The following is a 46,344-nucleotide window of genomic DNA, read 5'->3' as shown; positions in this document are numbered from 1 at the left end:
CCCTGAAAAATCCTGCCCCGGTGTACGTCAGCCCCCAAAACCCGGAAGCCGCCGCAAATCCCCTATACCACAATTTAATGAACCGAACATGACCCCCACCTGTCCAACCCCGCAACTGTGAACTAAGCTCAAAACAAGCAGGCCGGAACGCACCGGACAACGTATACCTGCCAGAACCAACCCATTTAATTCAGCGCCAGACACACCGCCCGGAACGGCGGCGAAACAAAAACGGGGACATTGCGTGACGCTATAACAGACAAGAGAAAAGCGAGGGGCCATCTATGACCATTCTGCAGCACTTCAAAGACCGGTATGCCCAGACTCAGGAGGAAGAGTATTCCCTTGAGGAATACCTGGCAATCTGCAAACAGGACCCGACAGCATACGCCACCGCAGCCGAGCGGATGCTGATCGCCATCGGCGAACCCGAACTCATCGATACCTCCCGTGACTCTCGCCTGTCACGCATCTTCTCCAACAAAGTCATCAAGCGATACCCGGAATTCGATGAGTTTTACGGCATGGAAGAAGCCGTGGAAAACATCGTGTCCTTCTTCCGCCACGCCGCCCAGGGCCTGGAAGAAAAGAAACAGATCCTGTACCTGCTCGGCCCCGTTGGCGGCGGCAAATCCTCCCTGGCCGAGAAACTCAAAGCCCTGATGCAGAAAGTACCCTTCTACGCCATCAAGGGCTCACCGGTGAACGAAAGCCCGCTGGGCCTGTTTGACCCGGCCGAGGATGGCCCGATCCTGGAAGAAGAGTATGGCATCCCCGGCCGCTACCTGAAGAACATCATGTCGCCCTGGGCGGTCAAACGCCTGCACGAATTCGGCGGCGACATCAGCCAGTTCCGGGTAGTCAAACGCTACCCCTCGGTGCTCGACCAGATTGCCGTTTCCAAAACCGAACCCGGTGACGACAACAACCAGGACATCTCGGCGCTGGTGGGCAAGGTCAACATCCGCATGCTGGAAGACTTCTCCCAGGATGACCCGGATGCCTACAGCTTCAGCGGTGGCCTGTGCAAAGCCAACCAGGGGCTGATGGAGTTTGTGGAGATGTTCAAGGCACCGATCAAGGTGCTGCACCCGTTGCTGACCGCCACCCAGGAAGGCAACTACAACACCACCGAAGGCATGGGCTCGGTGCCCTTCGACGGCGTTATCCTGGCCCACTCCAACGAATCCGAGTGGCAGACCTTCCGCAACAACAAGCACAACGAAGCCTTCCTGGACCGGGTGTACATCGTCAAGGTGCCCTACTGTGTGCGGGTAAGCGAAGAGATCGAGATCTACCGCAAGCTGCTGAAGAACAGCTCCCTGGCAGGTGCGCCCTGCGCCCCGGACACGCTGGACATGCTGGCCCAGTTCTCTGTGCTGTCCCGCATCAAGGAGCCGGAAAACTCCAGCATCTTCTCCAAGATGAAGGTGTACGACGGCCAGAGCATCAAAGACACCGACCCCAAAGCCAAGTCCATCCAGGAGTACCGGGATGCGGCCGGAGTGATGGAAGGCATGGACGGCTTGTCTACCCGTTTCGCGTTCAAGATCCTGTCCAAGGTATTCAACTTCGACACCACCGAAGTGGCAGCCAACCCGGTGCACCTGCTGTACGTACTGGAAAAGCAGATCGAGCAGGAGCAATACCCGCCGGAAATCCAGGAAAAGTACCTGCGCTTCATCAAGGAATACCTGGCGCCCCACTACGTGCAGTTTATCGGCAAGGAAATCCAGACCGCCTACCTGGAAAGCTACAGCGAATACGGCCAGAACCTGTTCGACCGTTACGTGACCTATGCCGACCTGTGGATTCAGGACCAGGAATTCCGGGATCCGGAAACCGGGGAAATCCTGGACCGGGCCTCCATCAACGATGAACTGGAGAAGATCGAGAAACCGGCCGGTATTTCCAACCCGAAGGATTTCCGCAACGAAGTGGTCAACTTTGTCCTGCGGGCCCGGGCCAACAACCAGGGCCAGAACCCGAGCTGGCTCAGCTACGAGAAGCTGCGCAGCGTGATCGAGAAGAAGATGTTCTCGAACACCGAAGACCTGCTGCCGGTGATTTCCTTCAATCCGAAAGCCAGCCAGGAAGACCAGAAGAAGCACAAACAGTTTGTGGAACGCATGGTCGAACGTGGGTACACCGAGAAACAGGTCCGCTTGCTCGCCGAGTGGTATCTGCGTGTACGTAAGTCCCATTAACGGCCAGCGGGAGCAGACCCATGGGTATGACCCACATTGTCGACCGGCGCCTGAACGGCAAGAACAAGAGCGCAGTGAACCGGGAACGGTTCCTGCGCCGGTATCGCCATCACATCAAGAAAGCGGTGTCGGATGCCGTTCAGAAGCGCTCCATCACCGATATCGAGCGGGGTGAAAAAGTCAGCATCCCCGCCCGGGATATCGACGAACCCATTTTTCACCACGGCCCCGGTGGCCGGCGCGAGGTCGTTCACCCCGGCAACCAGGAATGGGTGGCCGGCGATACCATTGCCAAACCCCAGGGCGGTGGTGGTCAGGGCCAGGGTCAAGGCCAGGCCAGCCCGGATGGCGAGGGCATGGATGAGTTCGCGTTCCAGATTACCCAGGAAGAATTCCTGGAATTCCTCTTTGATGACCTGGAACTGCCCAACTTGGCCCGCAAGCAGCTTAAAGACACCGAAGCCTTCAGCTATGTCAGGGCCGGCTTTACCAGCCAGGGCGTTCCCGCCAAGCTGGACGTGGTGCGCTCCCTGCGGGGCGCCCATGCCCGGCGGCTGGGCCTGGGCGGCGCCCGCAAGAAGAAGATCAAGGACCTGGAAAAGCAGCTGGAAGCCCTGAAAAGCGCTCCGGATGACCTGGACCCGGCCTTCAGCCATGAAGACCAGATCAAGGTGCTGGAAGAGGAAATCGCGCGGCTGAAAGCCAACGTCAAACGCATTCCTTTCATTGACGAGATCGACCTGCGCTACAGGCAACACCTGAAGCAGCCCAAACCCGCCACCAGTGCGGTGATGTTCTGCCTGATGGATGTATCCGGTTCCATGACCCAGATGCACAAGGACATCGCCAAACGCTTCTTTATCCTGCTGTATCTGTTCCTGAAGAAAAACTACAAGAAAATCGAAGTGGTGTTTATCCGCCACCACACCAGCGCCAAGGAAGTGGACGAAGAAGAGTTCTTCTACAGCCGGGAAACCGGGGGCACCATTGTCTCCAGCGCCCTTAAACTGATGCACCGGATTGTCGAAGCCCGATACTCGCCAGCGGAATGGAACATTTATGCCGCCCAGGCGTCCGACGGCGACAACTGGAACGACGACTCCCCCATCTGCGGCAAATTGCTGTCTGAGCGAATCCTGCCACTGGTTCAGTACTACTCCTACATCGAAATCACGCCCCAGGATCACCAGATGCTCTGGTACGAATACGAGAAAATCATGGAGCAGTTTCCCCAGAGCTTCGCCATGCAGCAGATTGCCGATCCTGGCGACATTTACCCGGTCTTCCGACAGTTGTTCGAGAGGAAAGCGGCATGAGCAGCCTGATTGATCGCCCGAACGCACCGGAGAGCGAACAACCCAAGGCAGGTAAGCCCATTTCCACCAGTTCGGAATGGACCTTCGAACTGATCCAGAAATACGACGAGGAAATTGCCAAATGCGCCGCCGAGTTCGGACTGGACACTTACCCGAACCAGGTTGAAGTGATTACCGCCGAGCAGATGATGGATGCCTACAGCTCCGTCGGCATGCCGGTGGGCTATCATCACTGGTCCTTCGGCAAGCAGTTTCTGCAAACCTCCAAGGGCTATCAGCGGGGCCAGATGGGGCTGGCCTATGAGATTGTGATCAATTCCAATCCCTGTATCGCCTACCTGATGGAAGAGAACACCCTGCCCATGCAGGCCCTGGTGATTGCCCACGCCAGCTATGGCCACAACTCGTTCTTCAAGGGCAATTATCTGTTCCGTACCTGGACAGACGCCAGTGCCATCATCGATTACCTGGTGTTTGCCCGGCATTATGTGTCGGAGTGCGAGGAGCGACACGGCGTGGATGCCGTGGAAGAGATTCTCGACTCCTGCCACGCACTGATGAACTACGGTGTAGACCGCTACAAGCGCCCTGCCCCGATTTCGGCCGCCGAGGAGGCCCGCCGGCAAAAGGAGCGGGAAGAATACGAACAACGCCGCATCAACGATCTGTGGCGAACCATCCCCAAAGCAGAGGACGACGGGGACCCGGTTCGCCGCAGGCCCCGATACCCGGAGGAGCCTCAGGAAAACCTGTTGTACTTCATCGAGAAAAACGCGCCGTTGCTGGAAACCTGGCAGCGGGAACTGGTACGCATCGTGCGCAAGCTGGCCCAGTATTTCTATCCACAGCGCCAGACCCAGGTGATGAACGAAGGCTGGGCCACCTTCTGGCACTACACCCTGCTGCACCGGATGTATGAAAAGGGCCTGGTCACCGACGGCTTCATGCTGGAATTCCTGCAAAGCCACACGGCGGTGGTGTACCAGCCACCGTTCAACAGCCCCTGGTATTCCGGCATCAATCCTTACACCCTGGGCTTTTCCATTTTCACCGACCTGCGGCGGATCTGCGAGAACCCCACCGATGAAGACCGGGAATGGTTTCCGGACATCGCCGGCAAAGACTGGCTGGAAACCGTGCATTTCGCCATGCGCAACTTCAAGGACGAGAGTTTTATCCAGCAGTTCCTGTCGCCCAAGGTGATGCGCGATCTGAAACTGTTTGCCATCGAGAACGACGACCAGGAAGACCACTACACCGTCACCGCCATTCACGACGATCCGGGCTACCGGGTTCTCCGGGAAAAGCTGGCCCACCAGTACAACCTCAGTTACCGGGAGCCGAACATACAGGTGTGGAATGTGGATGTGCGCGGCGACCGCTCACTGACCCTGCATCACATCCCGGTGGACCGGGTGCCGCTGGGGCAGGAAACCGACGAAGTGCTCCGGCACGTGCACCGGTTGTGGGGGTTTGATGTACACCTGGAAAGCGTGGATGAGGGCAGAATCGTAGCGGCGCACCACTGCCCGCCCCGTAACGACGACGCCGCCGACGACTAAACCGGGAACCTGGCCTTGGCCCGCAACCCGCCCAGTGGCGAGGGGCCAAGGTCCAGGCTGCCGCCGTAGAGCTCCACCAGCTCTTTCACAATCGCCAGGCCAAGGCCGGAGCCGGAGCGGCTTTCGTCCAGCCGGGCGCCCCGGGTGAGGGCCTGTTCAATGTCGCCCGCTGAAAGGCCCGAACCATCGTCCTCGATCACCAGCTCCAATCTTTCCACACCAAGCCGGGCAGAGAAACTTACCCGGTTTTCGGCCCAGTTGATGGCATTTTCCAGAAGGTTACCGGCAATTTCCTGGAGATCCTGCTGTTCAAAGCGGACCATGCCGGAACCGTTGATATGCAGATCAAGAACCAGCCCCCGACGCCCGGCGAGTGTACCCAGGGCGGACAATACCGGCTCCAGCGCGTCAGCCAGGTCTACACCACCCAATGCCGCCGGCCCGGCGGCAGAAGCCCGTGCCAGATGATGGCGCACGGCGTCGTCAATGCGAGCCAGCTCGGTACGGAACGCGGTTCTTTGCTCATCCGGCAATTTGTCACTCAGGGTGGTCAGCACCGAGACTGGCGTTTTCAGCGCATGGGCCAGGTTACCGGCGGCAGTGCGGCCCCGGTCAATCAGCACCTGGTCGCGCTGAAGCACCTGGTTCATGGCATCCGCCAGCTTTGCCAGTTCATCCGGCAGGTCCGTAGTCAGGGAACGGGCCCGGCCCGCTTCCATGGCGCGCAGATCCTGCTCAAGCCGCCGTAATGGAGCCAGCCCCCAGCGAATCTGAAGGCCTATCATCAATAACAGCAAGACCCCCAGGGTAGTCAGCGATATCCCCAGCAACCGGTTAAACCGCGACACCTGGGTATCCACATCTGACAGGTCGGCCGCAACAGACACCGACAACCAGCCATCAAAGGCCGGTAACTGTACATCCCGCTCCACCAGGCGGAGCCTCTGCTCCCGCGGCCCCGGAACGTCCACCCAGTCCGGCCCCCGGCCACTGACCTGGGGCAAGCGCTGATCCCACAACGAACGGGAGGTGATAACCTGGCCGCTGTTATCGTTTACCTGCCAGTACCATCCGGAGTACGCCCGCTCAAAGCGGGGATCACCCAGCTGCGAGCCCGGGGTCAGTTCACCGGTTTGTGGGTCGAATTCGATGCCGGCAATCACTACGTTCAGGAAGGACAGCAGGCGCTCGTCGAAGGACTGGCTCACAGCCTGCCGGACATTCCAGGCCAGCAGGGTGCCGGCCAGGGGCAGGATAACCAGCACCAGAACCAGCGCGGACACCAGCATTCGAACCGCGACCGGCCAGCGGCGCAGACGTGTCAGCATCAAGCCGATTCCCCGCCACTGTGCATCCGGTAACCTTGCCCGCGTACGGTTTCGATGGCATCGGCACCGAGTTTGCGCCGTAACCGGCTCACCTGAACATCAATCACATTGGAATCCGGCTCCTGGTCGCCGTCATAGACGTGCTCGGATAATTCGGTGCGGGAAACAATTCTGGGAGCCGCATGGATCAGGTGTGATAACAGCCTGAACTCCTGGGCTGTCAAAGACACCGGCATGCCGGAACGGGTAACCTGCCCTGCGTGGGTATCAAGCGCAATGTCGCCCACGGTAATCACCGGGTGGGCATGGCCATGGGCCCGGCGCACAAGGGCCCGCAGGCGGAACAGGATTTCGGCGGTTTCAAACGGTTTGGTGACATAGTCATCGGCTCCGGCGGAAAAACCGGCCGCTTTGTCAGACCACCGTTCCCGGGCAGTCAGAATCAACACCGGCAAATCAATGCCCCTTCCCCGCCAGCCGGCCAACCACTGGCTACCGTTACCATCGGGCAAGCCGAGATCAAGCACCACCGCATCGTAGCGCTCGGTACTCACCAGGAAATCTGCGCTGCGGCCGTCCACGGCCACTTCCACCAGCAACCCGGCTTCCCGCAGGGCGCCGGCCAGGCCTTGTGCCAGTGCGGTGTCGTCTTCAACAAGGAGAATCTTCATCGTCGCTCCATGCCCCGGATATTCCGGCCCTCAATCTCCAGAACCTCGCCAGTCCGGGCGTTCACCTCAAACTCCACCACCTGACCCTGGGGGCCCAGCAGTTCGATCTCATAAATAATCTCACCGTCGTCTTTCTCGATATCCACATCAATCACATCCCCGACCCAGTCCCGGGCCAGGCTGTCGAGAATCTCGCTCAGAGGTTTGATGCGGCCGGCTTCCACCTCATGGTGCAGGCGACGCCAGTCATCGTCATCGTCGGCGCAGGCGACCTGCGCAAAGGGCACGGTGCCCGCGACAAGCAGCGCCAGCAGGAGCGCCCGAACCACCCGGCGGGAAAACCGGTCTGCGGGCAATAAGGGCGGAGAAAAACGGTCTTTGTCCATGCTCATTATGGTGACAAAAGTCAGATGAACGAATCATGAATGAGCCTATCACGATGCTGAAAGCCCTGCCCCGTTAATCTGGCCCCAGGCTGGTAGCCAACAGGGCAGAACCGGCAGGTTTCAAAACACAGAGAAACAAGGAGAACACCATGAAAAAGACCCTTACCATCGCATTGATCAGCGGCCTTGTCGCAGCCCCCGCAGCCTTTGCCAAGGGCAGCTTTGAAGACGCCGAACGCATGCTGCAGGTTGGCAGTGACTACGGCATCACCAACTTCCAGAGCATCGAGTTTGACGACGACCGGGCCGATGACATCGAGATCGAGGGCTGGATGGGCCAGGACTGGTTTGTGGAACTGGACCTGAACGGCAACGGCGACATCGAGCGGGAACAGCGCCGCAAGCCCAGAGGCGAGTCGTATGGCCTGACCGCGCAGGAAGTCCAGGTCTTTCTGGATGCCGCCCGTGGGCAGGGCATGGAAACCATCGAAGAGCTGAAAATCAAGCGTAACGGCGACATCGAGGTAGAAGGCAACGATGACAACGGCCGGGAGCTGGAAGTGGACTTCCGTACCGGCAGTCTGGAACCCGTGAAAGTCGAGCGGGACAACTAAACCGAACCTTGAAAGCGCCTCTAGCCACCCTGCTCACCGGCCAGATAGCAGGGTGGCTGGACAATCGTCTTACCACCTCGGTTTTTGATCGTTTGCGGGCCGCTTAGCCAGTATACTTGCAGGCAACAACCATAAATTGAACGACTGGCGGAGAACACAACGGAATGAAACGGCTCGCAACACTGGACGCCTCCTGGCTGGCTGTGGAATCTGAAGACACCCCGATGCACGTGGGCACCCTGCAGATTTTTTCATTGCCGGAAGGCGCACCGGAAACCTTCCTGCGGGACATGGTTGCCCGCATGAAAGATGCCGGTGATGTAGCACCACCCTGGGGTTACAAGCTGGCCTGGTCGGGCTTTCTCGGACGACTGCTTGCCCCGGCCTGGAAGGTCGACAAGGATATCGATCTCGACTACCACGTACGCCACTCTGCCCTGCCCCGTCCGGGCGGCGAACGGGAACTGGGTATCCTGGTGTCGCGCCTGCATTCCAATCCGCTGGATTTCTCCCGCCCCCTGTGGGAATGCCACGTAATTGAAGGGCTGGAGAACAACCGCTTTGCCCTGTACACCAAGATGCACCATTCCATGATTGATGGCATCAGCGGCGTGCGCCTGATGCAACGGGTGCTGACCACCGATCCGGACCGGGTCAATATGCCGCCGCCCTGGACCGTGCGCCCGGAGCGGCGCCGTGGCAGCAAAACCGACCCGGAGGCGAGCGTGCCTGCAGCTGTTTCCCAGGCCATGGATGCCCTGAAACTGCAGGCCGACATGGCACCACGCCTGTGGCAGGCCGGCAACCGCCTGGTGCATTCGGTTCGCCACCCGGAAGATGGCCTGACCGCACCGTTTACCGGCCCGGTCTCTATCCTGAACCACCGGGTTACCGGCCAGCGCCGTTTTGCCACCCAGCATTACCAGCTGGACCGCCTGAAAGCCCTGGCCCAGGCGTCCGGCGGCTCCCTGAACGATATTGTGCTGTACCTGTGCGGCACCGCACTGCGACGGTTCCTGCTGGAGCAGGACAGTGTGCCCGCCATCCCCCTGACCGCGGGCATTCCCGTCAATATCCGCCCGGCGGATGACGAAGGTACCGGTACCCAGATCAGCTTCATGATTGCCTCCCTGTCCACCAACGAGGCCGACCCGCTGAACCGCTTGCAGCAGATCAAGGCTTCTACCCGCCGGGCCAAGGAACACTTGCAAAAGCTGCCCAAGAGCGCATTGACCCAGTACACCATGCTGCTGATGTCACCCTATATTCTGCAGCTGATGTCGGGGCTGGGCGGCCGCATGCGGCCGGTGTTCAACGTAACCATCTCGAACGTGCCGGGGCCGGAAAAAACCCTGTACTACGAGGGTGCAAAGCTCGAAGCCATGTTCCCGGTCTCGTTGATTGCCCACGGCGGCGCCCTCAACATCACCTGCCTGAGCTATGCCGGCTCGCTGAACTTCGGGTACACCGGTTGCCGGGACACCCTGCCGAGCATGCAGAAGCTGGCGGTGTACACCGGTGAGGCACTGGATGAACTGGAAAGCCTGGTGCTGCCGCCCAGGCCGAAGAAGCCGCGATCTACGGCAAAGAAGAAAAAGCCTGAGGCCTGATTAAAACCTGAGGCCCGATTAAAGTGCGGTGCCGGATTCGCTCTGCCAGTGTCCGGCACCCACGAAGATCATCTGCAGGAAGCGGGAAGTGCGCTTGCGTACCTGGCCAATCTGGTAATCATCATCCGCCGCGATACTGAGCAGGTCCGTCAGGCTGAAGGCAACGGTACGAACCACCAGGTCACAGGTCATATCCAGGTCGGCATCGCTCAGATGCTGCATCAGCCGAAGCCGGCGCAGATCGTTGGCAAGCTCACTGGCAAAGAACCGCATTTCACTGCGAATCCCTTCCTGAACCGCCCGGCTTTCACCCGCCAGCCCCTGGGCCATAAACATGAAAAAACTGCGATTGGCCTGGGCATGGGCTACGAATATACCCACGGACTCCTCGATCAGCTTGTCTGCCTGCAATACATTCCCCCTGGCCTCACGCATCATCCGGCGTAACACCAGCCCCAGCTCGTCCACCAGCTGCAGGCCCAGGTCGTCCATGCTCCGGAAATGGCGATAAAATGATGTAGGCACCACCCCCGCCTGACGAGTCACCTCCCGGATACCCAGACTGGCAAAATGCCGCCCCTTACCCACCAGCTCCAGGGCTGCACTCATCAGTTTTTCCCGGGTTTCTCCCGGCCTGCGCCGTTGTTTGTCTGCCATCTTTTACCCGTACCGCGTTTATCAGGTTCACAAGTGTACACATTAGACCGTAGAAAAACCCTTCCAGCTTGTCATTTCGAGCCAACACTCCGGGCAGGTAATTGTTGAAAGTCAAACTTGTGTGTACAGTCGTACACATTAGTGAACACTTGTACACATAGACCCGTACAAGGCACCCGACAAACACGGAGAACGAACATGCTGGCACGACTGACACAAACCAAGGCATTGCACTGGCTTGGCCGGCAATTACTGAACCGGGACGACCCCGCTGCCTGGCTGGACCCCCTCGCGGGCGCCATCAACCCGATGTGGGTACAGGAGCACACACCTGCCCGGGTAGAACGCATTATGGCCGAAACCGCCGACACCAAAACCTTCGTACTCAAGCCCGCCAGCCGGTGGACCGGCTTCGACGCCGGGCAGCATGTGAACATCTGTACCGAGATCGACGGCATTCGGCGCACCCGCACCTTCAGCCTGTCCAGCTCACCGGAGCTGTGGCACAAACAGGGCCTGATTACCCTGACCATTAAACGCCTGCCGGGCGGCCTGGTGACCAACTGGCTGCACGACTCCCTGAGCGAAGGCGATATCCTCGGCCTGGCCGATGCCTTCGGGGAGTTCCTGGTTCCGCAGCCCGCCAAACCCGTGCTGTTTATCGCCGGCGGCAGCGGCATTACCCCGGTTCTCAGCCAGCTGGAAACCATGGCCGCCAGCCACTACCCGGCGCCGGTTACCCTGCTGTATTTCGTGCGCACCGGTAACGACATTATTGGCAGGGAAAAGCTGGAGGCCATCGCCGCCCGTTATCCCGGGCTGACCCTGAACATCATTGCCACCCATGAAGGCAAGGAACCCCGCTTCCTCTGCGATACAGACCTGGAAGCGATTGACGGGCTGAAGGAACGCGAAGTCTACCTGTGCGGCCCGAAAGGCCTGATGGACCTTGCTGCGGAATTGCTGCAGCAGCGTGGCCTGGCAGAATCGCAGATGCACAGCACGTTTTTTGCGCCCCCTGCCCCGGCCGCCCTGGATAACGACCAGCTGGGTGGCGAAGTCAGCTTTACCCGCAGCAGCGTGAATGTGGGCTCCGAAGGCGATGCCAACCTGCTGGAAATTGCCGAAGCTGCAGGCCTCAAGCCCCGTTACGGCTGCCGCATGGGCATCTGCCACCAGTGCAGCTGCCGCAAGACCAGCGGCACCGTGGTTAACCGTTTGACCGGCAAGGTATCCGGCCCCGGCGAAGAAAGCGTCCAGCTTTGTGTTTCCGTGCCCCGCGGGCCGGTTCAGATAGACGTATAACCCCAAATTTTTGCGTTGCGGCCGGAGTGCCGCAAGGAGAAAGCACCATGAAAAAGCTTAGCGAAGAACAACTGAACGGCCTCCAGCAAGACCTGGATGCCATCCGCGATGAAGTGCTGGCTGACCTGGGCGAGCGGGATGCCACCTACATCCGCAAGATCATCCGCCTGCACCGCACCCTGGAAGTGGGTGGCCGGGTGATGATGCCTTTTGGCTTCATCCCGCCGGTTTTTGTAGCGGCCACTGCCAGCCTGGGTATCGCCAAGATCCTGGAAAACATGGAAATCGGCCATAACGTGATGCACGGCCAGTACGACTGGATGAACGACCCGGCCCTGAACTCCCAGACCTACGAATGGGACACCGTGTGCACCAGCGAATCCTGGCGCCAGACCCACAACTACGAGCACCACACCTACACCAACATCATCGGCAAGGACCGGGATTACGGCTATGCCGTGCTGCGACTGAGCGATGATGTTAAATGGCACCCGGGGCACCTGCTGCAGTTCGTGAACTACATCCTGCTGACGGTACTGTTCCAGTGGGGTGTGGGCGTGCATGAGCTGGAGAGCGAGAAAATTCGCCGGGGTGAGTTACGCTGGCGCGACAAGTTACCCTTCCTGAAAGACTTCGCCCGCAAGGGTGGCCGCCAGGCCTTCAAGGATTACGTTTTCTTCCCGCTGCTGACCCTGCCGGTTGCGCCGGTTGTGCTGGCCGGTAACGTGGGCGCCAACCTGATCCGGAACATCTGGGCCTCCACGGTGATTTTCTGCGGGCACTTCACCCAGGATGCGGAAACCTTTACCGAGGAAGAGTGCGAGGGCGAGAGCAAGGGCCACTGGTACCTGCGTCAGCTAAGCGGCTCATCCAACTTTACCGGCGGCAAGTGGCTGCATGTGCTGAGCGGTCATCTGAGTTACCAGGTGGAACACCACGTATTCCCGGACCTGCCGGCCCACCGTTACCCGGAGATTTCCGCGAAGGTACAGGAAGTGTGCAAGAAGTATGACATTCCCTATAACACCGGCAGCTTCGCCAAACAGTACGGCACCGTGCTGAGCCGGATAGCCCGTTTCTCCCTGCCGGATGCGGTCAGAACCCGTCTGGAACAGCGGGGAAGTGGCCAGCTTCAGGCAATCTGAAGCAGGCGAACCAACTGTGGCCGGTGCTGATCGCGGATCACATCGGCCAGGGTGTATTTATCGAGCACATCCAGGAACGCATTCAAGGCTTCGCTGAACATGTGCTTGAGGCCGCACACCGGGGTAATCTTGCAGGCATTGTTGGAGGACAGGCATTCCACAATACTCAGATCCTGCTCGGTTTCCCGAACCAGGATTCCCACATTGATTTCGTCCGGGGACATGTGCAGGCGCATGCCGCCTTTCTTGCCACGTACAGTCTCTATGTAGCCTTTCTTGTTCAGCTGGTGCACCACCTTCATCAGGTGATTCTTGGAAATCTCGTAGCTGTCGGCGATTTCCTGGATAGTCGCCAGCCGGTCACCCTGTTCGGCCAGATAGATCAGAACCCGGAGTGAATAGTCTGTGTAACGGGTGATATGCATTTAATGCTCCAAGGGGCCGTGCGGTTCAGCAGGACGGCCGGCTTATCAAGTAAGCGGCGATTGCCGAAAGGCACAGGCCGGAAATTGTCAGTACCAGCATGGGCGAGCCGAGCGCCAGCAGCATAGTCCAGCTCAGAACCATCATTCCCAGGGCCAGCAGTTTCGCTTTCAGGGGGATGGCTCGCCGTTCCCGCCACTGTTCAATGGCAGGGCCAAAAGCCGGGTGCTGCTCCAGCCACAGGGCAAATGCCGGCGACCCTTTGCTGGCAAAAAAGGCGGCCAGCAACACAAAGGGCGTGGTCGGAAGCAGAGGCAGCACTACGCCAGCTAACCCGAGCAATGCCGAGATATACGCAAGAATCCGGAAACCGGTTTTGTTTGGCTGTGCGGCCATCATGCGGGCCTCGTGACCGTTCATACCTGTATCCATTCTACCGTGATTAAGGAATAGGGTCTTGCTTTCAGTTTAGCGCCTATAACCTGCATAAAAAATACCCATTAATGGTTGTACGGTGGTAGCGGTGTTTATCCTTACTCAGGTCTCGGAATCTGTCTCAGGCTTTGCCATACTGCATCTATACTCATAACCTTGTGTTGCAACAGGAATCGCCCAGATGCCCGCAAACCAACTGACAGACCGCTTCGGCCGCACGGTGAACTATGTTCGCCTGTCGGTGACGGATCGCTGTGACTTCCGTTGTGTTTACTGCATGGCTGAAGAGATGGTGTTTCTGCCCCGTAGCCAGATTCTCTCGCTGGAAGAGATCGCCCGGGTGGCCCGTAACTTTGTGGATCTTGGCACCGAGAAGATACGCCTGACCGGGGGTGAGCCCCTGGTTCGCAAGGGTGTCCTGGACCTGGTCAGGGAGATCGGCAGTTACGGCCTGCGGGACTTCGCCATGACCACCAACGGCAGCCAGTTACCGCAGATGGCGGATGAGCTGCGCCGGGGTGGGCTGCACCGCCTTAATATCAGCCTGGATTCACTGGATGCTGACAAGTTTCACCGTATAACCCGCACCGGCAAATTGAGCCAGGTGCTTGATGGCATTGAAGCCGCCCGGGAGGCGGGCTTTCGGGGTATCAAGCTGAATACGGTGGTGATGAAGGGCCGGAACGACGTGGAAGTGCCGGAACTGATCGAGTTCGCCCGGAAGAAGCAGCTGGATATCACGTTTATCGAGGAGATGCCGCTGGGGGAAATTTCCGAGCACGACCGTGGGCTGGCCCTGTGTACCAGTGCCGAGGTGCGGGACATTATCCGCCAGCGCCATGAGCTGATTCCCGCTACCGAGGATTCCGGCGGGCCTGCGCGCTATTACCGGATGCCGGACAGTCCGGTTCGGGTGGGTTTTATTTCTCCGCATTCCCATAATTTCTGCGACACCTGTAACCGGGTTCGGGTTACGGTGGAGGGGCGGCTTTTGCTGTGCCTGGGGAATGAGCATTCGATGGATTTGCGGGAGGTTCTGCGGGAGTTCCCCGGGGATGATGAGAAGCTTCGGCAGGCGATTATTTCGGCGATGGATTTGAAGCCGGAGCGGCATCACTTTTCTTCGGAGGGGGAGGTGCAGATTCTTCGGTTTATGAATATGACCGGCGGCTAGTTCGGAGTGGGAGCAGGTAAGAAACCTTCTCCCAAAAACCGCTCCTTGCGGCACTTCCCTGTGGCGCTTCTGCTCCGCCATCCATGGCTCCGCAAATTTTTGTGAGAAGGTTTCTTACCTGCTCTGCCGGCTTCCCTGCCAGATTCCAAAAGCATTTATCCGCGTAGTTAATCAGCGCCTTCGCTTAGTGCTCCATATTGTGACCGCTGTGGTCTTCTTCCATGTTGTCGTCGCCAGCCATTCCGGCTTCTTCAGCCATGTCCATATCGTGTCCATCATGCATACCTTCCATGCCACCCATGTCGTGCATGGTCATGCCGGCGTTGAGGTGGTCCATAGTGATATCTGCGAAGGCAAAGACTTCTCCGCCGTGCTCTGAGGCAAAGTCAGCCGCTTCGGTCTCGGTGGCGAAGGAGGCCAGGGTCGGGCCCATGGCGCCGGTGCGTTCGGAGCCGACGACGTAGAAGGCTTCACGGGCGTCGATCAGTTGGGTGTCGTCCGGGTGTTCCCAGTCGGTCTGGGCCATGTTGTGGACGTACAGGGTGTGATCGCGGTTTTCGTTTTCCGGCTGCAGGAACCAGGCGAACATGTCTTTGGTGGAGCAGAACTTGCGGGTGTGCTGTTCGCGATCGGTGAAGGCCTGGCCTTTGGGGCCCGGGAAGTTGGTGATGACCATGCCGCATACGTGGCATTCGTCGCCGGATTCGAAGTGGACGGGGTCGGGCTTGGCGACGACTTCCTGTTCACCGCCGGAGCAGCCAGCGAGGATGACGGCAGCCAGTGCGGCGAGGAGCCATTTGCTGAAGTGGGTTGTCATGGGTCAATGCTCTCCGGTAAGGGTCAGATTCTTCGGTTTTTGAACAGTAACAAGGCGCCGCCCAGGGGAACGGCACACCACACCAGCAGGCCGAGCCATAGGCCGCCGGCGCCGATGGGCAGGTCGGAGCCCAGGCTGAGGACACCACTCAACTGGCTGCTGTCGCCGAAGGCGACGATGTTGAGCAACCGGTAGATGTCGGTGGGGTTGAGCATCAGCAGCCAGGGCAGTAACTCGGGGTTGAGTTTACCTTCGCTGGCCACCAGGACGCCCAGCAGCATCAGGTCAAAGATCAGGACAAAGAAGAACCAGATCGCCAGGGCCATGCCGGCGGCGACGGGCTTTTCGCTGACCCGCACGCTGACCAGGTACGCCAGGGCGATAAAGCCCCAGCCCAGCAGGATGGTAGAGCCGATGAAGCGCCCCATGGCCACGGCCAGGGCGCCGATGCCGACGTCTTCTACCAGGACGGCAATGGCAATGCCCGCAACGCCAAAGCCGATCAGGGTGGCGAGGGCCAGGGTCAGGCCATGGCCCATGAATTTGCCCAGCAGCAGCTGGCTTTTGCTCAGCGGGTAGGTCATCAGCAGCAACAGGGTGCCGCCTTCTTCTTCACCGACGATGGCATCGTAGGCCAGCAGCAGGGCGATCAGGGGAATCAGGAAGATACCCAGGCTGGCCAGGCTGGCGATGGTGGCGGGGGTGGAGGCATAGCCTACCTGCCCGGAAGCGGCCGCGCCGAACCAGGCAATACCCAGTGCCAGGGTGGCGAAGACCACAGAGATTGCTACCAGCCAGCGGTTACGCAGGCTGTCGCTCAGTTCTTTTCGGGCGATGGTCCAGATTGCGTTCATTGGCTGCCTCCACGATGTGCCAGGCCGCCGGAGCCGATGAAGTGCACGTAGATGTCTTCAAGGCTGGGCTGGTGAATGCCCAGGTCGGCTACTTCGCCGGAGTTCATCAGGGTCTGGATCAGGGGCATTTTTTCCAGGGGTCTCACGTCTACCTGCAGTCGTCCGTTATCGGTTTTCATCATCAGGCCGGTGCTCTCCCCTGCCTGTTCGATTACTTTTTCAAGCGCCGCCAGGCTGTTGCTGGGCAACAGGCTCAGGGTAACCGGCATGTTGGCTTGCTGTCTCAGGGATGGCAGGTCGCCGGCGGCTTTCAGGGCGCCTTCGGTCAGAATGGCGGCGCGGTCGATGTAGGGTTCAACACCCGGCAGTACGTGGGAGCACAGTACGATGCCTGTGCCTTCGTCGCGCAGATCACGCAACAACCGGTACAGGTCTGCGGTGGCCACCGGGTCGAGGCCGACTGTGGGTTCGTCCAGCATCAGCAGTTTGGGCTTGCCGAGCAGGGCCTGGGCCAGGCCCAGGCGCTGGCGCATGCCTTTGGAATAGGTTTTGGTGCGGGCGTCCATGGCGTCACCAAGGCCCACCTGTTTCAGCAGTTCCGGCACCTGGCGCAGGGGTGCGCCTTTCAGGCGGGCGAAGTGGCTGAGAATTTCCCGGCCGGTCAGCTGCGGGTAGAACATCACGTTCTCCGGCAGGTAGCCGATATGCTGGGTCACGTTCGGGTCGCCAGCCTCGCCATCGAGGACTGACACCTTGCCTTCGGTAGGCTTCATCAATCCCAGGATCAGTTTGATCGAGGTGGTCTTGCCAGCCCCGTTGTGGCCGAACAGGCCGAGGATTTCTCCCGGTTCCAGCCGCAGGTCAACACCGTGCAGCACCGTCGCCTTGTCGTAACAGTGGCTGACGTTCTCAAGTCGAAAACAGTTCATCGGATCTCCGATTCCAGGTACTCGGGAATTCGCATCAGCGGATGGGGGTCACTCACACCGGCAGATTTCACTACCGGGAAGGCATCCTGCACCCAGCGCAGGGTGTCGACCGCAGGGCTGAACATCAGCACCTTGGCTTCCGGGTATTTCCACAGCAGCCGGTCCACGTTGTCGTTGGGCTCATAGGGGACATCGCCCAGGCCGTCCTGGTTGCGGTCCCAGCCCAGGTAGTCACTCCAGAAATTGCCTTTGCCTTCTTTGGCCCAGGACTGGGTGCGGGTGGCCACATACTTGACCTGGCGCTCGTTGTTCACGAAGGCGTTGTCGAAAACTTCGTTGTCTTCCGAGCCGGCGGTCAGGTGAATGCCGATGTTGCTGTCGGCAAACAGGTTGCCTTCGAAGGTGTTATACAGGGAGTTATAGATAAACACGGCCTTGCCTTCGCCCCCGGTAATCATCACGTCACCGGTCTGCCCTTCAGACACGCCCTTCACCACGTTGCCCCGCAAGGTGGAGTTGGTGATGAAGTTCATCAGGATTCCGTAGTTCTGGTCGTCTTCCGAGCGGTTGTTGATAACGGTCAGGCGCTTGCTCTGCATCAGGGCATAGCCGGTGCGGGTGCCTCGGGTAAGGTTGCCTTCCAGCAGGTTGTTCATGGAATACATGTAGTGGATGCCATACCGCAGATCCGTCATCACATTGTTGAGGATCTTGTTGTTATTGGCGGTTTCGATGTAGATGGCATCACGGGTCTGGCTGATGTCGTTGTCTTCAATCAGCGCCCCGGTGGTATTGAACAGGTGGATACCGTTGCCCCGGTCCTGGGACCGCAGGCTGATATCACCCCGAATACGGTTGTTGCGCACCGTCACATCCGGTGTCGCATCCAGCCAGATGCCGAAGGCCGGCCCCTGCAGCTGGTTGTTCTCGATGGTGGATCCCCTGGCTTCCCGGGCGACAAAAATGCCCGCGTCCAGTTCGTTCAGGTCCATGCCCCAGTTGCGCACCGTGCAGCCGGATAAAGTGACTTCCTCGGCCAGGATATGCACAGCGTTGCCCTTGCCCCCGCCATCAATCACAGTGTCTGGCGCGCAGGACACAGTAACACCCGGCACCCTGACAGCCAGTGGCGAAAGTGTTTCGGGAGGAAGTTCGATGGCCGAACCCGGTTCCAGGTTATCAAGCTGCTGTTGCAGGTTCGCATGAGCGGCAAGCGATAAGAGAGCGACTGACAGGGCCACCCCATAACGCAGAATCTGGTACATCAAATGTTCTCGGAAAAAGGTGAAGGCAGGAGCCCCGAAACCGGGACTCCTTGCCAGGAGCAGTGATCAGGCCTTTTCGACCAGCATACGACCGCCCATTTCCATGTGCAGCGCATGGCAGAACCAGTTGCAGTAGTACCAGTACACACCGGGCTTGCCGGCCGTAAAGGTAACAGACGACGTCTGCTGCGGGCTGATTTCCATGCTAACACCGTGGTTTACCATACAGAAGCCGTGGGTTACGTCTTCGATGGTATCCAGGTTGGTTACGGTAACCGTCACTTCGTCACCTTCTTTCACCTTGAACTCGGTCATACCGAACTGCGGCGCTACAGAGGTCATGTAAACACGAACCTTGTTGCCGTCGCGGATAACCTTGTTGTCGGCTTCCAGGGTGATGCCGTCTTTCTTGGCACGCTCCACAGTCGGGGCGAAGAAGGCATCGTCACGTTCCCAGATCTTCTTGGTCTTGATCTGGTCACGACGCACCAGGATGCAGTCGTGCGGCTCGGCAAAGGTCGGGCCGTCGTGTACCAGCTTCATTTCCTCACCGGAAATGTCGATCAGCTGGTCGTTCTCCGGGTGCAGCGGGCCAACCGGCAGGAAGCGGTCCTTGGAGAACTTGGACAGTACCACCAGCCACTTGCCGTCGGCATCGCGGGACTCGGTCAGAGACGCGTGGTTGTGGCCCGGCTGGTAGTGAACATCCAGCTTCTGGCGGATGTAGTTCACCTCTTCGCCATTGTAGTGCTTGATGGCATCGGCAATGTTCCACTTACATACCTGGCTGTCGATAAACAGCGTGGTATAGGCGTTGCCACGACCGTCAAAGGTGGTGTGCAGGGGCCCGAGGCCGAGCTCGGGTTCTGCCACAATAGTATCCCGCAGCTCGATCTTGTCATCGAACAGGTCGTCCAGCTTGTCGATCTGGATGACCGAGGCGGTCGGAGACAACTTGCCGTTGGCGATGAAGTACTTGCCATCCGGAGAGGTGTTCAGACCGTGCGGGTTCTTCGGTACCGGGATGTAACGGGTAACGTCGGACTTGCCGCGGCCGTCTACAACCGGAACCTTGGAGTTACCGATGGTCTTGAAGTTACCGGCCTTGATGGCGGCTTCAATGCGCTCGACGTTGAACACAACCACCCAGTCGCGGTCGTTACGCATGGTGCCGGCCAGGTCGTTGGCTTTCTCGGAGTTGTAGCAGGTAGAGGCTGCGTACTTACCGGTGTAGTCGGCATCGGTATTATCCAGGTTGCCGTCTACGATTACCTGCCAGGCTACTTCCATGGTGTCCGCGTCGATCGCGTTGAACATGGTGTAGCTGTTTTCCAGGCTGTATTCGCTGCCGTCGTTCGGCTGCGGAATGACAAACTCGGCGTTGCAGAAGACATACTTGGTGCGCGGCACTTTCTGCAGACGCAGGCCGTGAATGGCCTGGACGTTCGGAATGTGGGTAATCTTGTCCGTCTTCATGATGTCCAGACGGATACGGGCTACACGGGTGTTGGCCTTGTCGTTGATGAACAGGTACTTGCCATCATAACGGCCATCTTCCATGGAGATGTGCGGGTGGTGGCAGTCGCCGTTCAGGTACTGCTGGTCGCCGCCGAGAATTTCTTTACTCTCGTTGGTGATACCCCAGCCAGTCGCCGGGTCCACGTTGAATACCGGAATCCGCATCAGTTCGCGCATGGACGGCACGCCCAGAACACGTACTTCACCCTGGTGGCCACCACTCCAGAAACCGTAGTATTCGTCCAGTTCGCCAGGCTCGACGTGAATCTTGTTCTTGGCTTCCTTGGCGGCAGCCGCGAACGATTCACGGGTCATGATGGATGAACCAAGACCGGTTGCGCCGGCTACGCCTGCGATTGCGGCTGCACCCATGAAGCGACGACGGCTCAGGCCACCTTCCGGTGCCTCCGGCGTGTCCTTGGTCAGATCATCTCTTTTTTTCATAGCATCCAACTCCGTTATTGGTTATGGCGGTTATTGCTTCTCATGGCTTTCCGGGGCCTTATGTTTGGCTCCTCGGGACTACTCAGCTCACCTGTACCACCGGGATTTCTTCCGGGCGGCCGGGTGCGTTCTGACCACGGCGCTTGCCACGGCGCTTAACAATCAGTGGCGGGCACTTGTGGTCATCGAAATAGGTCATCTGGCAATCCAGGCAGTAGTGGCATTCCATGTAGTTGATGGTGCCATCCGGGTGGATCGCCTGTACTTCACACTCGTGGTCACACAGCCGGCAAGGGTTACCGCACTCCTTGCGGCGCTTGAGCCAGTCGAACACACGCAGCTTGGTGGGCAGCGCCAGCGCGGCACCCAGCGGGCACAGATAGCGGCAGTACACCTTGCGGGTGAAGATATTCACCACCAGCAGCAGCACGGCGTAGGTCACAAACGGCCAGCTGCGGTCGAAATGCAGGGTGATAGCGGTTTTGAACGGCTCCACCTCGGCCATCTGCTCAGCGGTGGCCATGGACTCCAGGGACACACCGAACAGCACCAGCAGGATGATGTACTTGATCGCCCACAGCCGCTCATGCCAGACAAAAGGCACGGTGTACTGGGGCACTTTCAGTTTGCGGGCAATTTCGTTGATCAGCTCCTGCAGGGCGCCGAACGGGCACAGCCAGCCGCAGTACACCGCACGGCCCCAGAGCAGCACGATGCCGGCAACCACAGACCAGAGGATGAACAGCATCGGGTCGATCAGGAAGGTTTCCCAGGTAAAGCCGCTGATCAAACTGTTCACGAAGGTCAGCACGTTCACGATAGACAACTGCCCCAGCGCGTACCAACCGATGAAGAACAGGGTGTAAACCAGGAAGCCGTGACGGATCCAGCGCATCATCTTCGGCTTCTGTACCAGCCAGTCCTGGAAGAACAGGATGAACAGCAGCACCAGAATACCGGCACCCAGCACCATCAGCTGGAACTCTTTTTGGTACCACACCTGCACCCACAGAGGTTGTTCTTCCAGCCATTCCTCTTCGGTCAGAAGCGGCTCGGCACGGGTGTAATACTGGTCCGGCAGCTGGTATTCCAGCGGGAATACCGCGAATTCGCTGTCCAGCGGGCCGGTCTGGCGCTTGACCGTCAGCTCCAGGGACCAGGGAGTACCCGGGTCAAACTTGTACTGCTGCCGGGCAATAAAAATGGCCATCTCGGAAAAGTCAGGCATGCCCTCGGCATAGACATCGCTGAGACGGTAAAAGTCGAGATCCCGGAAGTTGAAGGTGTCACCAAACTGGCGAATCTGCACCCGGTCAAAGATACCGCCACGAACGTAGCCGGAACCTTTGAAGGAGTACTCACCGTTGGCCATCACCGCGATGGCATGCTCACCCTCTTCCAGCTCGGACATCAGCCACTGGTACTCGCTCTCGCCCAGCAGGTTGCGGCCGATGGTGGGGGCATTCAGGTAGGTGACGTACAGGTCGATCAGCGCGTCGTCCCGCTCATCCGGAGCGGCAGCTTCCACGCCTTCAGCGGGGCCGCCGATAAAGGCGTCGTCCACGGTACCGCGGGTCAGCAGCAGGCGGCGAACGGAGCCGTCACCGGTCAATTCGTCCCAGGTCTTGTCCTGGAACGATTCGGTGTCTACTTCCGCCACCGGCGGGCGCTTGCTGCCTGCATTCACTTCGATCAGGCCCAGTTCGCCACCTACGCGGTGGGCGGTGCGCATGATCACTTCATTGATCACCATCACGGTCACCGTGGCACCGGACAGGCCATCTACCGCCACACGGCGCTCGGATGACTTGCCACCTACCGTTACCCTCTGGTCTGCTTTCAGCCCGGCGTACTGGTCGGTGAAGTCATGCATTTTTTGCTCGGGAATACCGATCAGCAGGATCGGTTCGTCGTGGTGGATAACCTTGGAGCCTTTGATCACCCCTTCGGTATCCAGCACCACCATGGCGTTCAGGGGCTTGCCGGAATAGGCCGGAGTCTGGACAAAATCGATGGTCTGATAGGCATAGCCCACCAGCTCTTCCCCGGCATAAAGTTCCTGGACGGCCCGGTTACCCTCAACCGGGCTGAAATCAGTCACCTCGGGAATGGCTCTCTCGATCACCTGGCGCCCGGCCAGGGGGTCGTATTCAGAGAGGGGTTGAGCAGAAACGGCGCTGGCCAGAAACAACAGCAAAAAAGACAAAGCAATCCGGGTGACAGCAATCACAAAGAATTCCCCAAACATGTTTGAATGACTACAAGGGTGGACGAGATTCCTGGTAAATCAAATACCTCTATGGGTATAGAGGCCCGAAGGCCTCAACCGGAATCAGAGACTGAGATCCATCAACCGCTGGGGGTCGGCGATGAACAGGTGGCTGCGATTAACCCTCACCAGCCCGCTGGATTTCAGGTCGGCCAGAATCCGCGAGAAGGTTTCCGGCTGCATGGCAAGGCGGGAGGCTACCAGGCACTTGGGCAACGGCAATTCCACTTCTCCACCACTGCGAGCTCCCTCCGGCAGCAGATCGATGAGATAGCGCACCAGGCGGTCACGGGCGCTCTGTACCGTCATGATTTCCAGGTCATGGAACCGGGTTACCGCACGCTGGGCATAGTGGCGCAGCGCAGCCTGTGCGTATTCCGGGTGCTGAGTGAGCAAATCCTGGTAGGCCTTCACCGGGATCATCAGCACTTCGCTGGATTTCAGCGCTTCGGCATAGCAAGCGTACTTGGGCGGGTCTGCATAGATCATCACCTCGGCAAAGCAGTCACCGGGCGCAAGGCTGTCCAGGGTGCGATCGATGCCGGAGGAGTCCAGGCGGTACAGCCGCAGCCGGCCGGAGATGACAAAGAAAAAATGGTGAGCCGGCATATCCTGGCGATACAGCAGCTGGTGATGGCCCAGGCGAAGCCGGCGGGACTGCTGGATCAGCCCGTCGAGATCTTCGTCTCGCAGAGTGCGGAACAAGGTGTGGTTACGGAGCGCATCAAGGCCGTCCTGTTCGCTCAGGGTCTGGTTTACGGCTACCAGTACGGGCTTGGAGTATCGGTTGTCTGCAACTTGCATCATGGCCATCGGTGTATCCCCTGTGCATTTTCATGCATACAAAATCATTGTTTTAATAGTAGAGGGTAGACACGCCGAATTCCCTCCCCCGATGGGGGTATCCGGGCAATTACCGCCTGACATTTGATCTAACTCAAATATTGATAAACACGATGGCGGGCGCCTACCGCAAACATCAGCAGGCAAAGCCCTAAAAGACCGAACAACAGCATGAAAACCGCCGTGCGGATGCCCAGCCACTGGTTGATGGCACCAAAGGCCACAGGCAGCAGGAAGGCCACGGAGCAAGCGCTCACCAGTAACAGGCCGGCAAACAGCGACGCTTCGGCCCGGTTGGCCAGTATGACCTCCCGCTGCAAACTGCCCATGGCGCAGCCCAGGGCCACCCCCAGCAGGATTACCAGCCCCCGCTCCAGGATGACCGGCAACGCGAAGTTGACCACAATATCCCCTTCCACGCCGCGGATGTGCAGGGTCATGGGCGGGTAGGACAACACAAACAGGGCGACCAGGCTGGCAATCAGCGCCAGGGCGGTCACCGGGGTGCTGCCCAGCCGGTCTGACAGTGCACCGCCGGCAATCTGGGCCAGCGCGCCGGGAATAACGAACCACTGGGCCATGCGGGCACCTGCCCCCAGCTGCAAGCCGAACTGGGCAGAGAGAAAATCCGGCAACCAGAGGGCAAGGGCAAAAAAGCTGCCGGCCACCACGCCGAAATACAGGCACAGCGGGAGCGAGCGCCCGTTACGCAACAGCTCGGATACTGGCCGGCCCGTGGAACGAGCACCCTCCCCGGCGCCGTACTGGCGTGCGTCCGTGAGTAGTAGCACCAACGCAATCACCAGCAGCAGCACGGTCAGGTAGGCAAGGGGCACCCCCTGCCAGGAGTATGCTTCGTGGAACAGCGGAACCAGGTAATAGTTGAAGGCCGCACCGGTAACCCCGGCGCCAAAAATTCCGAGAACCAGCCCCAGCCTTTGCCGGCAATGGCTGGTCACATAATGCAGGCCGGCACTGTAAAAACCGCCCGCCAACCCAAGGCCCGCGGCCACAATCAGGTGTGCGGGGTAACTGTTGGCCACCAGCAGAAGCGCCATACACAATGCCAGGCCGGTAAGGCAAAACAGCATGACCGCCCGGGCACCGAAACGCCTGGCACACAGGCCCGCCGGAATGGCCAGCAGGGCGCTGACCGCCATCGGCGCCGCCAGCAGCACTCCGAACTGGACACTGGACAGCGCCAGCTGGGCCTTCACATGCACGCCCGCCACCGCAAACAGCGTCCAGCAGCCGGCAGCCACTACGAAGCCTGCCAGTGCCAACGGCAATACCACCGCCAGCGAGGCCAGTTCTTCGTCGTCCTGTTCCGGAAGCGCGTGCATTTATTCACCCTGCAAAAAAACCAATCCTCAGTCTCGGCTTTTACGTAGCGCAAGGTCAAAAGCTATGATGGGTTACCAACTATCGGGGTAATTGACTATCCTCAAAGAGGTATCCCGAGTAGCGGCTTTCAGCCATAATCCGCCCGAAGCTGCCTTTTATATGACCATTATCCGGAACACCTGCTACGAATGACTTCCAGAAGCCCGCTGGTAAACCGACTGGCCGTTGCGATCGGCGCTATTGTCCTGACCGCTATTGTCAGCATGGCCACTACCCTCGGCATTTCCAGCAGCATCGAGGGCAATGCGACCGCCATCAACCAGGCCGGCGCCCTGCGTATGGCAGCATTCCAGCTTGCAGCCCGCTCCGCCACTACAGACCTGACCAACGGCGATGCCAGTATCGAAGCCCAGACAGCCAGTTACCAGAACCGGCTGGAAACCTCCGCCATTGTGCGCTCCATACCACGCAGCACCGACCACCCGCTGGCTCTGCAGTACCAGAAGGTCAAGCAGTTGTGGCTGACCCGGCTGAAGCCGGAAATCGAGCAGCATGAGGCCGGCACACCGCTGACCCCCGCTATCGTGGCGTCCATCGAGCAGTACACCAGCGAAGTCGACCTGCTGGTTTCCATGCTGGAGCAACGCACGGAAGCCCGTATCGACCTGCTGCTGCTGATCCAGATCATCAGCATGATTTTTTCCATCCTGATTGTGATGGCACTGTTCCTGGACCTGAAAAACCGGGTACTCCGCCCGCTGCGCAAACTGATCCACATTGCCACTGCCGTAGGTGTGCAGGACTTCTCCCACAAGGCCAACCTGAAAGGCGACGACGAACTGGCCCGGCTGGGCCAGGCCTTTGACCAGATGACCAGCGAACTGGCCCTGACCTACTACGAACTTGAAAGCCGGGTACAGCGGAAAACCGAAGAACTGGAAATCAGCCACTCCGCCCTCCAGGCCATGCACGTTGCCAGCCGCGGCCTGTTCGCCAACCACGACCTGTGCAGCGGTGCCATTCCAATCCTGCAGGAGCTGGAGCGGCTTCTGGGCATCGGCCCTATCCGCCTGTACCTGCATGAAAAAGGCTCACCAGAACCCATCGAGGCGGTAACCACCGCCACCAGCAAGCGCCCGTTCTACTGCCGGGACCACCACTGCAACGCGTGCCTGGTCACACCCTAGGTGTACGACGGCCTGCCACTGGAAGGCAACGACGGCCGTCGCCTGTTGCTGCCTATCCGCACTCCGGGCCAATTGCTGGGTACACTGGAAGTCTGGTACCCCGCAGACAAGGGCCTGCCGGACATGTCCCGCCGACTGCTGGAAACCATGACCGACCAGCTGGCCACGGCCATATTCCTGGAACGCCAGATTACCGAAGAGCAGCAACAAACCCTGGCTGAGGAGCGCACCGTCATCGCCCGGGAACTGCACGACTCCCTGGCCCAGTCCCTGTCCTACCTGAAAATGCAGGTAACACGGCTGCGCCGGCTCAATATCAGTGGTGACCAGGAAAAACTGCACAGCGAGATCCTGGACGAACTCAGCACCGGCCTGAACAGTGCCTACCGCCAGTTGCGGGAACTGCTGGCCACCTTCCGCCTGAAACTGGATACACCGGATCTGGCCAGTGCCCTGAGCATAACCATCGATGAGTTCTCTGAACGGCTGGGCCGGCCGGTGGCACTGGAGTACAACCTGCCGCCCCAGACCCTGTCGCCCAACGAAGAGATCCACACCCTGCAGATTATCCGGGAAGGCCTGGCCAATGCCGTCAAGCATGCCGATGCCACCGACATTGCTGTAGAGGTCGCATTTGAATCTCCCAGAGTCTGTGCCCGTATCAGGGATAACGGCAAAGGCCTGCCCGGAGGCGGACAACCCGTGAACCACTACGGCATGGTGATCATGCAGGACCGGGCCAGGACTCTGGGCGGAACCGTAGAAGTGAAAAACCGGGAGGAAGGCGGCGTGGAAGTTGAGTTAACATTCGTTCCCAAAAGCCGGAACCTGATTGCCGTGCAGTCATCAACCGCCTGAACCGACAAATGCCTTAAACGAGAAAGAATATGTCTGAAACACCCGCAAGTATCCTGCTGATAGACGATCATCCCTTGCTGCGCCAGGGCATCAAGCAATTGATCAGCATGGAACAGGATATGGAAGTTGTCGGCGAAGCCAGCAACGCCGCCGACGGCATCCGGATGGCGACCGAGACAGAGCCCGACCTGATCCTGATGGACCTGAACATGCCGGAGATGGACGGCATTGAAGCCCTGAAAAGGCTCAGGGCCCAGAACATCAGCTCCCGCATTATCATGTTCACCGTTTCAGACCAGGAAGACGACGTGGTTGCCGCCCTGCGCGCCGGCGCTGATGGCTATCTGCTCAAGGACATGGAACCGGACGACATGATCGCCCAGCTGCACCAGGCAGCCGTTGGCAAAATGGTGATCAGCGACCGGCTGACCACCCTGCTGGCCGAAGCCCTGCGCTCCAACAAGCCGCAACAGGCCTCGCGCCCGGATTTCGACAGCCTGACCCCACGCGAAAAGGACATCCTGAAACTGATCGCCGAAGGCCTGTCCAACAAGATGATCGGCCGCAAACTCGACATCAGCGACGGCACAGTGAAAGTCCACGTAAAACACCTGCTCAAGAAACTGAGCCTGCGCTCCCGGGTAGAGGTTGCCGTGTGGGCTGTGGAAGAAGGCCTGCACAAGGGCTGAGTTATATCAAATCACCCCCGGTTTTTTTGCTTTACTCTGGGCGGGTTTCTGACCGCCCGGAGTAAACCATGGCCTTTTCACTACCCCCCATTACTGCCCTGCACAGCCCCTTGATGGATCAATCCCTGGCAGTGCTGAAAGAGTTCCTGCCCTCGCCGGCACCGGCTCTGGGCACCATTGAACGGTCAATCCCCATGCCTTTCAAACAGCTGGTCGCGGAAGCTCCGCTTAACCGGCTATTTGCCGAGGCCATGGCCGAGGGGGAATTTGATGACTTCGAGGGCCGGCGAATCCGGCTGGAAGTAAACGGCGGCCACCCCGGGATAACCTTCGGTTTCTGGGCCGGGCGTTTGCGCATTGTCGACGGCCCGGGCGAAGCCACCATTCGTGGCTCCCTGGCCGCGTTCAAAACCCTCGCCGAGCGCAAGCAGGACCCGGACCAGCTGTTTTTCCAGCGCCGCCTGGTGATTGAAGGCGACACCGAACTGGGGCTGGCCCTGAAAAACCTGCTGGACAGCCTGGAATGGGATTTCAGCCCACGGAAACTGCTCTTCACCAAGTCCTGAACAAAGCTCAGGCGTGGCTAAGCGCCCGCAGCTCGTCCAGCGACAAAAGGTCTGACCGGGACAACTGATCAAGCGCCGTTTTGCCCATCAGCGAAAGTGTCAGCTCGGTTTCATAACGGATATTGGCCAGCAAGCTTTCAACAGCCGCCTGACCACCGGCGGCCAGGGCATAGCCCCAGGGGCGCCCCATCAGGCATCCATTAGCCCCCAGGCACAGAGCCCGAACCAGGTCCTGCCCGGTCTGGACACCACCATCCACCAGCACCCGACATTCCCCGGCCACTGCACCCACCATGGCCGGTAACGCGCTCAGCGAAGCCGGCGCGCCGTCCAGCTGACGACCACCATGATTTGATACCACAATGGCGTCGGCCCCGACTGCCACCGCCGAGCGGGCGTCCTCCGGCTCCATCACGCCTTTGATCACCAGCTTGCCCGGCCAGTTTTCCCGCACCCAGTCCAGGTCTTTCCAGGTAACGGAAGGATCAAACTGGCTTTCAACCCAGGCCTTGAAGTCCTCAGGCTTCCGCCCGGAAGGCACCACACTGGCCAGGTTTCCGAAGGTCAGCGGCTTGCCGCCAAGAGCAACACGGGACAGCCAGCGCGGATGGCCAAACAGGTCCGCTGCCTTGCGCAGCTTGCCAACGGCAGACAGGCCTCCGTTCATACCGTTACGGACATCCCGGTATCTCAGCCCCAAGCGGGCCAGGTCGACGGTAAACACCAGCACCCGATAACCGGCCTGCCAGGCCCGGCGCAGCAGGTCTGCGGAGAAGTTTCGGTCCTTCAGGACATAAAGCTGGAACCAGCGGTCTGTCTCCGGCGCAGCCTCGGCCACTTCCTCAACAGAACAGATAGACACCGTACTCAGGCAGAAAGGTATTCCTGACTGGCCCGCGGCCCGGGCAGCCTGGGTTTCGCCCCGGGTCGCCAGCATACCGGCCAGCCCCATGGGCGCCAGGCCCAGCGGCAATGACACCGGCTGTCCCAGTAATGTGGAGGAGGTATCCACCACCGAAACATCCTGCATGACCCGCTGCCGGAAATGCCATTGGCCAAAGGCCTCACGGTTTGCGCGCTGGGTGGATTCAGAAAAGGCGCCGCCATCCAGGTAATCGAACAGCATGCGGGGTAAACGGCGCCTTGCAAGCAGCCGGTAATCATCAACGGAGGCCGGAGCCAGCATGGAAAACTCCTGTTTTTATTGTGTTTGCTACGGAATTCTCTATAACCGCGTTCGCGAGCGCAAGCCTGCCGAAACAACCAGTCAGTTAACCGGCTTTTCCTCCTTCAACCCCATTTTCTTGAGGATCATCATAGCCGGGCACCACTTGGTGAACGATGACTGAATCAGGTTCAAGGCAATAAAGCCGGTGAACAGCAGCCAGTAAGGGCTTACGTAGTGGGCAAGCAGGATGGAAATCAGGGTGAACACGCCTGCCATCAGGCGGAGTCCTTCGTTGATTGTCATGGCAAACCTCCAGAAGCTGAATATTCAGCCTAGTCTAACCAGACCGGGCCCGTGAAGACTGCGACAAATTGCCGCCAGCCCCTCAGGCACCCACCAGGTCCATCCCCGGCTTGCCATACCAATACCCGTTGCAGGGTGGTGCCTCTACCAGCTGCAGCGGGTCGGCGGCCGGCACTTGCCCCCGGCGGACCTGATCAAAACGTTTGACCACCTCGTCCATGCCCTGATGTTCCGGACTCAGGCGCACGGTGCTCACCCCCATGCGCTCCATATCCGGTAGCTCCCGCATCAGGTCATAGCGGGAACCGGATAGCGTGGAGATGCCGTTAATGCGAAACAACTCCTGGCTTTCCCGGGAGCGCAGTTCCATGCCATCCGGATGCTCCAGGCAACGGAACTCGCAGTTGTCCTTGGGCAGGTTGTAATGGCGGGCGGTAAAGCAGCGGGACGACCAGGCCAGCGGCAGGAAGCCCCAGGAGAACACTTCGGCAGGCAAGTCCAGCCCTTCAGCCTTCAGCTCGCTGATTAACTGCTCCAGGGTTTCCTTTCCCAATTCCACCGGCAAGTTCCAGCCCTGCAAGCCCTGCCTGGCCAGGATTTTCAGGGTAGCCACGTTGTAGATGTTCATGGACGGGCCGGTGATGAACGGAATCTTGTTGCGGACAGCCACCTGCAGGGCACTCTGGTCGTTCGCTTCCACCAGGAATTCATCCTGTTCACAAAACCGGCGCAGACGGCGCAGGTCCGCTTCCGATTCGATCAGTGTAAGGGTGGAGAGCACAACATTCTTGCCACAGGCTTTCAAATCCCGGGCCAGGTCCAGCCAGTCATCAGGTTTCAGTTCCCGGCGGCGGGAGCACACTACTTCGCCAAGGTAGATGGTATCCACCGGCCACTCGGCCGCCTTGGCGTAGAAATCAAACACGCTTTGCTTGGACCAGAACCAGAGAATCGGGCCCAGGGATAGCTTCATCATGATGGATACAACCTTATTTCCACTTGCGATGGTAGGCGCCGATGGTGGTCAGGCCACCTTCGGAAAGGCCGGAGAGGGTGTTACGCCAGGCATCCTCTACCGTGAACATGCCCGGGTGCGCCGCCAGCCCTTCCAGCGCCTGGCGCCAGGTGCGTGCCACGTCGGCAATGTAGGCGGGGCTGCGTTGCCGGCCTTCGATTTTCACCGCGCTGATGCCCAGTTCCTGCAGCTCCGGCAGGATATCCATGGTGTTCAGGCTGACCGGTTCTTCAATGGCGTGGTACACACTGCCTTCCACTTCAAAGCGGCCTTTGCAAAGGGTGGGATAACCTGCGTTTTCACCGGGGCCGTAGCGGTCGATCAGCACATCGTTCAGGCGCGACTCCAGCCCCTGCGGGGTTTCCTGCCAGCGCACGGCCTTGGCCGGAGAGCAGGCACCACGGGTGTTGGGGGATTCATCAGTGAGATAGGACGACAGATAACAACGGCCTTCCGCCATGATGCACAGGCTGCCAAAGGCAAACACTTCCAGTTCAACAGGGCTGTGTTTAGCGACACCCCGTACCTGGTCCAGCGACAATACGCGGGGTAATACGGCGCGGCGGATATCGAAGTTGTCTTTGTAGAACGAGAGGGCCTCGTGGCTGGTGGCCGAGCCCTGTACCGACAGGTGGCGGGGGATGTGCGGGTATTTGTTGGCGGCGTAGTCCAGCAGGCCCATATCGGCCAGGATGATGGCATCCACGCCGATGGATGCAGCCCGGTCTACCGCACCTTTCCAGTGCTCCCAGCCGTCTGGCTGCGGATAGGTGTTGATGGCGCAGAACACCCGGCTGCCTTTGGAGTGGGCGTATTCGATGCCCTCCCCGGCGCGTTTCTCGTTGAAATTCAGGCCGGCAAACTGGCGGGCGTTGGTGCTGTCGCGGAAACCGAAGTAAACCGCATCGGCACCATTGTCCACAGCGGTTTTCAGGGCCGGCAGGCTACCGGCAGGGCAGACAAGTTCCATTACACTCCTCCACGTGGTGAAGGAGCTAACCTACTGCCCCGGGCCTGCCGGCGCATTGACCATTGTCAGACCGGGGTCAGATCAGGTCATCATCGTTGTTGCGGGCCCGGCGGACATCCCGGGCTACCGCGCCGCAGATCACGCCCAGCACCACCAGGGTGATGGCCGGCCACACCAGGATATAAGCACCGTAAACCAGTTCGTTTGTCATTTCGCACCCTCCGGAATCAGGCCGGCAGTGTCTTCACTGTCGGCGTCGTCATAGTCACCAACCCGTTTCTTGATCAGGTCGAAGTCAAAGCGTTCTTCCTTGCTGAGCAGGGTCATGGCGGTACACACCACGGCACTGGCACCGTAGGCCGTCAGTGAGGCTACCAACACCATGTAGTCCCTCAGGAACCCGGTGGCGAACATCAGCATGGCCACCAGTGTTATGGCACCGGCAACCAGTCCTGCCGCGCGGCCAAAGAAACCGAACACCATCATGCCGATTACCACGGCCCCGCCGACAGAAGCCAATACTTCAAAGGCCAGCACAGTCATACCGGTCATTTCCAGCAGCTCAAACCGGGCAATGCAGAACAGTGCCATGGCCACCACCACCGACCAGGTGAAGGCGGAATTGGTGACCCTGTCCCAGTAGCAACTGACGATCACCGGGAACACGATGGCACCCCAGAGTGCGCCGACGAACACCAGCATCACCAGGATATCCAGCGAGAAGCTGGCAAAGATCAGCCCCGCCACGGTAGCCACAATCATGGTGATTCGGCCAACCAGCATCATCACTTTCGGGTTTGGGTTGTCCTTGGCGATGTTCTTGCCGTACACATCCGCCATCATGATGGTGGACAGTGCAGACAGGTCAGAATCCGCCGTGGATGACAGCGAGCCGATCACCAGGATAAAGAACAGCGCCACAAAGAAGGGCGACAGGTAGGTAGACACCATCTGCGGAATCAGGTTGTTCATCTTGCCGTCGATGGGTTCGACGCCTACCGACAGCGCCATCAGGCCAATCATGCCTAGGCCGATCACAATGGCGCCGTAGCCTACGGTGGCGGTTACGAAGGTGGATTTGATGTTGTTCTCGCGTACTGCAAAAAGCCGCTGGGAAATGGTTTGGTTACCGATGGCATAGGCCAGAACCGCCACAAAGAAGGGTGCACCCTGGTTCATAATGGCTTCCACCGAGAACAGGCTGGCCTGTTCGTCGGTCATCTTACTCAAGCCCTCTACCATCACACTGGGGCCGCCGGCAGAAAACAGCACGGCCGGAATGATAATGATGGCAATCGCCATCAGCGCCACCAGCTGGGCAAAGTCGGTAAACACCGAGGCCCGGAAACCGGACGTCAGCGTGTAGGCCAACACGCCCACACCGGCCACAATCACACCGGTTTCGAACGACAACGGCGACAGCACCGACACCAGCGCACCGGCGGCCGTGAAGTTGACCATCAGGCTGATAATGCTGCCCAGCACGTTGGACCCGGCCAGGATCAGCTGGCTGGAAGAACCATGACGGGCGTGGATAAGCTCACCCAGGGTATGGCCGTTGGGGGCCAGCTTGCGGAACCGGCGGCCGAAGGGGTAGATGAACAGGATCATCAGCGCGCCCCAGAGGCCATAATGGACCGGCCCGGACACCCCGTAGGTGTACCCGGAGGTAGCTGCCGCGTAGAAAGACGCAGCCCAGATCCAGGTGGCGGTCATACTGGCCGCGCCCATACCGAAACCGACATGGTGGCCGGCTACCATAAAGCCGGAGGTATCTTCTTTTTCCTTGCGAATCAGCAAGGTCAGTAGGTAGGTACCGCCGTAGAAGGCGGCAAGCAGTAACAATACGGTGATTGCCGAAAATTGGGTAAATCCGTTCTCGTTCAAATCTCAACCTCTGTTCAAAACGACAGAAACCCACCGGCCGTCTGCAACGCACTGGTTGCTCGCCAGGGTGGAGCCATTCGTCTGGAAAGTCCGCACACGCGGAGGTGTTGCAGCGGGGCAACGAAAGGTGGGCAGGGGCGCCCGGAGGTCAGACTTGCTAAGGGAAGCTCAGATGGGCCAGCAGGCCACGAAAGTCTTTAGATGTCATGGTATTTTCTGTCCTCTTCACCACAAATAGAAACAGCCCGGAGGAGGGAGCGCCAAACCATACGCATTTGGCACCCCCTAGTCCAGTCTTTAGAGGACAGAATATTAGTGTACGATCAGATAATCCGTGAGAACCGCTGGCTGGCGCCCTCTTTACGGTACAGGTCGAAAATCTGGCAAATGGCCCGGATCAGCAGCCGCCCGGCCGGCTGAACCTGCAGCACGGAACCGGAATCCGCAATCAGCTCGTCCTGGATCATCGGCTTCAGGCGACTCATTTCATCCGCGAAGTAGCGGTCGAAATCTTCGTTCCACTTATCGGCGAACTGCTTGCGATCGAGCCGGAACTGGCAGATCAGCTGACCGATCACCCAGCGGCGGATGCGGTCGTCGCGGGTCAGGCCTACGCCACGGATGATGGCCAGCTGGCCGGCATCGACGGACGCTTCCCACGACGGCAGGTCGTGGTTGTTCTGGAAGTAGGCATCGTCGGTCTGGCCGATAGCAGACACACCCAGAGACACCAGGTCGCAATCGGAGTGGGTGGTGTAACCCTGGAAGTTCCGGTGCAGGCGGCCTTCGCGCTGGGCCACCGCCAGGCTGTCGTCCGGCTTGGCGAAGTGGTCCATACCGATGTATTCGTAGCCGGCTTCCAGTAAACGGTTGATGGTGTTGTGCAGAATGGTCAGCTTCTGCTGTGGGCTCGGCAGGGTATCCGCCTGGATCCGGGTTTGCGGGTAGAAGCGATCCGGCAGGTGCGCGTAGCTGAACACCGAGAGGCGGTCCGGAGACATCTCGATCACCGACTCCAGGGTTTCGGCAAAGCTTTCCGGAGTCTGGTGCGGCAGGCCGTAGATCAGGTCCAGGTTGATGGAGCGGAAACCGATACGGCGGGCTTCGTTCAGCACTGCTTCGGTCATCTCCCGGGGCTGGATGCGGTTTACCGCTTTCTGCACTTCCGGGTTCACATCCTGCACGCCCAGGCTGATGCGGTTGAAGCCCAGCTCCCACAGGGTCGACAGGGTATCTTCGTCCACTTCGCGGGGGTCGATTTCCACGCTGTAGTCCCGCTCATCGCCGGACTGCAGGTTAAACAACTCACCGTAACCAGCCATCAGGTGCTGCATCACATCCCGGGGCAGGAAGGTGGGTGTGCCACCGCCCCAGTGCAGCTGTTGGACGGGCCGGTCGGCACCGAACAGTTTCGACTGGATGGCCGCTTCTTTCAGTACCCGCTCCACGTAAGGCATGGCCTTGTCGCGCTTCTTGGTGATTACCTTGTTGCAGGCACAGTAGTAGCACAGGTGCGCACAGAACGGCAGGTGGGTGTAGAGCGAGATTGGCCCGCCGGAGGCCTTGCTGCGGCCTGCCGCTTTAACCATGTCTTCAATGGAATAGCTCGGGGTGAACTCCACCGCCGTGGGGTAAGACGTGTAGCGGGGGCCACTCAGATCATATCGGCGGATGAGCGCCTCGTCCCAGATAAAAGCGGGCAGGTTGTTTGCTGCAGCAGTATCAGAAGCCATAGTAAAACTCTAACGTCGAATAGGATTGGCATGCCGGAAAGCGCGCATTATGCCTGACCGGCGGCTGTCACGATTTGATGCGAATCAGCTGAGTGTATCAGCTTAACCAATGAACCACCCTTGCGCCCATGGCGTATTCTGCCTACCTCTAAAGGATAAACTCAGCCGGAGCCCGACATGGCCAATCTCATCCTGATTCTGGGCGATCAGCTCAGCCCCCGACTCTCTGCCCTGGATGGCGCAGACAAGGAAAACGACCTGATCGTGATGGCCGAAGTTCACAGCGAAGCCAGCTACACCAACCACCACACGAAGAAGCTGGTCTTCATATTCAGCGCCATGCGGCACTTTGCCCAGGAACTGGAACGCGAAGGCTGGCGGGTGCAGGACACCACCGGCGATAAGGCCTGCCCGTTCAACAGCCTGTACTGGCACTTCATTGACCGGCACCGACAGGATTTTGCCAACAATCCACGCATGACCATGATGTACCGGAACTGGGACAAACAAGCCCCGGAACGCCGGCAAGCGATTCTGGCCTGGGCCGAAGAGCTGTTAAAGGACATCGAAAACCTGTGAACCGGGCCCGGCTGCCAGCAGAAATATTGCGCTATCACTGCTATGCTTCTGGCACTTTTAACAAATTGGTCACAGGGATGCTCGCCAAACTATGCAGATTCGGTCTCTGACAATCGGATTGTTTCTGGCTGTGGCTGCCGCCCAGGCGGCAGCGGACCATCGGGTTTACACCCTCTACACCTTTCATTCCCCGCCCTACCAATACGCCAATGAGACACCCAATGGCCCGGAGGTTGCCGGGGAAACCGCAGACACCATACGCTGCGCCATGGAACAGGCCGGAGCCCATACCCAGATCAGACTGGTCCCCCAGAACCGCGCCCTGTATTCGCTGAAGCGCAACCTGGTGGACGGCTACTTTGCAGTCGACCGCTCACCGGAGCTGGACCAGAGCGCCTGGGCAAGCCACCCGGTTGCCCTGGAGAAATGGCACTGGTTTTATACCGGCGAGCAACCGGTACCCGAAAACGCCCGCATTGGCGTGGTGGGTGGCAGCAATGAAGAACTCTGGCTGAGGCAGCAAGGGCTCGAAGCCTTTGTTGCTGTGGGCAGCGCCAGCCAGTTGCCGGCATTGCTGAAACGAAAACGCATCGACCTGGCCCTGCTGGACGAGCGAGTGATGTCCGGGCTGCGGGAAAAGCAGCCGGAGCTGCATCAGGGTATTCAGCACACCTTTCTGCGCTACGCCCCGTTACACCTGTACCTGAACCCGCAATTTGTCACCCGGCACCCGGATTTCATGAACCGGTTTAACCTCAGCCTGCCCGCCTGCATGGGTTCCCAGACACAATTATCCGGCGAGGAGCACCAGCAGGTAACCAGGATAGCCGGAGAACTGGCCCGCAGCCTGGCAGGCGAGGTAGACCTGCAAAGAGCCCTGCACCAGGGCAGCCACTACAACACCGTTACCGACATCCTCACCCAGGACACCGTCTGGCAGGCACTGGCCCCGGCCAGCATGACACCCCTGGCCCGCCAGATTCTGGAACTGCCAGCCTCCCGGGCCCTGGCACACTGGCAATCGGAGCACAGTCCTCTGGTTACCGAGATTCTGTTGATCGACAGCCAGGGTGCCCTGTCAGCCATGAGCCAACTGTCCTCCGATTACTGGCAGGGGGATGAAGCAAAGTTCCAGGACCTGGTAGAAGAAACCAGCCAGGGCTTAACCCGCAAGCAAGACTTCTGGGCATCCCCGATTCGCTACGATGCATCCACCAGCCGGTTCCAGGTGATCGTCAGCTTTCCCCTGCCGCTGGACGAGCCGAACAACGGCGTGGAAGGCGTACTGTCGATCGGGCTTGCTATCGAAGAAGCCCTGAAAGGCGCCAGCGATTAAGGCGGACCTACCTCACAGGCCAGCACCAGAGCCCAGAACTCCGAGAAATCATTCACCACCACATCCGGTTTATCCGGGTGTTTGTGGGTGCCCGGAAAAATCCGGTTCAGCCAGGGCAAGTCCCATTGGGCGCCGTTAAAGAATACCGCCGTCATCCCTGCCCGCTTGGCCGCAATCACATCCGTGGTGGAGTCTCCCACGTACCAGACGCTGGGGTCCGGCGGGTAATCCAGCTTCTGTACTGCCAGTAACAGCTGGTCCGGGTGCGGCTTGCGCAAGGGGGTGTCGTCTCCGCACACATCCACCTCAAACAGGTGGGTCCAGCCGGTGTCTTCCACCGCAGCCAGTTCGTGTTCGAAGAACTCCCGGTCCCGGTTGGTAATCACCCCCACCTGTATCCCCAGCCGGTGCAGGCCCTCCAGCACATCCCGCACCCGGGGCTCGAACGCTTTCACCGTGCCGTAGTGGTTGCGGTAATGATGGTTGAAGGCCTTGTGGGCAATCTGCTTGGCGTCCTGGTCGTCGCCGAACAGCACTTCAAAAATATCCGTGCGAGAGATTTTCCGGTCTGCCTTCACTTTCGGGTGTAGCTTGGCAAATTCGCGCACGTACGCCACCAGCCGGGCATCTTCCGGGGTCTTGCTGTCTTCCGGCGCTACCATCCGGTCCATCAGTCCCAGCTTGTGGAAGTCCGGCAACATGTCGTCCACGGCGTGGTACATGGCATCGAGGGTATCCACCAGCGTGGCGTGCCAGTCGAACAGGATCACCGCCGGGCGAATCAGCTTCACTACCGCCGGGTGCCAGTCCGGCTCGATCCGGGGCTCCGGCCGCTCCGGTGCCGGGAAAGGCTTCGGGCGCACTTCTGCCGGGCTGGCGCTGAACGCATCCGGTTGCTCCCGCTCCAGCAGCGCCATCAAGTCCATCAGGTCTTCAAAGCTGTCCAGAACGGCGGCCGGTGTATCCCGCCTGGTGAACCAGCTGTCGATACGTTCCGGCTCCCAGCAAGCGCCGTTGTAAAACACGCCAGACACGCCCGCATGGTGGGCGGTGAGCATATCCACATAGCTGTCGCCGATGTACCAGGCCTTCTGGTCTGCCGGCAGCCCCAGTTGCTCCAGCACCTTCAGGATCACTTGCGGGTCCGGTTTGTATTCGGTGACATCATCGGCACACACGGTGGCGTCAAACAGGTTATGCCAGCGGCCTTCGTCCACCATATCCAGTTCTTTGTCCAGGAACTCCCGGTTACGGTTAGTGGACACCGCCAGCTTGATGCCCATGGCCTTGAGGGCCGACAGGTACTCGTAGGCGCCGGGCTGGAACGGCTTAACCTGGCCAAAATACTTTCGATAGGCGTTGTTGTAGGCTTTGTGCGCCTGCAACTTGGCCGCCTTGTTGTCGCCGAAGATGGCGTTGAAGATATCCGTGCGGGACACCCGGCGTTCCGCCAGAATGCGCGGGTGCAGGCGACGGAAAATGCGGATGTAGCGTACCAGCCGGGCGTCGTCTTCGGTGCGGCACTGGTCTTCCGGCAAGAGCTGCTCTACCAAACCCAGCTCTTCAAGCTGGGGCAGCATCTCCTCCATGGCACTGAACATGGCATCGTGGGTGTCCACCAGCGTACCGTGCCAGTCGAAGATCAGGACCGATGGGGGCTGCAGTCCTTCGTTCAGTTTGGTCATAAGAAAACCTTTGCCGTTTCAGTCACGTATATCCATCAAAACCCATACCCTCAGTAAAAACCAAAAACCCCGGATGCACAAAAAACCACACCTGCCCGAAAAAACCTGCCCGGTCTGCCAGCGCCCCTTCACCTGGCGCAAGAAGTGGGCAAAAGACTGGGACAATGTTCGCTATTGCAGCGAACGCTGCCGCCGCGCCCGGAGCACGCAGCCATGACCACAGTGGTCTGGTTCAAGCGGGATCTACGCACCCGCGATCACGCCCCGCTGGTGGCTGCCGCGACTCTGGCTGAACCGGTGATTCCGTTGTACGTCATTGAAGACGAATACTGGCAGCAGCCAGACACCAGCGGCCGGCAATCATCGGAATACCCTGCCCCGGAAACAGAAAAGCCTGAGCAGCTTCCGCTCCCGCCTCCAGTGTTTATATTCCAGAAACTTGAAGACGAGCCGGAGCTGGAGTTCCGCGCCATGCACCGGGAACTGGAGGGCATGAAAACCGGGCCGAACAATTCCGAACGGCTACAGCGCTGGCAGCAAGGGCAAACCGGTTGGCCTTTGGTGGATGCCTGCATGCGCAGCCTGCAGCACACCGGCTGGCTCAACTTCCGGATGCGGGCGATGCTGATGGCCGTAGCCAGCTATCAACTCTGGCTGCACTGGCGTGATCCGGCCCTGCAACTGGCGCGACTGTTCACCGATTTCGAGCCGGGCATTCACTATTCCCAGGCCCAGATGCAATCCGGCCTGACCGGCATCAATGCCCTGCGCATCTATAATCCGGTGCTGCAAAGCCAGAAGCTGGACCCGAACGGCGAATTTATCCGGCGCTGGATTCCCGAGCTGGCCGGGGTACCCCGGGAAATGATCCATACTCCCTGGTTGATGACGCCTACCCAGAAAGCGAAGTTCGGCGGCAACACCTACATTGCCCCGGTGTGCGACCATGAACAGGCGGCCCGGGCAGCGCGCAAGGCGGTGGGCGACTTCCGAAAACAACACATAAGCCGGGAAGAGACTGGCCGGGTGCTGGACCGCCACGGCAGCCGCAAGGGGCCGCACCAAACACGGCCGAAAGCGGCAGCCAAGCAGACACAGGACAACCAGCTGTCTTTATTTGATTAAATCACTCAACGGAAAAACAACAAACTCCAAGTTTGTTTACCGCCCTCTCTGGCTCTGCGCCTGGTTCTCCAGCATCTGTTCCATCATCAGCTGCATCTGATCCATGCGCTGCTCCATCATCTCCAGGCGCTGATCAGCGTCCATGCCGGAACTACCTGCCTGGGCACCGCCGGCATTGGCAGACTGCTTCCGGGACTGATTACCCATTCCACCCTGGCCACTTCCCATCTGACCCTGCCCCTGACGCTGCCCCATCATTCCCTGACCCGGGCCTTGGCCTCTCATGCCGCCACGCATCATCTGCATATGCTGCTGCATGTATTCCATATGCTTTTCGCGAATACGCTGGCGCTCTTCATCCGACTTCGCATTGCGCATTTCCTGCCTCATGGCCTGCATTTGTGCCATGTTTTGATTCATTTGCTGCATCTGCTCCTGGTTCATCATGCCACCACGGGGCATCTGACCGGCATTCCCCTGGGCAAAAACCAGCAGTGGAGCCGAAACGAGAACAGAGCAGGCGATTAAACGTGTAAAGCGGTTCATAAGATCCTCCTTTGCATCGATGATGATCGACATCCCTTACAGTAAACACCATAAAACTGAATTAAACCTGAAACCTCGTTAACCAAAGACATCCGAACGCGCGTGATTTGATGCAAGTCATCCTGGCGCACACTGATCAGACGCCGAGCCTTACATCAGACCGACACCGAAACGCTTCATGACCAGTGCAAGCCCCCCGAAACACACCACGGTGAGTACCGCACTGCCCGCCAATGATGGCCAAAATCCTAACCGCGTCAGCAGGAAGGGGAACACCAGAAACATGGGCAAGGTGGGCAGTACGTACCAGAAGGTGTACCAGGCGTGGTTGGCAATCTTTTCGCCTGACTGATGTTCCAGGTACATCCAGACCATCGCCAACACTGTGACGGTCGGCAGCGCCGCAATCAACGCACCGAGCTTATCGCTGCGTTTTGCCACTTCAGAAATCAGCACCACCAGTGCGGCGGTGATGGCGTATTTGGTGATCAGCCATGCCATTCGTTTTCCCCTTCGCAATAAAGAGTCTTGACCTTACAGTAACTAACAGGTTTTCTAATAGCACCATCACATTGATGAACCGGAGCTGTGAATGACGGAGTCCTGCAAAAACGACTGTAGCGGCAAAAAATCTGCTGCAGAAGAAATACCCCAGTCCGATATCCCCACCGCCACGGGTGAATGGTTGAGCCGCTACCGCATTCCAAAAATGGACTGTCCATCTGAAGAACGAATGATCCGCATGGCACTTGGGGGATTAGGCGCTGTTCAGGGGCTGTCATTCGATTTGCCAGGCCGTAAGCTTGAAGTTTTGCATAACGGACAAGCCGAGCCAATTACCGAAAAGCTGGCCACTTTGGGGCTGGGTGCGGAACTCCAGGGTACCCGCAAGGCAAGTGCAGAGGCCCTTCAGGGGGCCTCCACCTCTGGAGCAAACCCGCAACAGGAGGCCGGCACACTGTGGATACTGCTGGCCATTAACGGCCTGATGTTCGTGTTTGAGATGGTCATGGGCCTGATGGCCCAATCAGCCGGCCTGGTTGCCGATTCTCTGGACATGTTTGCCGATGCGGCCGTGTATGGACTGGCACTTTATGCGGTGGGGCATGGGGTAAAAATGCAGGTTCGCGCCGCTCACATAGCGGGTGTTCTGCAGCTTGTTCTGGCACTCGGCGTGCTGATCGAAGTCGGCCGGCGATTTGTGTTTGGCAGTGAACCAGAGTCCATGCTGATGATGGCCATTGCCTTTCTGGCTCTGATCGCCAATACCGCCTGCTTGTTGTTAATTTCCAGACACCGGGAAGGCGGCGCCCACATGAAGGCCAGCTACATATTTTCAGCCAACGATGTGGTGATCAATCTGGGCATTATCGTTGCCGGGGCACTGGTTGCCTGGACCGGTTCCAACTATCCGGATCTGGTTATCGGTACCATCGTCGGCCTGATTGTTCTCAACGGCGCCCGGCGTATTCTGGCCCTGAAAGGCTGAATTACCAGCCCAAACAAATGTTGCCATAGAGGTAAGAATGCACAGTCACGACCACGGCCACGATCACAGCCATCACTTCGACACCCATAATCGCGCCTTTGCAATCGCGATCATCCTCAACACCCTGTTCGTAGTTATTGAAGCGACCTATGGCGTGCTGTCCGGTTCTCTGGCGCTCATCGCCGATGCTGGCCACAACCTCAGTGATGTCATGGGATTGATCCTGGCCTGGGTTGCCAGCTGGCTGGCCAGCAAGGCTGCGTCATACAGCAAAACTTACGGTTTGAAGAAAACCACCATTCTGGCAGCCCTGTTCAACGCCCTGATACTCATTGCGGCGGTCGGTGGAATTACCTGGGAGGCGCTGCAACGCCTGAGCAATCCTGCTGAGGTCGCAGGCCTGATTGTGGTTATCGTTGCCGGGATCGGCGTCCTGATCAACGGCATCACCATGCTGCTGTTTCTCAAAGGGCAGAAAGGGGATCTCAACATTCGCGGGGCGTTCCTGCACATGGCCGCCGACACGGCAGTGTCGGTGGGCGTGGTGATCTCTGGCACAGTGCTGATGTTCACCAATCTCCACTGGATCGATCCGGTCATCAGTCTGGTTATTGCCGTGGTTATCTTCCTGGGCACCTGGCAGCTGCTGAAAGAATCCGTCAACCTGGCGGTCGACGCCGTACCCAAGGGTATCGACCCCGCCACGGTCCGCAAGCACCTCGAACGCTTGCCAGGCGTGCAGTCGGCCCACCACCTCCACATCTGGGCCCTGAGCACGACCGAAAATGCGCTGACCGTTCATCTGGTCAAGCCGGACCCGGAAGGCGATGACGAGGCCATCCACCAGGCGTCATCCATGCTGGCGGCCGACTTCAACATCCATCACACCACCATTCAGTGGGAACGGGGAGGCGCCCCTTGCCCGAACGGGACAACCCACTGAACGGATGCCCTAGAGCGCCAGAGAGATCATCACCGGGATAAACGCCAGGCCGAACAGCGTCGTCAGCAGAACCGTGCCCGCGGCCTGCTTGGGCGAAGTATCCAGTAAGGTTGCAATTACCACCGTATTGGCCGCGATCGGCGTGATGGAAATCAGGAACATGGCCTGGTGCACAGCCGGCTCGTAGACGCCCAGAATCGTGGAATCGACCCACCAGAACAGGATCGCCACCAGCGGCCAGACCACAAACTTGCCGAAAAACGCCAGCGCCGTGAACCGGACGTTACCCGCCAGCCCCCAGAAGCTGGTAATGCTCATGCCGATAATCATCATGCCCAGAATGCTGTAGGCGCCGCGCAGGTTGTCGAACAGCGGCACGAAGATGTCCGGAATGCCCACCCCCGCCAGGTTCAGGGCCACGGCCGCCAGGAAAGCGTACACCGAAGGCAGTTTGAGCACCCGCCAGAGCGCATCCTGGATACTGTATCGGCCCCGGGCCGCCAGGTAGAAGCCCACCGAGTTCTCGAACAGCGTGGTGCCCAACATGCACACGATATAGAGCCCCAGCCCTTCTTCTCCGAACAGCAGCAGCGCCACCGGCACCCCGAAGTACCCGGTATTACCGGAACCCACGCACAGGGGGATGATGTTGGCACTGCCATCGGTAAGGACTTTCCTCGCCAGCTTCAGCTGAACAATGCCCAGTAACGAGGAAATTCCAAACACCAGGAACGGCAACAGGATGACTTCCGGCGACAGCGGCGCCGCCATGACACCGGAAAACACCACAGACGGCGTGACGATGTAGAGCATGATGCCGGCAATGTGCCGGCCGCTGGCCTCCAGGTAACGGCCGGCAATCCAGCCTAGCCCAACCGTGACGTAAAGCGGGATCAGCTTGAAGAAAAGGGCAAGTGCAGCGGCCATCGACACTCCAGATGGGCAGATTGTTTACAGACAGGATGGCGGCGCAGTCTATCACCTACCCATCTGGAGGTAACTCCCCGGCGCAATAGTGAAACACCGGGCGTTCTTTAATAATCATCAACAGCATTAGGAATGCATCTTGATATCCTAGTGGGGCAGTCAGGTATTTAAAACAACCAAGGAGAGAGACCAATAAGTACAGCCCAGACGGCCGCTACGTGTACTTCGGCTCCCGGGATGGCTGGATTACCAAGTACGACATCTACAACCTGAAAGTCGTGGCTGAGGTTCGCGCCGGCATCAACATGCGTAACATTGCCGTGTCTGCCGATGGCAACTACGTGCTGGCCGCCAACTACCTGCCCCATTCCATGGTGCTGTTCGACGCTGCCAACCTGGAAATGCTGGATTTCATTCCGGTTGAGAACGATGCCGGCGAAAGCTCCCGGGTGAGCGCCGTGTATACCGCACCACCCAGAGGCAGCTTCATCGCGGCATTATGTCTGGAACAAGATCAATTACGAGGAAGGGAGCAGTCACTGAGCCGACTGTGGCACTTTACGCTAACCCAACAAGACGCAGCCTGCATCATTGGAGCAGACGCAGCTTGTGGGGGGATGCCTCCTGAAACACGCTCCTTGCGGCACATCCCTATGGCGCTTGGGCTCCGCCATCCATGGCTCCGCACAGTTTCAGGAGGCATCCCCCCACAAGCCGCTTTCCGGCACCGAGTAATCGTTATCGATTACGTCAAATATCTTTAATCATATAAGTCATTTCGGATGTATGTTTTTTGGTAGCATAATTGACCTACGCCAATGCAGCGAAGGTTATGTTATGAACAGCAGTTTCCGACCACCAATGGCATCCGCGCCCTGCCTGCTGGGTGACGACCACCCGGACATTATTCATCACGACACGACACCCACCGAGGTCGCCCTGCTGAATGGCCTGAGCCGTGCCTTCGGCATTTGCCTGAATGAACAGCAGAACAGCCCTGAGGCCCTTTTCCTCGGCGATATCGCCCGCCTGTTTCATCAGTGTCGCATTGACGCCGAAACCCCGCTGGAAAAGCACGACCGGCCCTGGGCTAATGTGTACCTGATCCAGTACGGCGTACTGCGGTTATTTCGGGAATCGCCGGCTGGCAAGGTCGCGATTCATCATTTCTTTACCGAAGGCGACCTGATCTGGCCGGTATTCGGGCGCAGCAGAACGGTGCGTAATACCCTGTGCCTGACCAGCGTATTGCCGGCCACAGTCTGGGTGGCGGATTTCAGCGCGTTCCGTTCGGCCATCCAGAACCATGGCGACGGGCTTTGGCATAAGTTCGCACTGGTGCTGACCGAGGAGATTGCGGAGCTGACCAGCATGCGGGAATACCGCAAACACACCATGCCGGCGAACGAGCGCTACCAACTGCTACTGGATGAGTACCCGGAGCTGGTCAAGCGGGTGCCGGACAATCAGCTGGCGTCATGGCTCGGTGTGGTGCCCGCCACTTATTCACGGTTAAAGGCTGCCAGTACGAAAGCCGGCAGGCGGGCATAGCGAGTAGGGTGAGGCGTTACCGCCTCATCCCTCTCACAGAACCGTACATACGGGCCACGTATACGGCTCATGCCATTAACTTACCCCGAACTCGGGGACAGTGATGCCGGTTTTGACCTTCGCAAGATCCATCAACTTCAGGTCATTTTGCAGGTAGGTGTTGGGTAGAGCCAGACTGGCCAGTGGAGATGCCGCATTGCGCCAGCTTTGCATCCGGATGTGCCGGAACGGGGGTTTGTAGCCCAGTTGTTTCAGCCTCCGATGCAGCCGGCCCGGCTTCTTCCACTGCTTGAGTTGGATGCAGCGCAGTCGCCGTCTTAACCAACTCATTACCTGCTTCAGCACCCGCGCGCAGTTGGCTACCCGGAAGTAGCTGACAAAGCCCCGCAGCACAGGGTTCAGCTCGCGGATGATCGCCGCAAGCCCAATGCCCCGGTTTCGCCTTGTCAGCGCTTTCAGCTTCTGCTTGAGTTTCACCACCTTCTTGGCCTGGATGCGGGTGTGGTTCGTGTGAATCACCACGCCCAGGAACTTCACCCCCTCATCGCTGTGGGCGATGTGGGTCTTGGTGGCGTTCACCGTCAGCTTCAGCTCCCCTTCCAGGTAGCTTTGGGCCACCCGTAACGCATTGCTCGCCCCAGCCCGTGAAGCGCACAGGATCAGGATGTCGT

General features: G+C 59.1%; 42 protein-coding genes and 3 pseudogenes. 19 read left to right on the top strand and 26 right to left on the bottom strand.

From position 1 onward, the window contains the following. The first annotated feature begins 284 nt into the window (after nt 1-284). From Q668_RS01855 to Q668_RS01845, 3 genes are read left to right on the top strand one after another with little or no spacing between them, the layout of a single operon-like run. Nucleotides 285-2,207 (top strand): PrkA family serine protein kinase, encoded by a 1,923-nt coding sequence (locus Q668_RS01855; RefSeq protein ID WP_022987887.1) that lies wholly within the window; start codon nt 285-287, stop codon nt 2,205-2,207. Between the two features lie 26 nt (nt 2,208-2,233). Beyond that, a complete protein-coding gene (locus Q668_RS01850) occupies nt 2,234-3,523 on the top strand; it encodes a YeaH/YhbH family protein (RefSeq protein ID WP_227498256.1) in 1,290 nt (429 codons plus the stop codon). After that, complete coding sequence (locus Q668_RS01845) at nt 3,520-5,085, top strand: SpoVR family protein (protein WP_022987885.1); 1,566 nt, start codon at nt 3,520-3,522, stop codon at nt 5,083-5,085. The genes Q668_RS01850 and Q668_RS01845 overlap by 4 nt, the downstream gene beginning before the upstream one ends. Here Q668_RS01845 and Q668_RS01840 read toward each other — a convergent pair. The 3 genes from Q668_RS01840 to Q668_RS01830 are packed head-to-tail and all read right to left on the bottom strand — an operon-like array spanning nt 5,082 to nt 7,476. After that, entirely contained in the window at nt 5,082-6,413 is a 1,332-nt protein-coding gene (locus Q668_RS01840; protein ID WP_022987884.1) for a sensor histidine kinase, read from the bottom strand. The two genes, Q668_RS01845 and Q668_RS01840, sit on opposite strands and share 4 nt — an antisense overlap. Next, entirely contained in the window at nt 6,413-7,084 is a 672-nt protein-coding gene (locus Q668_RS01835; RefSeq protein ID WP_022987883.1) for a response regulator transcription factor, read from the bottom strand. The genes Q668_RS01840 and Q668_RS01835 overlap by 1 nt, the downstream gene beginning before the upstream one ends. Continuing rightward, a complete protein-coding gene (locus Q668_RS01830) occupies nt 7,081-7,476 on the bottom strand; it encodes a PepSY domain-containing protein (RefSeq protein ID WP_022987882.1) in 396 nt (131 codons plus the stop codon). The genes Q668_RS01835 and Q668_RS01830 overlap by 4 nt, the downstream gene beginning before the upstream one ends. Nucleotides 7,477-7,619: 143 nt before the next feature. Here Q668_RS01830 and Q668_RS01825 point away from each other — a divergent pair, with 143 nt between their 5' ends. After that, on the top strand, nt 7,620-8,084 hold the full coding sequence (locus tag Q668_RS01825; protein ID WP_022987881.1) for a PepSY domain-containing protein: 465 nt from the start codon (nt 7,620-7,622) through the stop codon (nt 8,082-8,084). A 164-nt stretch (nt 8,085-8,248) separates the two neighbouring features. Next, entirely contained in the window at nt 8,249-9,694 is a 1,446-nt protein-coding gene (locus Q668_RS01820) for a WS/DGAT/MGAT family O-acyltransferase (protein WP_022987880.1), read from the top strand. A gap of 18 nt (nt 9,695-9,712) precedes the next feature. Here Q668_RS01820 and Q668_RS01815 read toward each other — a convergent pair whose 3' ends face one another. Then, nucleotides 9,713-10,351: a TetR family transcriptional regulator gene (locus Q668_RS01815; RefSeq protein WP_022987879.1), complete on the bottom strand. Its 639-nt coding sequence runs from the start codon at nt 10,349-10,351 to the stop codon at nt 9,713-9,715. A 198-nt stretch (nt 10,352-10,549) separates the two neighbouring features. On the opposite strand from Q668_RS01815, the gene Q668_RS01810 reads away from it, so the two are divergent. Together Q668_RS01810 and Q668_RS01805 are read left to right on the top strand one after the other, a co-directional pair. After that, nucleotides 10,550-11,656, top strand: a complete 1,107-nt coding sequence (locus Q668_RS01810; RefSeq protein ID WP_022987878.1) for a ferredoxin reductase — start codon at nt 10,550-10,552, stop codon at nt 11,654-11,656. Nucleotides 11,657-11,703: 47 nt separating this feature from the next. Further along, complete coding sequence (locus tag Q668_RS01805; protein WP_022987877.1) at nt 11,704-12,801, top strand: fatty acid desaturase family protein; 1,098 nt, start codon at nt 11,704-11,706, stop codon at nt 12,799-12,801. Here the strand turns inward: Q668_RS01805 and Q668_RS01800 are convergent. Then, entirely contained in the window at nt 12,789-13,226 is a 438-nt protein-coding gene (locus Q668_RS01800) for an RrF2 family transcriptional regulator (protein ID WP_022987876.1), read from the bottom strand. The genes Q668_RS01805 and Q668_RS01800 overlap by 13 nt on opposite strands. 25 nt (nt 13,227-13,251) lie before the next feature. Next, the gene (locus Q668_RS01795) at nt 13,252-13,644 is read right to left on the bottom strand and encodes a YbaN family protein (protein ID WP_022987875.1); all 393 of its coding nucleotides are present in this window, start codon (nt 13,642-13,644) and stop codon (nt 13,252-13,254) included. A gap of 196 nt (nt 13,645-13,840) precedes the next feature. On the opposite strand from Q668_RS01795, the gene moaA reads away from it, so the two are divergent. Continuing rightward, nucleotides 13,841-14,833, top strand: a complete 993-nt coding sequence (moaA, locus tag Q668_RS01790) for a GTP 3',8-cyclase MoaA (RefSeq protein ID WP_022987874.1) — start codon at nt 13,841-13,843, stop codon at nt 14,831-14,833. Nucleotides 14,834-15,017: 184 nt separating this feature from the next. Here moaA and Q668_RS01785 read toward each other — a convergent pair whose 3' ends face one another. From Q668_RS01785 to Q668_RS01750, 8 genes are all read right to left on the bottom strand, one after another. Further along, entirely contained in the window at nt 15,018-15,650 is a 633-nt protein-coding gene (locus tag Q668_RS01785) for a nitrous oxide reductase accessory protein NosL (protein WP_022987873.1), read from the bottom strand. Nucleotides 15,651-15,673: 23 nt separating this feature from the next. Beyond that, entirely contained in the window at nt 15,674-16,504 is an 831-nt protein-coding gene (locus Q668_RS01780; protein ID WP_022987872.1) for an ABC transporter permease, read from the bottom strand. Further along, nucleotides 16,501-17,433 (bottom strand): ABC transporter ATP-binding protein, encoded by a 933-nt coding sequence (locus tag Q668_RS01775; protein WP_022987871.1) that lies wholly within the window; start codon nt 17,431-17,433, stop codon nt 16,501-16,503. Before Q668_RS01775 ends, Q668_RS01780 begins: the two co-directional genes overlap by 4 nt. Next, nucleotides 17,430-18,698, bottom strand: a complete 1,269-nt coding sequence (locus Q668_RS01770) for a nitrous oxide reductase family maturation protein NosD (RefSeq protein ID WP_022987870.1) — start codon at nt 18,696-18,698, stop codon at nt 17,430-17,432. Before Q668_RS01770 ends, Q668_RS01775 begins: the two co-directional genes overlap by 4 nt. 66 nt (nt 18,699-18,764) lie before the next feature. Next, a complete protein-coding gene (gene nosZ, locus Q668_RS01765; RefSeq protein WP_022987869.1) occupies nt 18,765-20,660 on the bottom strand; it encodes a TAT-dependent nitrous-oxide reductase in 1,896 nt (631 codons plus the stop codon). Nucleotides 20,661-20,742: 82 nt separating this feature from the next. After that, nucleotides 20,743-22,908, bottom strand: coding sequence for a transcriptional regulator NosR (gene nosR, locus Q668_RS01760; RefSeq protein ID WP_022987868.1), 2,166 nt, complete (start codon nt 22,906-22,908; stop codon nt 20,743-20,745). 84 nt (nt 22,909-22,992) lie between these two features. Further along, the gene (locus Q668_RS01755) at nt 22,993-23,742 is read right to left on the bottom strand and encodes a Crp/Fnr family transcriptional regulator (protein ID WP_022987867.1); all 750 of its coding nucleotides are present in this window, start codon (nt 23,740-23,742) and stop codon (nt 22,993-22,995) included. A gap of 119 nt (nt 23,743-23,861) precedes the next feature. Next, nucleotides 23,862-25,115: an MFS transporter gene (locus Q668_RS01750; protein WP_022987866.1), complete on the bottom strand. Its 1,254-nt coding sequence runs from the start codon at nt 25,113-25,115 to the stop codon at nt 23,862-23,864. 189 nt (nt 25,116-25,304) lie between these two features. Here Q668_RS01750 and Q668_RS17725 point away from each other — a divergent pair. The 3 genes and pseudogenes from Q668_RS17725 to ubiT all read left to right on the top strand — a co-directional run bounded on the left by Q668_RS17725 (nt 25,305) and on the right by ubiT (nt 28,416). Further along, a pseudogene (locus Q668_RS17725) lies at nt 25,305-27,161 on the top strand (histidine kinase). Nucleotides 27,162-27,190: 29 nt separating this feature from the next. After that, nucleotides 27,191-27,850, top strand: a complete 660-nt coding sequence (gene narL, locus Q668_RS01740; protein WP_022987863.1) for a two-component system response regulator NarL — start codon at nt 27,191-27,193, stop codon at nt 27,848-27,850. Nucleotides 27,851-27,918: 68 nt separating this feature from the next. Beyond that, nucleotides 27,919-28,416 carry a ubiquinone anaerobic biosynthesis accessory factor UbiT gene (gene ubiT, locus Q668_RS01735; RefSeq protein WP_022987862.1) on the top strand — a complete coding sequence of 166 codons (498 nt, stop codon included), beginning with the start codon at nt 27,919-27,921 and terminating at the stop codon, nt 28,414-28,416. Between the two features lie 7 nt (nt 28,417-28,423). On the opposite strand, the gene Q668_RS01730 is transcribed toward ubiT, so the two are convergent. From Q668_RS01730 to hemN, 7 genes are all read right to left on the bottom strand, one after another. After that, complete coding sequence (locus tag Q668_RS01730) at nt 28,424-29,602, bottom strand: alpha-hydroxy acid oxidase (RefSeq protein ID WP_022987861.1); 1,179 nt, start codon at nt 29,600-29,602, stop codon at nt 28,424-28,426. Nucleotides 29,603-29,683: 81 nt separating this feature from the next. Next, the gene (locus Q668_RS01725; RefSeq protein WP_022987860.1) at nt 29,684-29,887 is read right to left on the bottom strand and encodes a DUF2892 domain-containing protein; all 204 of its coding nucleotides are present in this window, start codon (nt 29,885-29,887) and stop codon (nt 29,684-29,686) included. Nucleotides 29,888-29,969: 82 nt separating this feature from the next. Beyond that, nucleotides 29,970-30,863, bottom strand: coding sequence for a U32 family peptidase (locus Q668_RS01720; RefSeq protein WP_022987859.1), 894 nt, complete (start codon nt 30,861-30,863; stop codon nt 29,970-29,972). A gap of 13 nt (nt 30,864-30,876) precedes the next feature. Beyond that, complete coding sequence (gene ubiU / locus Q668_RS01715; RefSeq protein WP_022987858.1) at nt 30,877-31,872, bottom strand: ubiquinone anaerobic biosynthesis protein UbiU; 996 nt, start codon at nt 31,870-31,872, stop codon at nt 30,877-30,879. A gap of 76 nt (nt 31,873-31,948) precedes the next feature. Then, entirely contained in the window at nt 31,949-32,083 is a 135-nt protein-coding gene (locus tag Q668_RS17370) for a putative transporter small subunit (protein ID WP_022987857.1), read from the bottom strand. Beyond that, the gene (locus Q668_RS01710; protein WP_022987856.1) at nt 32,080-33,759 is read right to left on the bottom strand and encodes a sodium:solute symporter family protein; all 1,680 of its coding nucleotides are present in this window, start codon (nt 33,757-33,759) and stop codon (nt 32,080-32,082) included. Before Q668_RS01710 ends, Q668_RS17370 begins: the two co-directional genes overlap by 4 nt. A gap of 323 nt (nt 33,760-34,082) precedes the next feature. Then, nucleotides 34,083-35,492, bottom strand: coding sequence for an oxygen-independent coproporphyrinogen III oxidase (gene hemN / locus Q668_RS01705; RefSeq protein ID WP_022987855.1), 1,410 nt, complete (start codon nt 35,490-35,492; stop codon nt 34,083-34,085). A gap of 177 nt (nt 35,493-35,669) precedes the next feature. On the opposite strand from hemN, the pseudogene Q668_RS17720 reads away from it, so the two are divergent. Then, nucleotides 35,670-35,876: pseudogene (locus Q668_RS17720) on the top strand (cryptochrome/photolyase family protein); the annotation flags it as partial. A 286-nt stretch (nt 35,877-36,162) separates the two neighbouring features. After that, on the top strand, nt 36,163-37,407 hold the full coding sequence (locus Q668_RS01695) for a substrate-binding periplasmic protein (RefSeq protein ID WP_022987853.1): 1,245 nt from the start codon (nt 36,163-36,165) through the stop codon (nt 37,405-37,407). On the opposite strand, the gene Q668_RS01690 is transcribed toward Q668_RS01695, so the two are convergent. Beyond that, entirely contained in the window at nt 37,404-39,092 is a 1,689-nt protein-coding gene (locus Q668_RS01690; RefSeq protein ID WP_022987852.1) for an HAD family hydrolase, read from the bottom strand. The two genes, Q668_RS01695 and Q668_RS01690, sit on opposite strands and share 4 nt — an antisense overlap. Nucleotides 39,093-39,165: 73 nt before the next feature. On the opposite strand from Q668_RS01690, the gene Q668_RS01685 reads away from it, so the two are divergent. Together Q668_RS01685 and Q668_RS01680 are read left to right on the top strand one after the other, a co-directional pair. Further along, nucleotides 39,166-39,309 (top strand): DUF2256 domain-containing protein, encoded by a 144-nt coding sequence (locus Q668_RS01685; protein ID WP_081697541.1) that lies wholly within the window; start codon nt 39,166-39,168, stop codon nt 39,307-39,309. Then, the gene (locus Q668_RS01680) at nt 39,306-40,217 is read left to right on the top strand and encodes an FAD-binding domain-containing protein (protein WP_022987850.1); all 912 of its coding nucleotides are present in this window, start codon (nt 39,306-39,308) and stop codon (nt 40,215-40,217) included. The genes Q668_RS01685 and Q668_RS01680 overlap by 4 nt, the downstream gene beginning before the upstream one ends. 36 nt (nt 40,218-40,253) lie before the next feature. Here the strand turns inward: Q668_RS01680 and Q668_RS01675 are convergent, their stop codons facing one another. Both Q668_RS01675 and Q668_RS01670 read right to left on the bottom strand, forming a co-directional pair. Beyond that, a complete protein-coding gene (locus Q668_RS01675; protein WP_052009654.1) occupies nt 40,254-40,763 on the bottom strand; it encodes a hypothetical protein in 510 nt (169 codons plus the stop codon). A 150-nt stretch (nt 40,764-40,913) separates the two neighbouring features. Continuing rightward, complete coding sequence (locus Q668_RS01670) at nt 40,914-41,264, bottom strand: DUF3147 family protein (protein ID WP_022987848.1); 351 nt, start codon at nt 41,262-41,264, stop codon at nt 40,914-40,916. Nucleotides 41,265-41,355: 91 nt separating this feature from the next. On the opposite strand from Q668_RS01670, the gene Q668_RS01665 reads away from it, so the two are divergent. Together Q668_RS01665 and Q668_RS01660 are read left to right on the top strand one after the other, a co-directional pair. Then, on the top strand, nt 41,356-42,252 hold the full coding sequence (locus Q668_RS01665) for a cation transporter (RefSeq protein ID WP_022987847.1): 897 nt from the start codon (nt 41,356-41,358) through the stop codon (nt 42,250-42,252). 37 nt (nt 42,253-42,289) lie between these two features. Continuing rightward, on the top strand, nt 42,290-43,195 hold the full coding sequence (locus tag Q668_RS01660) for a cation diffusion facilitator family transporter (protein ID WP_022987846.1): 906 nt from the start codon (nt 42,290-42,292) through the stop codon (nt 43,193-43,195). A gap of 9 nt (nt 43,196-43,204) precedes the next feature. Here the strand turns inward: Q668_RS01660 and Q668_RS01655 are convergent, their stop codons facing one another. Next, nucleotides 43,205-44,122 carry an AEC family transporter gene (locus Q668_RS01655; RefSeq protein WP_022987845.1) on the bottom strand — a complete coding sequence of 306 codons (918 nt, stop codon included), beginning with the start codon at nt 44,120-44,122 and terminating at the stop codon, nt 43,205-43,207. A 194-nt stretch (nt 44,123-44,316) separates the two neighbouring features. On the opposite strand from Q668_RS01655, the pseudogene Q668_RS16730 reads away from it, so the two are divergent. Both Q668_RS16730 and Q668_RS01645 read left to right on the top strand, forming a co-directional pair. Continuing rightward, nucleotides 44,317-44,622: pseudogene (locus tag Q668_RS16730) on the top strand (cytochrome D1 domain-containing protein); the annotation flags it as partial. A gap of 337 nt (nt 44,623-44,959) precedes the next feature. Continuing rightward, nucleotides 44,960-45,673, top strand: a complete 714-nt coding sequence (locus Q668_RS01645; protein ID WP_036218882.1) for a Crp/Fnr family transcriptional regulator — start codon at nt 44,960-44,962, stop codon at nt 45,671-45,673. A 75-nt stretch (nt 45,674-45,748) separates the two neighbouring features. Here the strand turns inward: Q668_RS01645 and Q668_RS01640 are convergent. Beyond that, a partial coding sequence (locus tag Q668_RS01640; RefSeq protein ID WP_022987842.1) for a group II intron maturase-specific domain-containing protein occupies nt 45,749-46,344 on the bottom strand: 596 nt, incomplete at its 5' end.

The organism is Marinobacter sp. ES-1, assembly GCF_000475255.1.
GTDB lineage: Bacteria > Pseudomonadota > Gammaproteobacteria > Pseudomonadales > Oleiphilaceae > Marinobacter > Marinobacter vinifirmus.
This window is presented reverse-complemented; position numbering and strand designations above follow the sequence as displayed.

Coding starts and splice junctions, on each gene's coding strand:
- Q668_RS01855 (WP_022987887.1), top strand. CDS start 285: ATGACCATTCTGCAGCACTTCAAAGACCGGTATGCCCAGACTCAGGAG.
- Q668_RS01850 (WP_227498256.1), top strand. CDS start 2,234: ATGACCCACATTGTCGACCGGCGCCTGAACGGCAAGAACAAGAGCGCA.
- Q668_RS01845 (WP_022987885.1), top strand. CDS start 3,520: ATGAGCAGCCTGATTGATCGCCCGAACGCACCGGAGAGCGAACAACCC.
- Q668_RS01840 (WP_022987884.1), bottom strand. CDS start 6,413: ATGCTGACACGTCTGCGCCGCTGGCCGGTCGCGGTTCGAATGCTGGTG.
- Q668_RS01835 (WP_022987883.1), bottom strand. CDS start 7,084: ATGAAGATTCTCCTTGTTGAAGACGACACCGCACTGGCACAAGGCCTG.
- Q668_RS01830 (WP_022987882.1), bottom strand. CDS start 7,476: ATGAGCATGGACAAAGACCGTTTTTCTCCGCCCTTATTGCCCGCAGAC.
- Q668_RS01825 (WP_022987881.1), top strand. CDS start 7,620: ATGAAAAAGACCCTTACCATCGCATTGATCAGCGGCCTTGTCGCAGCC.
- Q668_RS01820 (WP_022987880.1), top strand. CDS start 8,249: ATGAAACGGCTCGCAACACTGGACGCCTCCTGGCTGGCTGTGGAATCT.
- Q668_RS01815 (WP_022987879.1), bottom strand. CDS start 10,351: ATGGCAGACAAACAACGGCGCAGGCCGGGAGAAACCCGGGAAAAACTG.
- Q668_RS01810 (WP_022987878.1), top strand. CDS start 10,550: ATGCTGGCACGACTGACACAAACCAAGGCATTGCACTGGCTTGGCCGG.
- Q668_RS01805 (WP_022987877.1), top strand. CDS start 11,704: ATGAAAAAGCTTAGCGAAGAACAACTGAACGGCCTCCAGCAAGACCTG.
- Q668_RS01800 (WP_022987876.1), bottom strand. CDS start 13,226: ATGCATATCACCCGTTACACAGACTATTCACTCCGGGTTCTGATCTAT.
- Q668_RS01795 (WP_022987875.1), bottom strand. CDS start 13,644: ATGAACGGTCACGAGGCCCGCATGATGGCCGCACAGCCAAACAAAACC.
- moaA (WP_022987874.1), top strand. CDS start 13,841: ATGCCCGCAAACCAACTGACAGACCGCTTCGGCCGCACGGTGAACTAT.
- Q668_RS01785 (WP_022987873.1), bottom strand. CDS start 15,650: ATGACAACCCACTTCAGCAAATGGCTCCTCGCCGCACTGGCTGCCGTC.
- Q668_RS01780 (WP_022987872.1), bottom strand. CDS start 16,504: ATGAACGCAATCTGGACCATCGCCCGAAAAGAACTGAGCGACAGCCTG.
- Q668_RS01775 (WP_022987871.1), bottom strand. CDS start 17,433: ATGAACTGTTTTCGACTTGAGAACGTCAGCCACTGTTACGACAAGGCG.
- Q668_RS01770 (WP_022987870.1), bottom strand. CDS start 18,698: ATGTACCAGATTCTGCGTTATGGGGTGGCCCTGTCAGTCGCTCTCTTA.
- nosZ (WP_022987869.1), bottom strand. CDS start 20,660: ATGAAAAAAAGAGATGATCTGACCAAGGACACGCCGGAGGCACCGGAA.
- nosR (WP_022987868.1), bottom strand. CDS start 22,908: ATGTTTGGGGAATTCTTTGTGATTGCTGTCACCCGGATTGCTTTGTCT.
- Q668_RS01755 (WP_022987867.1), bottom strand. CDS start 23,742: ATGGCCATGATGCAAGTTGCAGACAACCGATACTCCAAGCCCGTACTG.
- Q668_RS01750 (WP_022987866.1), bottom strand. CDS start 25,115: ATGCACGCGCTTCCGGAACAGGACGACGAAGAACTGGCCTCGCTGGCG.
- narL (WP_022987863.1), top strand. CDS start 27,191: ATGTCTGAAACACCCGCAAGTATCCTGCTGATAGACGATCATCCCTTG.
- ubiT (WP_022987862.1), top strand. CDS start 27,919: ATGGCCTTTTCACTACCCCCCATTACTGCCCTGCACAGCCCCTTGATG.
- Q668_RS01730 (WP_022987861.1), bottom strand. CDS start 29,602: ATGCTGGCTCCGGCCTCCGTTGATGATTACCGGCTGCTTGCAAGGCGC.
- Q668_RS01725 (WP_022987860.1), bottom strand. CDS start 29,887: ATGACAATCAACGAAGGACTCCGCCTGATGGCAGGCGTGTTCACCCTG.
- Q668_RS01720 (WP_022987859.1), bottom strand. CDS start 30,863: ATGATGAAGCTATCCCTGGGCCCGATTCTCTGGTTCTGGTCCAAGCAA.
- ubiU (WP_022987858.1), bottom strand. CDS start 31,872: ATGGAACTTGTCTGCCCTGCCGGTAGCCTGCCGGCCCTGAAAACCGCT.
- Q668_RS17370 (WP_022987857.1), bottom strand. CDS start 32,083: ATGACAAACGAACTGGTTTACGGTGCTTATATCCTGGTGTGGCCGGCC.
- hemN (WP_022987855.1), bottom strand. CDS start 35,492: ATGGCTTCTGATACTGCTGCAGCAAACAACCTGCCCGCTTTTATCTGG.
- Q668_RS01695 (WP_022987853.1), top strand. CDS start 36,163: ATGCAGATTCGGTCTCTGACAATCGGATTGTTTCTGGCTGTGGCTGCC.
- Q668_RS01690 (WP_022987852.1), bottom strand. CDS start 39,092: ATGACCAAACTGAACGAAGGACTGCAGCCCCCATCGGTCCTGATCTTC.
- Q668_RS01685 (WP_081697541.1), top strand. CDS start 39,166: ATGCACAAAAAACCACACCTGCCCGAAAAAACCTGCCCGGTCTGCCAG.
- Q668_RS01680 (WP_022987850.1), top strand. CDS start 39,306: ATGACCACAGTGGTCTGGTTCAAGCGGGATCTACGCACCCGCGATCAC.
- Q668_RS01675 (WP_052009654.1), bottom strand. CDS start 40,763: ATGAACCGCTTTACACGTTTAATCGCCTGCTCTGTTCTCGTTTCGGCT.
- Q668_RS01670 (WP_022987848.1), bottom strand. CDS start 41,264: ATGGCATGGCTGATCACCAAATACGCCATCACCGCCGCACTGGTGGTG.
- Q668_RS01665 (WP_022987847.1), top strand. CDS start 41,356: ATGACGGAGTCCTGCAAAAACGACTGTAGCGGCAAAAAATCTGCTGCA.
- Q668_RS01660 (WP_022987846.1), top strand. CDS start 42,290: ATGCACAGTCACGACCACGGCCACGATCACAGCCATCACTTCGACACC.
- Q668_RS01655 (WP_022987845.1), bottom strand. CDS start 44,122: ATGGCCGCTGCACTTGCCCTTTTCTTCAAGCTGATCCCGCTTTACGTC.
- Q668_RS01645 (WP_036218882.1), top strand. CDS start 44,960: ATGAACAGCAGTTTCCGACCACCAATGGCATCCGCGCCCTGCCTGCTG.